Origin of the sequence: Leptospira hartskeerlii (genome assembly GCF_002811475.1) — a bacterium.
GTDB classification, from domain to species: Bacteria; Spirochaetota; Leptospiria; order Leptospirales; family Leptospiraceae; genus Leptospira_B; species Leptospira_B hartskeerlii.
Genome location: NZ_NPDL01000003.1, coordinates 403,700 through 461,370, shown reverse-complemented (window position 1 = coordinate 461,370; position 57,671 = coordinate 403,700). Strand labels below are relative to the sequence as shown.

At 39.9% G+C, this 57,671-nt stretch carries 54 protein-coding genes and 1 riboswitch (2 of these 55 running past the window's edge); of the genes, 14 read left to right on the top strand and 40 right to left on the bottom strand.

Annotated features, from left to right (window positions below; all coding sequences use genetic code 11):
• The 3 genes in view from CH352_RS07550 to CH352_RS07540 are tightly spaced (at most 51 nt apart) and all read left to right on the top strand, a layout consistent with a single transcriptional unit that may run on beyond the window.
• Positions 1-577: the final stretch of a sensor histidine kinase gene (locus tag CH352_RS07550; RefSeq protein WP_100706202.1), read on the top strand. Its footprint begins 587 nt before the window's first position; 577 of the gene's 1,164 nt are visible here — the last part of the coding sequence; the start codon falls outside the window, past its left edge; its stop codon occupies positions 575-577.
• Complete coding sequence (locus CH352_RS07545; protein ID WP_100706201.1) at positions 574-1,053, top strand: response regulator; 480 nt, start codon at positions 574-576, stop codon at positions 1,051-1,053. The genes CH352_RS07550 and CH352_RS07545 overlap by 4 nt, the downstream gene beginning before the upstream one ends.
• A gap of 51 nt (positions 1,054-1,104) precedes the next feature.
• A complete protein-coding gene (locus CH352_RS07540) occupies positions 1,105-1,866 on the top strand; it encodes a response regulator (RefSeq protein ID WP_100706200.1) in 762 nt (253 codons plus the stop codon).
• Positions 1,867-1,869: 3 nt separating this feature from the next.
• Here the strand turns inward: CH352_RS07540 and CH352_RS07535 are convergent, their stop codons facing one another.
• The 24 genes from CH352_RS07535 to CH352_RS07420 form a co-directional block, all read right to left on the bottom strand.
• Entirely contained in the window at positions 1,870-4,020 is a 2,151-nt protein-coding gene (locus CH352_RS07535) for a TonB-dependent receptor (RefSeq protein ID WP_100706199.1), read from the bottom strand.
• Between the two features lie 414 nt (positions 4,021-4,434).
• Positions 4,435-5,034 (bottom strand): histidine phosphatase family protein, encoded by a 600-nt coding sequence (locus CH352_RS07530; protein ID WP_100706198.1) that lies wholly within the window; start codon positions 5,032-5,034, stop codon positions 4,435-4,437.
• A 9-nt stretch (positions 5,035-5,043) separates the two neighbouring features.
• Positions 5,044-6,012, bottom strand: a complete 969-nt coding sequence (gene cbiB / locus CH352_RS07525; protein ID WP_100706197.1) for an adenosylcobinamide-phosphate synthase CbiB — start codon at positions 6,010-6,012, stop codon at positions 5,044-5,046.
• Positions 6,009-8,609 (bottom strand): cobyric acid synthase, encoded by a 2,601-nt coding sequence (locus CH352_RS07520; protein WP_100706196.1) that lies wholly within the window; start codon positions 8,607-8,609, stop codon positions 6,009-6,011. Before CH352_RS07520 ends, cbiB begins: the two co-directional genes overlap by 4 nt.
• Positions 8,606-9,160 carry a bifunctional adenosylcobinamide kinase/adenosylcobinamide-phosphate guanylyltransferase gene (cobU, locus tag CH352_RS07515; RefSeq protein WP_100706195.1) on the bottom strand — a complete coding sequence of 185 codons (555 nt, stop codon included), beginning with the start codon at positions 9,158-9,160 and terminating at the stop codon, positions 8,606-8,608. The genes CH352_RS07520 and cobU overlap by 4 nt, the downstream gene beginning before the upstream one ends.
• On the bottom strand, positions 9,148-9,777 hold the full coding sequence (locus CH352_RS07510) for a histidine phosphatase family protein (RefSeq protein ID WP_100706194.1): 630 nt from the start codon (positions 9,775-9,777) through the stop codon (positions 9,148-9,150). Before CH352_RS07510 ends, cobU begins: the two co-directional genes overlap by 13 nt.
• The gene (locus CH352_RS07505; protein ID WP_100706193.1) at positions 9,774-10,469 is read right to left on the bottom strand and encodes an adenosylcobinamide amidohydrolase; all 696 of its coding nucleotides are present in this window, start codon (positions 10,467-10,469) and stop codon (positions 9,774-9,776) included. The genes CH352_RS07510 and CH352_RS07505 overlap by 4 nt, the downstream gene beginning before the upstream one ends.
• On the bottom strand, positions 10,466-11,845 hold the full coding sequence (locus CH352_RS07500) for a cobyrinic acid a,c-diamide synthase CobB (protein ID WP_100706192.1): 1,380 nt from the start codon (positions 11,843-11,845) through the stop codon (positions 10,466-10,468). The genes CH352_RS07505 and CH352_RS07500 overlap by 4 nt, the downstream gene beginning before the upstream one ends.
• 6 nt (positions 11,846-11,851) lie before the next feature.
• Positions 11,852-12,385 carry a cob(I)yrinic acid a,c-diamide adenosyltransferase gene (cobO, locus tag CH352_RS07495; protein WP_100706191.1) on the bottom strand — a complete coding sequence of 178 codons (534 nt, stop codon included), beginning with the start codon at positions 12,383-12,385 and terminating at the stop codon, positions 11,852-11,854.
• On the bottom strand, positions 12,382-13,164 hold the full coding sequence (gene cobM, locus CH352_RS07490) for a precorrin-4 C(11)-methyltransferase (RefSeq protein WP_100706190.1): 783 nt from the start codon (positions 13,162-13,164) through the stop codon (positions 12,382-12,384). Before cobM ends, cobO begins: the two co-directional genes overlap by 4 nt.
• Positions 13,165-13,174: 10 nt before the next feature.
• The gene (cobJ, locus tag CH352_RS07485) at positions 13,175-14,638 is read right to left on the bottom strand and encodes a precorrin-3B C(17)-methyltransferase (protein ID WP_100706189.1); all 1,464 of its coding nucleotides are present in this window, start codon (positions 14,636-14,638) and stop codon (positions 13,175-13,177) included.
• Entirely contained in the window at positions 14,635-15,789 is a 1,155-nt protein-coding gene (locus tag CH352_RS07480; RefSeq protein WP_100706188.1) for a cobalt-precorrin 5A hydrolase, read from the bottom strand. The genes cobJ and CH352_RS07480 overlap by 4 nt, the downstream gene beginning before the upstream one ends.
• A complete protein-coding gene (gene cobI / locus CH352_RS07475; RefSeq protein WP_100706187.1) occupies positions 15,776-16,543 on the bottom strand; it encodes a precorrin-2 C(20)-methyltransferase in 768 nt (255 codons plus the stop codon). The genes CH352_RS07480 and cobI overlap by 14 nt, the downstream gene beginning before the upstream one ends.
• Positions 16,544-16,551: 8 nt before the next feature.
• The gene (gene cbiE / locus CH352_RS07470) at positions 16,552-17,778 is read right to left on the bottom strand and encodes a precorrin-6y C5,15-methyltransferase (decarboxylating) subunit CbiE (protein WP_100706186.1); all 1,227 of its coding nucleotides are present in this window, start codon (positions 17,776-17,778) and stop codon (positions 16,552-16,554) included.
• A complete protein-coding gene (locus tag CH352_RS07465; RefSeq protein WP_100706185.1) occupies positions 17,775-18,443 on the bottom strand; it encodes a precorrin-8X methylmutase in 669 nt (222 codons plus the stop codon). Before CH352_RS07465 ends, cbiE begins: the two co-directional genes overlap by 4 nt.
• Positions 18,444-19,550, bottom strand: a complete 1,107-nt coding sequence (locus CH352_RS07460; RefSeq protein ID WP_100706184.1) for a cobalt-precorrin-5B (C(1))-methyltransferase — start codon at positions 19,548-19,550, stop codon at positions 18,444-18,446.
• The gene (locus CH352_RS07455) at positions 19,551-20,300 is read right to left on the bottom strand and encodes an FAD-dependent oxidoreductase (RefSeq protein ID WP_100706183.1); all 750 of its coding nucleotides are present in this window, start codon (positions 20,298-20,300) and stop codon (positions 19,551-19,553) included.
• Positions 20,301-20,308: 8 nt separating this feature from the next.
• Entirely contained in the window at positions 20,309-20,683 is a 375-nt protein-coding gene (locus tag CH352_RS07450; RefSeq protein ID WP_100706182.1) for a DUF3209 family protein, read from the bottom strand.
• A gap of 9 nt (positions 20,684-20,692) precedes the next feature.
• Positions 20,693-21,883 (bottom strand): CbiX/SirB N-terminal domain-containing protein, encoded by a 1,191-nt coding sequence (locus tag CH352_RS07445; protein WP_100706181.1) that lies wholly within the window; start codon positions 21,881-21,883, stop codon positions 20,693-20,695.
• The gene (locus CH352_RS07440) at positions 21,880-22,692 is read right to left on the bottom strand and encodes a CbtA family protein (protein ID WP_100706180.1); all 813 of its coding nucleotides are present in this window, start codon (positions 22,690-22,692) and stop codon (positions 21,880-21,882) included. The genes CH352_RS07445 and CH352_RS07440 overlap by 4 nt, the downstream gene beginning before the upstream one ends.
• Positions 22,683-22,865 (bottom strand): CbtB domain-containing protein, encoded by a 183-nt coding sequence (locus tag CH352_RS07435; protein ID WP_100706179.1) that lies wholly within the window; start codon positions 22,863-22,865, stop codon positions 22,683-22,685. Before CH352_RS07435 ends, CH352_RS07440 begins: the two co-directional genes overlap by 10 nt.
• Positions 22,866-23,002: 137 nt before the next feature.
• Positions 23,003-23,187: riboswitch (cobalamin riboswitch) on the bottom strand.
• 63 nt (positions 23,188-23,250) lie between these two features.
• Positions 23,251-24,117, bottom strand: a complete 867-nt coding sequence (locus CH352_RS07430) for an SDR family NAD(P)-dependent oxidoreductase (protein ID WP_100706178.1) — start codon at positions 24,115-24,117, stop codon at positions 23,251-23,253.
• Positions 24,118-24,267: 150 nt separating this feature from the next.
• Complete coding sequence (locus tag CH352_RS07425) at positions 24,268-26,055, bottom strand: alginate export family protein (protein ID WP_100706177.1); 1,788 nt, start codon at positions 26,053-26,055, stop codon at positions 24,268-24,270.
• 291 nt (positions 26,056-26,346) lie between these two features.
• Positions 26,347-26,868 carry a hypothetical protein gene (locus CH352_RS07420; protein WP_100706176.1) on the bottom strand — a complete coding sequence of 174 codons (522 nt, stop codon included), beginning with the start codon at positions 26,866-26,868 and terminating at the stop codon, positions 26,347-26,349.
• A 321-nt stretch (positions 26,869-27,189) separates the two neighbouring features.
• Here CH352_RS07420 and CH352_RS07410 point away from each other — a divergent pair, with 321 nt between their 5' ends.
• Positions 27,190-30,705 carry a nitrate reductase gene (locus CH352_RS07410; RefSeq protein WP_207766656.1) on the top strand — a complete coding sequence of 1,172 codons (3,516 nt, stop codon included), beginning with the start codon at positions 27,190-27,192 and terminating at the stop codon, positions 30,703-30,705.
• A 6-nt stretch (positions 30,706-30,711) separates the two neighbouring features.
• On the opposite strand, the gene CH352_RS07405 is transcribed toward CH352_RS07410, so the two are convergent.
• A complete protein-coding gene (locus CH352_RS07405; RefSeq protein WP_100706173.1) occupies positions 30,712-33,186 on the bottom strand; it encodes a SpoIIE family protein phosphatase in 2,475 nt (824 codons plus the stop codon).
• Positions 33,187-33,319: 133 nt separating this feature from the next.
• Complete coding sequence (locus CH352_RS07400) at positions 33,320-33,856, bottom strand: TetR/AcrR family transcriptional regulator (RefSeq protein ID WP_100706262.1); 537 nt, start codon at positions 33,854-33,856, stop codon at positions 33,320-33,322.
• Positions 33,857-34,008: 152 nt separating this feature from the next.
• On the opposite strand from CH352_RS07400, the gene CH352_RS07395 reads away from it, so the two are divergent.
• Complete coding sequence (locus tag CH352_RS07395) at positions 34,009-35,187, top strand: MBL fold metallo-hydrolase (protein ID WP_100706172.1); 1,179 nt, start codon at positions 34,009-34,011, stop codon at positions 35,185-35,187.
• Positions 35,184-35,846: an NAD-dependent epimerase/dehydratase family protein gene (locus CH352_RS07390; protein WP_100706171.1), complete on the top strand. Its 663-nt coding sequence runs from the start codon at positions 35,184-35,186 to the stop codon at positions 35,844-35,846. Before CH352_RS07395 ends, CH352_RS07390 begins: the two co-directional genes overlap by 4 nt.
• A gap of 59 nt (positions 35,847-35,905) precedes the next feature.
• On the opposite strand, the gene CH352_RS07385 is transcribed toward CH352_RS07390, so the two are convergent.
• Together CH352_RS07385 and CH352_RS07380 are read right to left on the bottom strand one after the other, a co-directional pair.
• On the bottom strand, positions 35,906-36,460 hold the full coding sequence (locus tag CH352_RS07385; protein WP_100706170.1) for an HdeD family acid-resistance protein: 555 nt from the start codon (positions 36,458-36,460) through the stop codon (positions 35,906-35,908).
• An 83-nt stretch (positions 36,461-36,543) separates the two neighbouring features.
• A complete protein-coding gene (locus CH352_RS07380; protein ID WP_100706169.1) occupies positions 36,544-36,975 on the bottom strand; it encodes an Hsp20/alpha crystallin family protein in 432 nt (143 codons plus the stop codon).
• A gap of 176 nt (positions 36,976-37,151) precedes the next feature.
• Here CH352_RS07380 and CH352_RS07375 point away from each other — a divergent pair, with 176 nt between their 5' ends.
• The 5 genes from CH352_RS07375 (at position 37,152) to CH352_RS07355 (ending at position 42,282) form a co-directional block, all read left to right on the top strand.
• Positions 37,152-38,501, top strand: a complete 1,350-nt coding sequence (locus tag CH352_RS07375) for a PAS domain S-box protein (RefSeq protein ID WP_100706168.1) — start codon at positions 37,152-37,154, stop codon at positions 38,499-38,501.
• Positions 38,502-38,508: 7 nt separating this feature from the next.
• Positions 38,509-39,231: a LytR/AlgR family response regulator transcription factor gene (locus CH352_RS07370; protein WP_100706167.1), complete on the top strand. Its 723-nt coding sequence runs from the start codon at positions 38,509-38,511 to the stop codon at positions 39,229-39,231.
• A 135-nt stretch (positions 39,232-39,366) separates the two neighbouring features.
• A complete protein-coding gene (locus CH352_RS07365) occupies positions 39,367-40,752 on the top strand; it encodes an MBL fold metallo-hydrolase RNA specificity domain-containing protein (protein WP_100706261.1) in 1,386 nt (461 codons plus the stop codon).
• A gap of 141 nt (positions 40,753-40,893) precedes the next feature.
• Entirely contained in the window at positions 40,894-41,571 is a 678-nt protein-coding gene (locus CH352_RS07360) for a Crp/Fnr family transcriptional regulator (protein WP_100706166.1), read from the top strand.
• Between the two features lie 42 nt (positions 41,572-41,613).
• Positions 41,614-42,282, top strand: a complete 669-nt coding sequence (locus CH352_RS07355) for a dienelactone hydrolase (protein WP_100706165.1) — start codon at positions 41,614-41,616, stop codon at positions 42,280-42,282.
• 3 nt (positions 42,283-42,285) lie between these two features.
• On the opposite strand, the gene CH352_RS07350 is transcribed toward CH352_RS07355, so the two are convergent.
• The 10 genes from CH352_RS07350 to CH352_RS07305 all read right to left on the bottom strand — a co-directional run bounded on the left by CH352_RS07350 (position 42,286) and on the right by CH352_RS07305 (position 51,834).
• The gene (locus CH352_RS07350; protein ID WP_100706164.1) at positions 42,286-43,038 is read right to left on the bottom strand and encodes a sulfite exporter TauE/SafE family protein; all 753 of its coding nucleotides are present in this window, start codon (positions 43,036-43,038) and stop codon (positions 42,286-42,288) included.
• Positions 43,039-43,047: 9 nt separating this feature from the next.
• Entirely contained in the window at positions 43,048-43,206 is a 159-nt protein-coding gene (ccoS, locus tag CH352_RS07345) for a cbb3-type cytochrome oxidase assembly protein CcoS (protein ID WP_008591697.1), read from the bottom strand.
• Positions 43,203-45,656: a heavy metal translocating P-type ATPase gene (locus tag CH352_RS07340; protein WP_100706163.1), complete on the bottom strand. Its 2,454-nt coding sequence runs from the start codon at positions 45,654-45,656 to the stop codon at positions 43,203-43,205. The genes ccoS and CH352_RS07340 overlap by 4 nt, the downstream gene beginning before the upstream one ends.
• Positions 45,653-46,138, bottom strand: a complete 486-nt coding sequence (locus CH352_RS07335; RefSeq protein ID WP_100706162.1) for a FixH family protein — start codon at positions 46,136-46,138, stop codon at positions 45,653-45,655. Before CH352_RS07335 ends, CH352_RS07340 begins: the two co-directional genes overlap by 4 nt.
• Entirely contained in the window at positions 46,128-47,495 is a 1,368-nt protein-coding gene (ccoG, locus tag CH352_RS07330) for a cytochrome c oxidase accessory protein CcoG (protein WP_100706161.1), read from the bottom strand. Before ccoG ends, CH352_RS07335 begins: the two co-directional genes overlap by 11 nt.
• Positions 47,496-47,532: 37 nt before the next feature.
• Complete coding sequence (locus CH352_RS07325; RefSeq protein WP_100706160.1) at positions 47,533-48,066, bottom strand: cbb3-type cytochrome c oxidase N-terminal domain-containing protein; 534 nt, start codon at positions 48,064-48,066, stop codon at positions 47,533-47,535.
• 1 nt (position 48,067) lies between these two features.
• Positions 48,068-48,214, bottom strand: a complete 147-nt coding sequence (locus tag CH352_RS07320; RefSeq protein ID WP_100706159.1) for a cbb3-type cytochrome c oxidase subunit 3 — start codon at positions 48,212-48,214, stop codon at positions 48,068-48,070.
• Positions 48,215-48,222: 8 nt separating this feature from the next.
• A complete protein-coding gene (gene ccoO / locus CH352_RS07315; RefSeq protein WP_100706158.1) occupies positions 48,223-48,912 on the bottom strand; it encodes a cytochrome-c oxidase, cbb3-type subunit II in 690 nt (229 codons plus the stop codon).
• Positions 48,909-50,348, bottom strand: coding sequence for a cytochrome-c oxidase, cbb3-type subunit I (ccoN, locus tag CH352_RS07310; protein WP_100706157.1), 1,440 nt, complete (start codon positions 50,346-50,348; stop codon positions 48,909-48,911). Before ccoN ends, ccoO begins: the two co-directional genes overlap by 4 nt.
• A 208-nt stretch (positions 50,349-50,556) precedes the next feature.
• The gene (locus CH352_RS07305) at positions 50,557-51,834 is read right to left on the bottom strand and encodes an acetyl-CoA hydrolase/transferase family protein (RefSeq protein ID WP_100706156.1); all 1,278 of its coding nucleotides are present in this window, start codon (positions 51,832-51,834) and stop codon (positions 50,557-50,559) included.
• Between the two features lie 273 nt (positions 51,835-52,107).
• On the opposite strand from CH352_RS07305, the gene CH352_RS07300 reads away from it, so the two are divergent.
• Both CH352_RS07300 and CH352_RS07295 read left to right on the top strand, forming a co-directional pair.
• Entirely contained in the window at positions 52,108-55,248 is a 3,141-nt protein-coding gene (locus CH352_RS07300; protein ID WP_100706155.1) for an ATP-binding protein, read from the top strand.
• 19 nt (positions 55,249-55,267) lie between these two features.
• Positions 55,268-55,906, top strand: a complete 639-nt coding sequence (locus CH352_RS07295) for a LuxR C-terminal-related transcriptional regulator (RefSeq protein ID WP_100706260.1) — start codon at positions 55,268-55,270, stop codon at positions 55,904-55,906.
• A gap of 25 nt (positions 55,907-55,931) precedes the next feature.
• On the opposite strand, the gene thiM is transcribed toward CH352_RS07295, so the two are convergent.
• Positions 55,932-56,723 (bottom strand): hydroxyethylthiazole kinase, encoded by a 792-nt coding sequence (thiM, locus tag CH352_RS07290; RefSeq protein ID WP_100706154.1) that lies wholly within the window; start codon positions 56,721-56,723, stop codon positions 55,932-55,934.
• 201 nt (positions 56,724-56,924) lie between these two features.
• Here thiM and CH352_RS07285 point away from each other — a divergent pair, with 201 nt between their 5' ends.
• Positions 56,925-57,170: a hypothetical protein gene (locus CH352_RS07285; protein WP_100706153.1), complete on the top strand. Its 246-nt coding sequence runs from the start codon at positions 56,925-56,927 to the stop codon at positions 57,168-57,170.
• A 22-nt stretch (positions 57,171-57,192) separates the two neighbouring features.
• Here the strand turns inward: CH352_RS07285 and CH352_RS07280 are convergent, their stop codons facing one another.
• Positions 57,193-57,671: the 3' portion of a hypothetical protein gene (locus CH352_RS07280; protein WP_100706152.1), read on the bottom strand. Its footprint extends 1 nt past the window's final position; the window shows 479 of its 480 coding nt (coding positions 2-480); only part of the start codon is in view: it crosses the right edge, with 2 bases visible at positions 57,670-57,671; its stop codon occupies positions 57,193-57,195.

Below are 57,671 nucleotides of genomic sequence, written 5' to 3'. Positions count from 1 at the left end.
TAAGAACAATCTACAAATTGTTTCCAGTATCTTAAGTCTGCAAGGAAACTATATAACGGATCGTAAGTCTTTGGAAATGTTCCAAGATTGCCAGTCTAGGATCAAATCAATCGCTCTGATCCATGAGTTATTATACCAAAACGAGGATCTGGCACATACGGACTTCCAGGAATATTTAAACAGTTTGGTTACAAACCTTCTGAGAACCTACAGAGTTAATTCCAGGATACGATTCGAAATACATGCCGAATCCGTTCATCTAACATTGGATACTGCGATCCATTGCGGATTGATCGTAACGGAGCTGGTCACCAATTCATTAAAATACGGATTTAAGAACAGGGAAGAGGGAACGATCCAAATCTCTATTACGTCAAAATACGAGGAGTATTCTTTGACTGTAGAAGATGACGGGGTAGGTTTTCCGGAAGAAATTGACTATCGACAAACCGATTCTTTGGGTTTACAATTGGTTAACACTTTGACCCATCAAATAGACGGAAGTTTGATCTTGGATCGGAGCAAGGGGACTAAGTTCACCTTAGTCTTTCGAGAAAGGAGCCGAGTCCGAAAATGATCTCCAGCGAAGCAAAAATACTGATCGTAGAGGACGAGAGCATAGTCGCCAAGGATATACTCAGCAAATTGTCCGATCTTGGTTATGATTTTGTAAGCATCGCTTCTACAGGAAATGAAGCATTAAGGAAAGTTTATTTAGATAAACCGGACCTTCTTCTCATGGATATTATGTTGTCCAGAGGGAATTACGACGGAATAGAAACTGTCCAAGAAATTTTGGATAAGATGGATCTTCCTGTGATCTATCTTACAGCTTACGCGGATGAGTCTACTCTTCTTCGCAGCAAACCTACAAGGCCTTACGGATATCTGCTAAAACCTTTTCAGACTAAAGAGTTGCAGATCGCTATAGAAATCGCTTTGAACAAACATGGACTGGATAAAAAGAGAAAAAGAGAGAGAAGGAACATGTCCGCCATACTGCACGGCGTGAAAGATCTGATCAAACCCTCTTCTGAAGAGGCGGAAGTTTGATATAATTATAATATTCGAATTTAATAAAGTAAGAATATTTTCGGGGGTTAAATGAAGGACACTAGGATTTTGATCGTAGAAGACGAGGGGCTTGTTGCCCAGGATATCCGTCATAGACTAATAAGGATGGGATATCCCGAGCCTAGTATTGCAAACACAGGCGAAACTGCGGTCAAGCAGGCAATCGCGCTCCAGCCCGATCTGATCCTGATCGATATAGTTCTTGCGAATGGGTATTTGGATGGAATAGATGCAGCGAAAAGGATCCGAAAATTTTTAGATGTTCCTATCGTATATATTACAGCTTCTTCCGATTCTCAGACGTTAACACGGGCTAAATTAACCGAACCGAATGCGTATATTCTAAAACCTTTTCAAACCAGAGAATTACAAATAGTGATCGAACTAATCTTGTATAAACACGAAGTGGAGAAGGAGCTGATGGAAAAGGCGAGACTTGTTTCTGCCGAGCTTCGGAATATGCAAGAAGGAGTGATTGCTTTCGATTCGAAGGGACAAATCTCCTTTATGAATTTATCAGCTGAAAAACTTACCGGTTGGCTAGAATCTGATGCTATCGGAAAACCTCTCGCCGATGTATTGAGTATGAAAAATCTTCCGGATATGGAAAGTTTCGAATTGGATAATCATTTTGCGGAAAAAATCCCCCTTGAGATAGTCCCTTCTCACGGGCTTTTGCTCTCTAAGAACGGACTCAGTACTGAAGTTTTTACATTTACTAAGTCTGTTCCTAAAAATAAGGAAGTGGACGTAGATCGTATTTTGGTAATACGAGACTACGTTAAAAAATAGATCCTAAAAAGAAGCCCTCATAGAAAGTCGTATCGATCTAGGCTGAGCAGGGTGGGTATGGATGTCATTGTACCCTCCTTCATTCGGACCGACAGGTTCATTTTTCAATCTGGATGCATAATAATAATCTATATCGCTTACATGAGTATTCAATAAATTGAATACTTCAAGAACGATACTCAAATCTTCCCCGAAATTCCTCCCAAACTGTAAATTCACCGTAGTGGTCGCGGGAGAGCGGACAGTATTATCTTCGATCAAGGAACGATTTCCAAAATATCTTACCCTAAGTGATCCGAAAAAACCATCAGGATTTTTTAAAGTAATCCCGGATGCCAACGTATTACGGATGGACCCTGGAATATAATTCCCTGAAAGTTCATTGTCTCTGAACCTGGATCTGGAAGTAGCAAAATCCGCATCTATCATGAGCCAAGAACTGTAAGAATAATAATTGGCCCATTCGAATCCTTTTCGAGTGCTTGGTCTGCTAGCTTCCGTAGTTCCATTGTCTCCCGTAAATAAAAGTTCAGAATTCATATCCAATTGCCAAACGGAGAATGTCGATTGCCAACCATGAACTGGCTCGGTTCTTAGGCCGACTTCTCCACCTCTTGTTTGGACTAGTGGATCTGCAGGGTCTGATTTTTGGACCACTCCTCTTGCGTCGTTGCTGTGGAATCCGTATCCTCCACTTATATAAAACTCCGTTTTGAACCAAGGTCCTATAATAATACTTCCTTTAGGACTGTAGAGCCTTGCGTTTTTATCTGCTTTCTCTTTCGTTCCCCAATCATCTACGATAAATTTATAATAATCTCCTCTCAATCCAAATACGGTCCTAAATTTTTTAGACCATTGTATCTTATTTTCATAATATATACCTGAGCTGATCTGTATTATTCCATCTTCTCTTACGGTTTCTATCCTTGCTCTTTCTTCAGTATGGAAAAGACCGTTCTGAATATAATCCCTTCTTATCTGAAGTCCGACCGTATTCTCCATTCTGATTCCCCAGAAATCGCAGATATCCTTATAACTAGACTTGCTTCCTACGATTGTTCTTCGATCCGCTTGTTCATGTTGGTCTCCTCTTTCGTGGTCGTCCAAATAATATGTGAAGTTTGCGAATAATCGCAAATCATAATATATTCCGTAGAATTGCGTTTTTGCTTCGTATCTTTTTTCCAAACGATGAGCTTCGAAATTGACACTTGCTCTGTTTGACCATCCACCATCATTATGATCCACACTTTCGAATCTACTCAAACCGGAATCCGGATCCAACCAGGAATCTCCCGTTCTAAGAGCTCTTTTAGGAGCTTGTCCTGTAGAATGCCAGTTACCTTTATAACCCATAAGACTGATGCTGAATCCTTTCTGTTTATCTCCTACAGAATAACTTGTGACGCCATTTACTCTTCGGAAGTTATCTGAAATCACCCAAGGTCCGTCGTTATGAGAAATTTCGAATGCATATAGAAGATCACCTGGTCCTATTTTGTGAGACTTTGCAATAAGAGTTCTTGCATAACCTAAGGTTCCTCCTTCCACATTCGCGATACCTTTGGGCAAACTTTTAAAATAAGAAATATTGAATGCACCTGCGGAAGCAAAATCACCTTGGTCTGCATAGTAGACTCCTTTCTTATATTGCATTTGTTCCACAAGTTCCGGAATTAGAAAATTCAGATCTGTATAACCTTGTCCATGTGCATGGCTAACGTTATTAACAGGCATTCCATCCACATTAGAGGAAAGGTCGGTTCCATGGTCTAAGTTGAAACCTCTTAGGAAAAACTGATTTGCTTTTCCTCCACCGCTATGTTGGGTTACGATCACACCGGGGATCAACTCGGCGATCTCTCCCTGTCTCATAATGGGTCTTGTTTTAATTTGATCGGAACCTACCACACCTTCGCTTGCAGAAGAAGCGATCCCGATCAAGTTTGATCTTCTGTCTCTGATCACGATAGCGTCAGGTCTATATTCGGAGATTTTCTTTTTTAGTTCTAATTTTTCCGCTACTGTTCTTTCTTTTCCATTAGTCGGTTTTGTTTCCTCATCCTGAGAAAGGATAGGGAAGAATGCCGCAAAGACAAAGTAAGATAAGAATATGCATAGTCCGGCAATCCGAAAGATGTTTCGCCTCATGTTTTCGTCCGTTTTCTTTGGAAAACTTCCGAAACAAAGATAAACTAATTAATGTTAGTCTAATTCATGTCAAAATAAGAATATATAATTTTTATAATGTACAAAATTAGGAATTTACCCTGGTTTGCGGGAGCCCCGATTTTTAACTTCCGGGGCCCTTCGCGGATGCACGGACGTGCTTAGCGAGAATGCTAACATACCTAACCTCGAGGTTTTAGTCTGCAGGGAGATCTGGCTTGCGGAACGGAAACAAAAAGATAATATCTTTTTGATCTATTTCGATCACAGTTGCGGGTCAGCGTGGGATTTACACCCAACTTCATCCTGAAAGTTAAGACGATCTTTTGAATTGTCTCGATTTATTCAATTAAAAAAGTCTTTCGTCTTCGAAAAGGTCATTCTAATTTATTTTACTCATATAGAATTTCTTTCCGAAATCTCCAACGAAAGAAATAATTCCAATACTTCACAGTTTTCAAGTTTAGACTGGGGAAATTCCTTGGAAGAAAAACGATTATAAAATCTGGAAAGAACAAAGCCATGACTACAAATTGCAATATTCTCTTTTCCATTCATTTTCAATAAATTTAATATAGTTTCGATTATCCTACACTCTGCTTCCAATTTACTTTCTCCGCCTGGAAATCGAAATTGGTCGTGGATTTCTTCGGAACTTTTCCAGGCTGAATAAGATCCTTCCCCAAATTTGCTCGAAAGATCTGATTCTAAGATCCCTTGCGCTTCTCCTAAATGTATTTCTCTGAGTCCAGGGTGATATACGATTCCTGTTCTTAATTCGCGAGAAATCAGTTCAGAGGTTTCTTTGGCTCTTTTTAGATCGCTACTGAAAATAAGTTCTATTTTAGTGTTCTTTAATTTTTCTGCTAATATAGAGGCTTGCTCTCTGCCAAACTTCGAGAGAGAAGTATCGGTTTGCCCTTGTAACCTTCTTTCTTTATTCCATTCTGTTTCTCCGTGTCGTATTAGAGAAAGTTGATATTCTTCTTTTTTCATAGAATAAGCTTAAGCCTTGAAGATGCTCAGAACCCAACTGGCTAATTGTCCCAGGCTTAAAAACAAAATTGAGGATAAGATAGAGGTTAAGAATATGATTTTATTTGCGTCTAAGATTAAATTTAGATCTAATTTTCGATCCGGATCTCCTAATTTCGGTTTTTCGTTTGGAATCCCGGAGTAGTAGTTTATTCCGCCTAATTGTATTTTTAGTGCACCGGCTAAGGCTGCCTCGCATAGTCCTGAATTCGGACTAGGATGCTTCCTTCCGTCTCGAATCAGTATTTTAAAGGATCTTAATGGATGAAAGCCTAAAAGTGCAGAAGAAATGCATAATATAGGAGCAGTTAGCCTTGCCGGAATATAATTCGCTAAATCATCCATTCTGGCGGAAGCCCAGCCGAATTTTAGATATGTTTCATTCTTATAACCAAATAGAGAATCTAATGTATTAATGGATCGGTAGAGCATCGCAAAACTTGGACCTAGTAAGACCGCGAAAAAGAATGGGGCAGTGATCCCATCTACCAGGCTTTCTCCGACGCTTTCTAAATCCGCCCTGACTATTTCAGGTTCCTCTAAAGTTGCCGTGTCTCTTCCTACAATTCTGCCTACCATTCGTCTGGCTTTTTCCAGGTCGTTTTCATGAAGTGCGGAATGTACATCTTTACTATGATCTAGTAAATCCTTCAATGCTATGCTAGTATAGATAATAAATACGGACGCTAATTCTTCCAAAAATGGATGAAGATATCGTGAAAATTCTAAAATGGCCCAAGGAAATATAAAGGAAATAGAATATACTGATATTGCAGTGATAATCCCTGCGAATCTTTCCGACGAGATATACTTTCTTGTGAGCTTCTCCATATATCTCGCAAATTTTCCGATGAGTCGGACTGGATGAGGGAATCCTTGTGGGTCCCCGAGGCTCAGATCTATAAGTAAAGAAGCAGGAAGGATCCAAATCGAATTCACGTCAGTCCTAATATCCTATAAATTTCAGCCATATTAACCGAATTTCTGACTTCGTCCGCTAAACGATCTAAATTGGTTTCCAATTCATATTTTACTTGGATTTTACGCAAGGGGCTCATTCCTTTTCGGATCCGAATCTTATCTAAGAACCATCGCCTAAACTCGTCTTCGTCAAATACTCCATGCAAATAGGTTCCCCATACTCTTTCTGAAATTCCTTGGTGGCCTAAACTTTCGCCGGAGTTAGTTTGGAACAAAGATCTTGCAGAGATCTCTTTCGTATTTCCATGATGTATTTCGTAACCGGATACTTTTTTGCCAGATAGAAGATGGATGCCTTCTGTCTGCTTAAGTAATTTTTCTTTTTCTAATATTGTTTTTACTCCGATCAGATTTAAACCTTCCGCGGAGCCTAAATTACTTTCTATTTGGAATGGATCATGAACGGATTCTCCCAGCATCTGATATCCTCCGCAGATCCCTATAATTTCCGTTTTTCCTTCTTTATGGAAAGTTAAAATAGTTTCTGAGATTCCAGATTCTTTCAGGTAATTCAGATCCGTGATCACGTTTTTGCTTCCAGGAAGGATTAAAACGTCCGGATTTCCTATTTCTTCTTTTCTGTGAGCGATCCTAACTCTTACGTCCGGTTCTATTCTGAGGGAATCTAAATCGGTATGATTGGAGATCCTCGGAGTGTCTATAAGTACGATATCTATCCTGTTTCCCAATGGGGAGGTGTCACTAAGGCTTCCGGATTTGAATTCTAAAGAATCTTCTTCCGGTAATCTTAGATCATTCAAGAAAGGGACAATTCCAAACACATTCTTGCGAGTAGTTTCTTCTAAATATTTGATCCCCGGATCGAGTAGGCTTTTTATTCCTCTGAAACGGTTTATTAGAAAACCTGAAACAAGTTTTCTTTCCCATTCCGACATTGTTTCCATTGCACCTACGAAGGAGCCGAATACTCCTCCATGATCTATATTCCCGACTAACAATACTTTCGCCTTGGCATATTCTGCCATTCTCATGTTTACAATATCTTTGTCTTTTAAATTGACCTCAGAGACGCCGCCTGCTCCTTCCAAAACGATCATGTCGAATTCTTCTGAAAGTGAATCGTATGATTTTTTTACCTCATCGAAAGCGCTTAACTTGAATTTCATATAATCTCTGAAATCCATTGCCTCTATCGGTTTTCCATTTAAGATAACTTGAGAGTCTTTTTCACTTGAAGGTTTAAGAAGAATAGGGTTCATTCTATAGTCTGCTCTGATCTTGCATGCCTGAGCTTGCAATGCCTGTGCTCTTCCTATCTCTGCACCCTCGTAAGTCACAAAAGAATTTAACGCCATGTTTTGCGACTTGAAGGGTGCTACTTTGAAACCATCTTGGGTAAAGATCCTGCAGAATGCGGTCGTTAATATACTTTTTCCGACATTGGAAGCGGTTCCTTGGAGCATAAGCGCAGGTTTTGCTTTCTTTCCGGAAGAATTTTTGAGCTTTTTCTTGAATATGGAGCGAAACGCTTGTATGAAAATTTCGTTTTCTTCCTGGGTTCTGATCGCAATCCTTATATAATAATTTTCTAATCCTTTAAAATTTATGCAATTTCGGATCCCGATTTTAAATTCCTTTAGAAGAAGGTATTCTAATTCCGGAATATTGATCTTTGTGTCTAAAAATTCCAATAGAAGGAAATTTGAATTCGAATTGTGAACTCGGAAAATTTCAAGTTCTTCCAATTCATTCAGGAATATGTTCTTCCACTCTGCTATTTTCGCCTGGGTTTTAAGAAGGAAATTTTGATCCTCTCCGAATTTTTCTAAGATAGAAGAGCTTAGGCTATTTAAGGACCAGCTTGGGAGAAGTTCTGAAATTTTGGAAGCGGTCTCGGGATCCGTTAATAACAGTCCGATCCTAAGTCCTGGAAGTGCTAAAATTTTGGTCAAAGACCAAAGGACTGCTAAGTTTTCGGATCTATAATTTCGAAAGGAAACATCACTTTCGCAAAAATCTATAAAAGATTCATCTATTACGAAAAATGAATTTTTATATTCGGAGGAAATCTTTAGGATCTTCTCTCTATTTAGTAATCTTCCGGTGGGATTATTCGGATGTCCTAATAAAACTAAGATTTTTTTTTCAGGATCCCTTTTGAGAATGTGGATAAGTTCTTCGTAGTCTAACTCAAAGTTAGATTCTTTCTGGAGAAGAAGTTCTTGGATTTGTATCCCGGCTAATTCTATACTTTTTTTATAATCTATATAGGAAGGTTGTGCAATCACTGCAAGATCAAACTTTTTGATCTTTGGAAGAAAGTGAATGAGTTCAGAAGCACCATTTCCAAAAGTAATTTCTTCTTTTGGAATATTCCAATATTTTTCTATAGATTCCCTTGCCTTAGTGTAATTCGGATCGGGATAATGTATTAGATCGCTGATCCTAGAGTTTATCAATGGACGGATCCAGTCTGGAAAGCCCAGAGGATTTATATTGGAAGAAAAATCTAAAATTTCTGCGGGATCAACTCCTGCAATATTTGCCATCTGTAATAGATTTCCTCCGTGTGGACTTATACGGTCTGATTTCATAAACTGATATCCGAAGATGGTTTGATACGGATTGGGATACCGCTGACTAAAAAATAGACTTCGCTTGCAATGGAGGCAAACGTTTGATTACAGATCCCTAATAGGTCTCGGTACATTCTACCTTGTTTGTTTTCCGGCACGATACCCATTCCGACTTCATTAGTAACTAGAATTACGTTTTTGGCTTGGGAGTTTAGGATATGTTTTCCTAATTCAGAGCATGTATCTTTAACACTCTCTTGGGTAAGATTTTGATTTTTGTTATTTGAATCAAACATCAAATTATTGATCCAAAGACTTAGGCAATCTAATAACACTATAGATTCTGGCATCATAGAATCAAATACGGGAGAAAGTTGTAATTCTTCTTCTATTGTATGCCAAGCTGTTCTTTCCTTTTGATGTCTTTGTATTCTTTCATCCATTTCAGGATCTATACGAGGGCAGGTGGCTAAGAAAATTTTCTTTCCTGATACGGAATTTGCCTTCTCTAAGGCAAATCTGCTTTTTCCACTTCTGCATCCACCTGTAATTAGAGTTAGCCCGGCCATTCAGATCTCCTAACGGAAGTTATTTGAATGAGATCGGTCAAGACTGCTTGGTCGTTCTTGAATATATCTAAATAGATAAGTGTAGAAGGAAAAATTCTGAATTTTGTATAAAAGGAATGAGGAAGTCCTAAAAAAGAACAAAGTAAGTTGGAAAGGATCCCGCCATGACTGAGGACAAAAATGTAACGATCCGACGAGGAAAGGATATGTTCTTTGAACGATTCTGCTCTTTTTTGGAATTCATGTAGACTTTCTCCATTAGGGAATCTGAAAGAAGAGGAGAAGTTTGCGAACTTTTTTAAACCTTCTGAATTTATTTCGGCAAGTTCCGAAAAGGACCTTCCTTCCCAATCTCCGAAATCCAATTCCTGTAATTCTTCTTTAATTTCAGGATCTAATTTATTATGAAAACATAATTCATTGAATGTTTCTATGCATTGTTTTGCTGGACTTAAATATACTTTTCCTGTTATAAATTTCTCAAAAATCTTCTCTCTTATTCGTTCTACTTCTTGGATTCCTTCTTCGGAAAGAGAAACTTCTTTTCTTCCCAAATATTTTCCTGCATATTCAGGTGGAATGCTTGGATGTCTGAGTAAACATAATGATTTTTTCATATATTTGACGATCTCGGATAAGCGATATGTCTCGCATTCTTCCATTTAAGGATACCTTGGGTGACCGCTTCGTATGAAGTGGCTCCGATCAAGTGTCCGAATATAGTATGTTTCCCTACATAATCGATTCCATTCGTTCCATGGGGAGAAATGATCCCAATACAATCTGTTCCTGTGCCGGTTGCGAAATTGTTTTCGTTTTGTATTTGGATCTTTGATTCTAGAACTGCGAGGGTCCTTGCCTCGGCTGCTATTGAAATCGCTTCTATGCTTGCGGAGAAGGTAAGTGCTTCGGAAGTTTGAACAAGTATATTGATTGTTCCTATTTTTTTATTTTGTTTTGGTCGATTTCCTACTCTGACCGCGTTTCCTAAACCTACCGTAACGACGGATCTAACGTGTAAGCCATCCAGATTTTTTTCAGATACAGAGTAATCCAATAGAGAAGCGCTTGTCATAAAGCCTAAGGCTTCATCTTTTTCTCCTTTAGCAACTAATCGATTTCTGTAAAATTCCTCCGGAATAATTTCCGAGCCTAAATCTGCATTGGAAACTTTTAACCAGTAGACTTTGTTTGTCGTTAAATATCCTCCTCCTACGACCGCCCAGCTCAAAGAAGAATGAGGTCTTGAAAGTTGGAGTTCCAGCCAGGTTTCAGAAACTTCGATTTGATCCTGCTTGAAAAAGCTCAAACTTTAAATCTCCTGCAGGAAGCTAAAAAGTTTTTTGGAATTTCAGGATTGGAGGCCCAGTGTGCATGCACATAACTTGCTAAAACATTGGAAACCGTATAACCTTCTCTAGTCGTTTGTTCTGATTTCCGTTTTCTGATATGATAGGAAAATAATGACTCATCTTCATTTTCTAAAACAAGATCTGAATATCTGAATTGGTGTCCTCTAAAGCGGATGCCTGCTTCGCCTAAGATGGTTCTTTTCTCCGTATGAACTTCTACATAACCTAAACTTTTGAGTTTAGGGCTCATGATAGTTTTACCTGGGATAATGTCTACCATGGTAAAACTTTGTCCCTCAATGTTTTGGATCTCAGAAGAAAGATACATCAATCCTCCGCATTCCGCATAGATTGGCCTTTCTGAATTCGCAAAACTTCTGATATCTTCGATTAGATTTTTATTATGTGATAAAGTATTTGCGAATAACTCCGGATATCCCCCTCCAAAGTATAATCCATCTACTTCCGGAAGTTTTGTATCTTTTAGAGGTGAGAATAAAACCAATTCGGCTCCTTCTTCTCTTAATTTTTTGAAATTCTCTTCATAATAAAAATGAAATGCTTCGTCATAGGCAACTCCGACCTTGCAAGCTTTTGTTTTCGTTTGGACCTCTTTTGATCTTTCTGTGAAAAGTGGAGGTGCAGAGTTTGCAATCTCCATGATCTTATTTATATCTAACCATTCTTCGGCTAAGTTTTTCCAGAAAGAAAGTTTTTCTTCCGTTAGAATGTCTGGACCAGCAGAATGAAGTCCCAAATGTCTTTCAGGAAAGGAATGCTCATACGATTTAGGAAATGCTCCTAAAATCTGCAAAGGAATACTTGCAGTTTCTATAATGGATAGATGGCTTTTGCTTCCTATAAAATTTGCAACAAAACCCTGGATCGGAACCTCGGGATCATAATTTTTGATACCGGAAGCAATTGCTGAGAAAGTAGCTGCCATTCCCGATGCATCTATCAATATGATCGTTGGGACTTGTAGCCATTTTGAAATTTCAGCAGTGGAACCTGATTCTGAATTTGGAGAATGTCCGTCAAATAATCCCATAACTCCTTCAATGATGGAGATGTCAGATCCTTCACTTGCACTTATGAAGCTGGAAATTACGGATTCTCTTCCCATTAGCCAGCCATCCAGATTTTGGCAAGTCTTCCCTGTGACGAAAGAATGGTATCCCGGATCTAAATAATCTGGCCCACATTTGAACACGGAAACTTTTAGGCCTCGGGCTTGGAGTGCCTTGGTAAGTGCTATTGTAAATGTGGTTTTTCCGGTACCACTTCCAGTACCGGAGATCAGGATTCTCGGTATATTAATTTGTTCTATCATGATTCTTTAATAGTCTATCCCGAGCTGAGCAGGGATCCCGTTTTTATAAGGATGTTTTGGAGATTCTACATTAGTGACCAGATCCGCCAAATCCGTTATAAGGTTAGGGCAGTTTCTGCCAGTAAGTACGATATGCAGATCTTTCGGTTTTTTGGATAAGACCTCCAAGACTTCTTCCGGCGTAAGCCATCCGTAATGAAAGGCATAAGTGATCTCATCTAGTATTAGTATTTTATAATTTTCTGAAAATATCATATCGCAGGATTTTTTCCACGCTAATCTTGCCGCCTTCTTATCTTTGTCTATATCATCACTTTCCCAAGTAAAACCGAGTCCCATTACATGAAAGTCCAGTTCCGCAATGGTTTTTGCAAATTTTCTCTCTCCTGTTTCCCATTTTCCTTTAAGAAATTGAACAACTCCGCATTTCATTCCTCTTCCTAATGCTCTGAATAGAATTCCTAAAGCAGCAGTAGTTTTTCCTTTTCCAGGTCCTGTAAATACTAAGATGAGTCCTTTTTTGTCCGCAGTAGAATTCATGTTGTTTCCGAAACAATTTGTTTCTTGTTTGCTTTTCTAAATTTATGGGAGAAATCGGAAGCATAGAGTCTTGAATCCGCAAAATCGTGACAGTCCAATACTTTTCCTACGAATATGATCGCAGTTGCTGTGATCTTTTCTTCTTTCACCTTGGAAACTATGGTTTCCAAGGTCCCGGTAATTATCTTTTGTTCCGGCCAAGTAGCCTTCTGTACAATGGATACGGGACAATTCTTGCCGTAATGAGGGATGAGTTCTTCTGCAATTTTACGAATATGTAAAACGCTTAAAAAGAATACTAAGGTGGCTCCGGTGGAGGCAAAGGTTTCTAATTTTTCTTTTGCTGGCATAGGAGTTCTTCCTTCCGCCCGAGTGATGACTACGGACTGTGAAACTTCCGGAAGAGTAAGCTCCTTGCCTAACATCGCCGCCGCAGCGGTAAATGAAGAAACTCCGGGCACGATCTCATAGGGAATTCCTAACTCATCCATTTTTCTCATTTGTTCTGCGGTAGATCCGAATATAGATGGATCTCCTGTATGGACTCTCGCAACATCTTGGTCCTTCTTCTTAGCTTCTTCTAAAATCGAAATGATATCTTCCAAGGTCATTTTAGAAGAATCTAATACAGTTGCGGTAGGAGCTGCTCTTTCTATCACTCTTTGAGGGACCAACGATCCGGTATAAAGAACGATAGGACAGGTTTCCACGAGTCTTGCACCTTTGATAGTGATCAGATCCGGATCTCCTGGACCGGCCCCGATAATATAAACTTTCATAATGATACTCTCAATCGCATTTTAAGATATTCTCTCTGAAGGAGGTCCAGACTTGTTTGGGAGAATGTCCCAGCCATCTTGCATCAGTGTATTTCCTGTTTTCCAAAAGAGTCTTTTTACTATTATCTAAAACATAATTCCAAAGCCTTTCGCTTATGGATGAATTTCTATAAATGGAAAATAGATCATAGACTTCTTCCGGAGACCCTTCCGAAGAGAAAGTTATCAAAATATCGAATCGGTTCTGAGAAACGATTTCTTGGTCTTTAATTTTTAACTCTGTCCATTTTAGATCTTGTTCGATTGAGTTCCAGAAACCGAATGTTTCTAAGTTTACAGGTCGTTTTAATTTTCCAATCAGATAGTAATCTTCAGATTTTTTATAAAGAATAGCTCCACCTATGCGTCCTAAATATTGGATATTTTCTTCCGATCTTAATTCGGAGACTTTAGTTTCTTTTTTTTGCGGAGCAATATCTAAAAATTGTAATGCCTTTAACGCGATCTTCACAGACGAATCTTGCGTTTCGATATCTGCCTCTTTTTCCGGTTTGAAAACCGTGGTGCTTGTTTTTACGAATGCACCTTGTATTTTAGTGATATTTAAATTAGGAGACGGTGATTCTTTGGCGATCCTGCTTGCGAGATCGTTTTCTGTTCTCAGGGAAACCGCTCTGTTTTGCCCAGGTTTTAGAGAACCATCTTCTAAAGAATATTTGTTTCCATATCCTCTGGGTGTTACGAAAAATCCTTCATACACAAAAGATTGAGAAGATCCAATAATTACTGTGGTATTCATCCCGATCTCGAATTCCAAAAAATGATCCAGATCCGAAAATTGGATATTCTCCTGTCTACGATATGCGCTCTTGACCAATGCGACAGGTGTGGCGCCAGGCCTATATTTTTTTATGATACGAGCAGCTTCTACAATCTGTCTCTGTCTTCTGCCCGATGCTGGATTGTACAAATTGATCACAAAATCTCCTTTGGCAGCGGATTCGATCCTGTTCTCGATCACAGTCCAAGGAGTTAAAAGATCTGAGAGTGAGATCCTGGCAGAATCATGAACCATGGGAGCTCCTACAAGAGAACCGCAGGAGCTATCCGCACTGATCCCTGGGATCATTTTGATCTCCGGAGAATCTCCTTTCTTCCAACCTGTCTTTCTTAAAACTTCGAATACGAGACCTGCCATTCCATAAACACCAGCGTCTCCGGACGAGATCAATGTAACAGTCTGTCCAGATTTTGCGGATTCTACCGCTGTTTGGGCGCGGGTGATTTCCTCTGTCATACCAGTGCGAGTGACTTGCTTTCCGCTTAGGTGATGTTTTACTAAATTGATATAAGTTGTATATCCTATGATGGAGTCCGCTTCTTTAATGGCGGATAATGCAGCAGGAGTTATATGGGAATCGTTTCCTGGACCGATCCCAACAATATTCAATTTTCCTTTTGGAGTTTCGTTCATACTTTCTCCAAACTTCCCGAGGGGATTTCAGATCTGGTTGCAAATGGGATCCTTGCTACCGCGACTGTAAGATTTTTTCCACCTTCCGTTTCTTTGTATTTTTGTTTTGTGACGAGTAATCTATCGGATCCGGAAAGAAGAAGTGCGGATGCTTCGCTTACGGAACGAGTCCCCACATATTCAGAAGCAGCTTTAGAAACTTCCGAAATCCCTCCAACTTTGTCTAAGCTTTCGGCGGAGAAGGTTATAAATTTCCATCCGTATTTCTGGGAAATTCCCAAGAACGCAGGTTCTTCTTTTTTTGCATTAACGCTTGCGATCGCTTTGACACTTTCAAAGGATAAATTATATTCTTTTAATACTTTAAGGATTCCGTTCTCCACAACTTCAGTAGGGATCCCTTTATCGCAGCCCAAGCCTAATACGAGCGACTTAGGTCTGTATATCACTGAATTAGAATATATTTCCGGAGTTTTGGTCCTGATGTCCGTTCTATCACTTGCGATCAGGAGGATTTCATATTCTTTTGGATCTATATTTTCTATATTGGTGGAATATTCTACACCCTTCGGGAGGTCTTTTCCCAAAGGCCAAAAATTCGGCTCACCTGTTTCTTGCACAAATAATACTTTGGTTTCATTTACTACTGCAGCACAGGCTCTCGTTACATTCCTATCCGGATCTTCCAAACTCCAACACAGTTCTCTTCCTAAAATATCCACAGTCAAAGTTCCTGAAACATCGGAAGCAGTTGTGATGACAGGTATGTTCTCTAAGAGATCTGAAATTTTCTGAGTAAAAAAATTGCCTCTTCCTACGTGGCCGGATAAAACGCAGATCGTAAACTTTGCCTGATCATCTATACAAAGAACTGCTGGATCTGTCTTCTTACTCACCAAGAGGGGAGAGATCATTCTAACTACCGCCCCGACACTGATCACAAAAATATGGCAATCGTATTCCATGAAAGTTTGCCGAAGCGTAGGCTCCATCGGAAGACTTAAAAGTTTGGATTCCTTGGGAGCGTTGGAGATAAATTTAGGTGAAACAAATATATCTGCCTCTTTTAGAGAATAAAATAGATCTGTTCCGGTCTTCAGGCCGTGCTTTGTAATTACGTAGATTGCGTAAGATTTTCTACTCTGAATCATCCGAAATTCCTCTTAGGACCCCTTTTCGTCTTCTAATAGAAATGATTACCATAGAAAAATAATCACAGGTTTCGTTTTTGATAGACTCTATATCTTTTACGATCCTCTGGCGGTCGGTTGTCCCATAGGAAACATAAGTTGCATTTTCCAGAATATTCTGTTCTTTTAATATTTTAATTAGTTCCGGAACCACTTGTCCGACTTTAGTCAAAACGATCGTATCAAAATCTTGGATAAGTTTTTCCAAATCTTCTAATCCATATGTGGCAGGTAAAACGCAGAATCTTTCCCTTCCGTCTGCAAGCGGTGTGAGTAAGCTGGCAGGAATTGCAGTAATAGAAGAAACCGCTGGAACTATTTCGATCTCTATGCCTGGCCATCTCTCTGGAGCTTCTTCTAATAGATAACTCCAGGAACTATATACGGAAGGGTCTCCTTGCGTGATGAATGCAACGTCTAAACCTTTTTCTAATCTCAGACCTATTTCTTTGAACGCTTTATCCCAGGCTGGGATTAGAATATTTGGATCTTTGGTCATTGGAAAATGTAAGAATAATTTCTCTTGTGTTTCATTTTCCTGAACTACGGGAGAACATACTCTCCATGAGAAGGAGGGAAGTGACTCGCTGCTCTTCGGAATTGCGAGCACAGCGGTAGAATTTAAAATATGGACCGCCCTAAGAGTAATTAGGTCCGTTGCCCCAGGTCCAACCCCGACTCCGTATAATTTTCCGTATTTTGTTTTTACATTCATAAAATATATTAAGATTTCCTGATTTTGAATATATGGATCGGATTTAACGCCTCATATCTGAGATAATCCGCGAGTTTCTGGCCTCTGGAAATATTGATTAGGCTTACTTCCGGAATTAGATCCATGTCTCGAAAAGTTTTGTAAGCCTCAGAAACATTATCTAAGGTGATTGCATTTGCCACCAAACAACCGCCTGGACTTAATCTTTCGAAGGAAAGTTCTATGATCTCTTTCATATTTCCCTTGGAGCCTCCTACGAAAACGCAGTTGGGGGAGGGCAGGTCAATTAATACCTGGGGAGCCTTTCCGTGTATTAAGAAAACATTATCCGTTTTATGTGAGAGAATGTTCTGCTGACAAATTTCTATTCCTTCCGGATCTACTTCGATTGCGTATACTTTTCCTTCTCTCGCGATCCTGGCTGCTTCTATCGAAACTGCTCCTGAGCCTGCTCCAATATCCCAAACCACGGAATTCGGTCGGATTTCCAACGCAGAGAGAGAAAGAATTCTAACTTCCCTTTTAGTGATTAATCCCTTTTTAGGAAGACGTTTTGCATATTCATCTTCTCCTAAAAAAGGGAGAAGAGGAGAAGGTTTCCAATTCGGATCCTTTCTAATAAGGATAATTACATTTAGGTCTGAAATATTTGGAGTCTCTGCCAAAGTTTCCAATTCGAATTCGCGAACCTTCTCTTCTTTTCCTCCTAAATTTTCACAAACATACGCTTTCCAATCCGTTTCAGAATAATTTAATAAATACTTTGCGATCTTAGAGGGAGAGTTTGTCTCATCAGTCAGGCAGGCAATTTTAGAAATACTTTGTAATTTTGTAATGAACCCTTCAATCGGTCTGCCATGTAGAGAAACAAAGGAGGCATCGTCCCACTTGACTCTAATTTTAGAAAAAGCATTTTGGACAGAGCTTGGAGCCGGAATGAATTCCACATGATCCTTTCCTACTTTTTTTAAGATCAGATTTCCGATCCCAAAAAATAAAGGATCTCCCGAGGCAAGAACACATATCGTGTGCTCCGCAGAAAGTTCTGCGATTTTTTCTGCGGTCCGAACAACATCATTTTTGATAATGATCCTTTCCCCATCAAATTGAGGGAAGAAGTCCAGATGCCTTTCTCCTCCGGCAAGAACTCTTGCTCTTGCGACTGCACCCATTGCTTTACTGGAGAGGCCGACACAACCGTCGTCTCCGATCCCTATAACGGTAACCGCTTTCAAAATTTTTTCTCCGTGGAAAGAAGTAGAAGAGCATGTATGATAGAAACAGCGATCGTGCTCCCTCCTTTTCGTCCTCGAGTAAGGATATAAGGGATGGAATGTTCCGATTGAAATTTAATATCTAATAAAGCCTCTTTAGATTCCGCAGCGGACACAAATCCTACCGGAACTCCGATTACAAGAGAAGGGCGAACTCCTTCTTCTTGAACTAGCCTAACAATTTCTAAGAGTGCAGTCGGCGCATTTCCGATAGCGATCACACTTCCATTCAAAAGTCCTAAACTAGAAGCCTTACGCATAGACTCTATCGCTCTTGTAGAGTTATTTTCTTTTGCTCTTTGGATCACTTTAGGATCGCTGATGAAACTATAGGTTTTACAGCCATAAGCTCCTAATCGGTCGCTGTTCAAGCCGGCGATGATCATCTGAACATCACAAATAATCGGACAGCCATTTTTCAATGCTTCGATCCCGTCGCGGATCGCATTTTGATGGATCTTCGTTAGATCTCTGTATTCAAAATCAGCGGTTGCATGTATGATCCTTCTGACAACTTCCCAATCATCTGGCGGATGAGAATGCCGTCCTGCTTCTTCATCTATAATTGCAAAAGAATTATTTTCAATTTCCCTTCCCAAGGAGGTCATTTGTCGCATATCGTTCATTTATTCCGCTTCTCCTTTGATTCCCCATCCTTCCGGAGCTTCGAATTTTCCCAGAAGTGTTCCGTCGAAATCCACCATATAAGAGGAAACCCTTAATCCTAATCCGTGTTTCGAGCAATTTTCGGAAACGATCTCACAGATCCTAGTAGTGACATAAAAATGTCCGGATTCTTTACAAATATCTAATACATGTCTTGCTGTATTTGCTGCTTCTATGTTGGAGCAAACTGTCTCTGGGATGTCCAAAGATCTTGCAATGTTCGAGAGCATCTTTGTGTTTACGGAAGAACCTCCTCTATGGGTCATCATGACGCCATCAGCCATCTTAGAAAGTTTTCCGATCATACCGACTATTATAACGTGATGGATGTCTTCTTTAATTGCAGTCTTGATCCCTGTTCCTATGAAGTCGCCCACTTGGATGAATGCGATCTCGTTCATATTTGGAAGAAGGTCCATTGCAAACTTTTCAGACTTTCCACCAGTGGTTAAAATAATACACTGTTCACCATATTCTCTAGCGACCTGTATTGCCTGTATTACACTTGCCTTATATGCTGCAGTAGAATAAGGCTTTACGATCCCGGTCGTGCCTAAGATTGAGATCCCACCGATCAGTCCCAAGCGTTCATTCATTGTTTTTTTAGCCATCTCCTGGCCGCCTGGAACACTGATTGTAACTTCCGCGCCTGAAAATGAGGAACCGATCAGCTCTTCCAATATCATTTCCGTAATATTCTTTCTAGGAACCGGATTGATTGCAGGCTCTCCGATCTCTAAGCCAAGTCCTGCTTTTGTGACTACTGCTACTCCTTCTCCACCTTTTAATACGATCTTATTTTCCTGGTTGAGTTTTACTTTAGCAGTTAGCTCGGCTCCATGAGTACAATCAGGATCATCTCCAGCATCCTTGATGATGCTACAAACCGCACTATCCTCCGAGATCTCACAACGTTTTAATTCAAAGGTGACTTTTCTTTTGTTCGGAAGAGTAGTTTCAATTTCTTTAATGATCCGGCCTAAGATAAGAACTCGGACTGCTGCTTTAGCCGCGGCAGCGGAACAGGCTCCAGTAGTGAATCCTTCTCTTAGTTCTTTGGTTGCCATTTACGCTTTTCCGAGACTCACTATCGGAGAATGAGTATTGAAGAATGCTTCCATTCCGATCCTGGATTCTAAAGTTCCTAAACGAACTAATTCAGATCTTACTTCTCTTAAAATATTTCCGTCTCCACTTAAGAATGCGTTTTCCGGAACTGTACAATCTCCTAAAATCGATTTCAAAATTTCTAATACTGAAGAGACTCTTTCCGGATCTGAAATAGGAGGGATTTGGAAGATATTTGGAAAATTAGAAACGCCTGAGAGAATATTTTTTAATTCATTTTCACTCAGAAAATCTTCCTCTTTTGTTTTGAGCCAAACTGCAGTAGTACTTTCCAGTCTTCCTGAGAATTTTTTGGAAAGGAGAAGTCCCGCAAGAGAAGTTATCCCGGTATCCGTTGCCAAAATGAGAGAGAAACCGGGAGATGGCCATGTTGGATCTCCTACAAATTTTCCCCAAGGACCAGAATATTCTAATTCATCTCCTAATTTTAACGCAGGAAGAATACTCGACGCTTTTCCCGTTCCTAAACATTTCACACAGATCCGAAAAGATTCCGTTTCCGAATCGGAAGAAAGAATAGAATAAGCTCTTTTGATAGCCTTGCCATCACTATCGTCGCCAGAGTTTAGGATAACGTATTGCCCTCCTACAAAGTCGAATGCGTGACCATCCGATCTTTCAAAATGATATATATATGAAGAAGGACTTACGTTTTCCTTATGGATTAACTTGAGAAGTTTTTGGCTCAATGTTCCTCCTAGGAAGGGTAGATCTCATGCACAAAGTCGTGCATTTCTTCTAAGTCCATGTATAAAGTTTGGAATGCTTTGGCGGAGTTCTTTAGGTCCAATTCCACCTTTTTGGTAAGTATTAAAAGAGAAGTATAATATCCCGATTTAGGATCTCCAGAAGGAAGCTTAGAAATTGTTTGTTCTAATTCTACCAAACTTGCTTCGAAAAACCGGATTAGATCGCCGAAATTATTCGAATTCGTCAAAGACTGGATTGGACCGGGAGAAGAGAGAGCCTCAGTTCCTATTTCATTCTTTTCATGTTCGATAACCGATTCATCCTTGATTCCAAGAACATTCATCATACCTAATCTTAATGCCGCTATTTCATGACAAGCCATACTATATTCCTATTGCATAATATTATCAACTAAACGAGAAACGAGTCTATCTTGTAAAAGATGTTCCGAAACCAGATCTTCCGCATCTTCCACGCTAACTTTTTGATACCAAACTCCGTCTGGATAGACTACAACTACTGGACCTTCTCCGCATCTCCCCATACATGAAGAGCGTGAAATTTTAAAATCCGATTGTCTTCCTTGTACCTTTAAAATGGATCTAATTCGTGAGACTAAGGCAGAACTTCCTTTGCTTGCGCAGTCTATATTCTCACAAACAAATATATGTTTTTGTAAATTACGATGAGGGAATAGATGAGGAGCCGCCTGGTTATGAGTTTCCAAATGGCGGATACTCCAAAGGAGCGCCTTTAATCCTCCTACTTTTTTAGAAAGACCTGGAAGTTGTGTCCTGTATTCGCAGGTATCACAAGGAAGAGATAATTTTCCGGAGATACAATCTTGTATCCTTTCATCAATGACGGAGAATAGTTCAGGATCTGGGCCTAAATAGGAAGAAACTTCGGTTTTGATCCAAGGAAATTTTTCGGAGAAGTTTTGGACCAAGGAGGAAATTTTTTGGATCAATTTTCCTCCGAATAAAAAGTAGGGGACCACCAGAAGTCTCTCCGGTCTTAACTTGGAAGCCATCTCCAAGGTATCCGGCAGAAGTGGGCTTGTTATTCCAATGAATGAAGGAAGAACAAATGAGAAAAAATTTCCTTCTTGGAACAATCTAACTGTCTTATAAAAATCTCCATTTGCATCCGGATCGGAAGAACCTCTATTTACTATGATCACTCCTGTTTTAGAGGATTGTTCTACGTTTAGAGGTAGAAATTCTTCTGCACGCTTTCTAAGTAAGGACACCATCTTAGAATGAATACCTAAGCTGCTTGCAATTTTGAAGGAATGAGTTGGAAAATCGAACTTAATCCTATCTAAGACAATTGGGATATCATTTTTGACATGACCTGAAGTATACAAAAATAGGGGAAATATTATAATATTCGAATATTCTCCGCATAATTCCTTCAACGCGGTTTCCAAATCGGGTTTTGCAAGTTCCACATAAGCATGTGATATTTTCAGATCCGGACGAGTAAGTGAATAGGCCTCAACCAAGGAAACAAATTCCAAATTGGAATTTTCTTCCCTGCTTCCATGACCTAATACCAAAACCGCAATTTCAGGCTTCATTTGAACCCCAATACCTGCCTCGGTTTCCAAAATAAGAAAAATAAAGAAGATAATAGAAACCAGAAGAGTAGATTCGTAAGTAGGGTTACATATTCGAACTGTATCCTTAATTCTTTTGGAGCGGCAAAGTTTTCAGAAATTTTAGGCGCGCCAAGATAGAATGGAAGTCCTACGAAGAAAAGGAAAAGTATGATAGCGAAAACCCATTTTAATCTATTATGGATATTTAAATAAGATAGAATTAATCGAGATGCTAAAACGCCAACTGAACTAGAACCGACGCATATATACCACCAAGCTTGTCTTTCGGGATAATCGTATGCACTGGAAGCTCTACCTGGTAATTCAGGAGGTAGTCCTAAAAATGGGATCCCAAAGAAGATTAAAAATCCACCGATCGTAAATAGAATGCTTAGGATGATCGTTTTGGATTGGGAAGGGTTTTGTAAAAATCCGTTCGGAGGAAAGAAGGTCATCCAAAGAGAAACTAGAACTCCAAAAGAAATTCCTAATAGAACTGAGCCGATTACTGTTCCAAGATTTCTTTTTTGCAAAAGTTTATCACCTTCAATATCTTCAGAGGAAGAAGTTTTCACTTTTGCATGAGAATGGGCTTCTACATGCGCGGAATGTGCATGCGTATGACCTGAATTGGAATTTTCTGATGCAGATTTAGATTCAAACTTCTCCGCTTCTAAAATCAACGGAAGATTCCAAATGCAAACCAGGATCCCTAAAACAAAACCTGATACCAGACCGGAAAATAACCCAGCCCGCAATATATCAGAAAATCCTGATCTTAATGGCATGGAAAGCCTGTCGAATGTCTTATATCATGAAAAGTATCGTGCAAATACACCATCGGTTCCAAGCCTACTGCATAGATCGTAGAAAAAGCAAGAAACCCTACTAAAACCAGAACGGAAGTTCTAAGCCATAGTCTGGCTCCCGAAAAATCCTTCGAAACGGAAATCGAGCGCATAAAAATCCCTCCTAAGAGATCTTCGCCTAACAAGATATAAGCGATATTAAAGCACAAAAGAATGAGCCTAAGCATCGCATGAACAAAAATGTTGAGTTTAGTTACGTAAGCGTCTTACATCCGAGACTGATCACGTAGCTTCAGGATTTTTGTAAGGTCGTTTTCTGACTCGAGATCGTCCTACTCAGCACGTCTTCCCAGGCTTTTACGCCCAGTGACATCTTGTGCCTTTTGTCCCTCTTACAGCGGCGGGTACCGTGACGGAATTGCACCGTCTTCCCATAGATGAGGACATCTATGTTCCTACAAAAATAGACTGAGATTTCAGGATCTATTTAGGTGAGTGATTTTGTATAGTATTTTATTTTCGTCAGAGCAAAATTCTCTATACTGCATTTCTATCTTTTTGTTTTTTCTTGTATAGTCTGGATTGTGCTGCCTTTAATTCAGAATCAGTAAGCTTAATGCTGAATTCAGGAAAATGCCTAAATAGAAAATATTGGAGCCAAGAATCCCAGCCTGTATAGCCGATGAACTTTTTGTTCGGTATCCATTTTAAGATTGCCTTTGCTACTGAATCGATTGCATGCACTTTGTTTAATGCAGAACCCATCTCAATTTCCTTACTTAATTCAGGTTTGTCAGTATTTTCCTTTTCCAAACCGGGAGTGTCTGTTGTAGGAGGAAGAAATAATTTTACTTTTACTCCATGAAGCATCATCTCTTGGCGGAAACCTTGTGCAAAACCGACTATCGCAAACTTACTCGCAGAATAAGCTCCGTATCCGTAGATGGAAAAGAACGCGAGAGTAGAGGCTAAAAATACGATCTCTCCGCTTTTTTGTTTAGCAAAATGGTCATTAAAAGCGAGCGCGCTGTTCACATGACCGAAAAAGTTTACATCCATTAGATTTCTATAAACTTCGTCTTCCAGGTCGGAAGCTTCTCCCGCTTTTGCAAAGCCGCTGCTACAAATTAAGAGGTCTAATCCCCCTAAAGTTTGGATTGCCTTTTTGGCTTCTTTTTCGAGAGCCTTTTTGTCGGAAACATCCAAAACTGCGAAGCCAAATACTGCTGTTGGAGCTCCTACAGCCTTTAATTCCTGCACAGTTTTTTCTAAATTAGATTTTCCTCTGGCAGAAACGATTACACTTGCTCCCGCCTTCGCTAATTGGATTGCAATTCCTTTGCCTATACCTGCGGAACCGCCTGTTATAAATACTTTTTTGTCTTTGTATCTGGTGAATGACATATTAGAAAATTCTCTTCAATGCGGGCAAGGTTTCTCTTTTCAGGAAACTATTCAATCTAATTCGAAACTTTTTGGATAAAGAATTTGAGAACTTGTTCCAAAAAGAAAGGAGGGGCCGAAACTTCGACCCCTCCCAGGGAAAGGATTGCCTTATAGGGAGGCGGAGACCATGAGATAAAAGAACTTAGAAGTATCATCGAATGTGTATCTATTATCCGGATTAGAAGCGAATGGATTTGTTCTTTCGTTACCGATCGCTTCCTTCGCTTTTATGAGAGAAATCCCCATCCAGATAGAAACAGATTCGGTGTAATTATGGATCCAAGTGAAATCATATTGATAAAATAATCTTCTTCCTAATCTGGAATTATCATAAGAGAACTTATCGTTAGAATAATTTTCCGTGCTTGCTCCGGTATTTGGGACTCCCGAAACCTTATACCAAGCATCTTGCAGATTTGCTTTCTGAGTATCGTAAATCGCAAATACGAACATTCCGTATTCCGTTTTGAGATTCGCTCGAATAGAATAAGACTTTATGTTTTCAAATCCAGCCATTAGGGATTGGCCGTTCATAGTATTCCAATTCGGGAAAGAGCCTGCGATCTGAGGAAATAAACTCTGCCATGTCCCCACTTTAGAATCGGATCTATTCGGATCTCCGGATGCATATGTATAACCTAAACCTAAGCGGATCCAATCGTTGACTTTGATCCCGGTATCCAAAGAGAGAAGTCTTGTATCATACTGCACCTTCTCCGTATAAATGTTTTTACCGTTAGCCGCTTTTTGATCTAGGATATCCCAGTCCGCTTTGACTCTATCCCCTGTCATTCCTGATTGCCACGCAGATTCTATCGTCCAGTCCCAAACCTTTCCCGCCGGCAAAAGGTTATTATTGGTCCGATTGGTGAATCTAAAACCGGTGGTCAATAGATCGTCTCTTTGTTTTAGGCGATTATCGAAGTCGGTAGGATTTGAATTCGGGATCCATTTTTTGGAAACTTCGAACACGTATAGATCCAGATGAGCTTCTTCTCCTAACTTGATCGTATTATAAGCACCGAAAAAATATGCCTGGTCTATGGATCCCTTGGATCTTCCGTTGCTTGTGGTCAAGCCATAAGGTGCGTCATATTGATTGGACAGGATCGTTCCGAATACATGCGATCTAAACCATTGGGAATCATGCACGAATCTAACTCCGTCGAAAGCAAAACCAGTATGTAGCCAATTTAATGGACCAACAATTTTCAGATCTCCGAAGGCGAATACCTGTCTGCCCACGAAAACTGAAACAGGAAGTTTATCAGTTTTTTTGAATACTATATAAGCTTCTCTAATATCCGTATTATTTCTAATATTCGTATTGGTAGAAGTAGCCGGAGTCAAAGTGGTCCCGGCACCTGTGCTGAGCCCGTAAGTCCAATTACCGGCATTCTGAGGAGTTTGGCTTCCTCCCCAAAGCCTACTATCTTGCATAGTGACTTTGATCGCATAATAAGGAGAAGGATCGAATAAAAACCAGAGTTGAGTATTCTGTCCTACGAAAGAGCTGTAATCATCTGTCTTCTTATTGAAGTCCGGATTCTCTCTGGCTTCGAATCTGGGACGGACAGAAACTCCCAGTTTCAAATTATCCAACCAAAACAGGTCCGACTTTTGAGTGTCCTTCATTTGTTCCGGAGTGACCAAGAGAGTTCTGAGATGATCTACCGGAATATTTCCCTTCCAAGGAGAATTGTATTTAGGTTCTGGTTTCTTAATTTTCGGATCGGTACCTTCTGTTTTATTCGTATCGGAAGAAGAGGGCAGAGGGTTCTGATTCGTTTCCTTCGCGTTTTTACTCGGATCTTCTTCCGAATATAAAGGAATACTAATAACGATAGTTATTAAGAGAAATAGAAAATTAAACTTTAGTTTCGGGATCGTATACATTCAAGACCGCCCAGGGTAAAAAATATCTTTATAAGACTTTTAGCAATTATCGTGCCAACATGTGAAAAATATGCTAATGTTGAATATTTTGGCGGATTTAATCAATTTGCTGAAATTAGAATCGAGAGTGTTCTTTTTTATGCGTTTTATAAATGCGCGTATTGTATAATTAAGGTACGTTTTCTAGGAAAATTCTTTTTGTAGTATCTTCGACGCTTCAATATAAAGCAATGTGGACTTCTTTTGTTGCTATTTTCTAAAAAATTATACGATTGGCACAAAATTTGCTTTTTAAGATACGATGTCTATGTTCAGTTTTTTGCGGAAATTGAATCCGTAATGTTCTATCAATTCCAGTTCGAGTTCGTTATTGAAACGAATTATACTCTTGGCGGTTTCTTCTAGTGAAACCAATAGAGGACCTTTTCTTCCTTCTTGGATTTCTTTTTGAAGATTCCAGAAGTATTTACTATTTTGTAGGGACTTTTTCTTATCCGTTTGTTTACTTTCAGAAACTCTTTTGTGAATCGAAACTAATTCACTCGGAGTTTTTATATTTATATCTACTTTTTTTAATTCGTAAGAAAAGTCGGGATCACTCCCATTTTCGGAGGCCAGTTTTGTTTTTGAGATCACCGACGGGAGAAGTTTGGAAATGTCTTCGTAGATTGGAAAGGCTGCAAAGATCCAGTTTATAAGATTTAAGCAGGAAAGTTTTGCGGGAGATCTTTTGTATTCCGCCCAGACTTCCTCTAAAAAATCCGCTTGGGAATAGAAAAAAAATAAAATTTCATGCTCATTCTTCTCTTTCATTTTTGGGGTTTGAGCCTGGAGACATCCAGTATTTCTTTATATGCAGGATAAATGCCAGATCTAAAAAAGAAAGGCAATTCGTTTCCGATTACTTTGAATCCCGATTCCAGTGCACATTCTACACTTCTTGCTTGGAGAAAGCCAGTATATCCCAGTGAACAGGCTTTGTCGAAGATACTACATTGCAGAAATTCTATACAAACTGCCTTAGAACTGAGGATGAGAAAACTTTCTCCCTATGAAAACACGTTCTGGAAGCTTCTATTTAGCCCGTTTTTCAAATAATCAAGGATTTGGCGTGATAATTGCATGAATATCGATATGCAAAACCAGGAAACCTTTCAGACCACCTGTCCTTATTGCGGGGTGGGTTGTGGCCTGAAGGTAGAAAAATCTGGGCCACTGGAGATTTCTGTCAGTGGGGATCCGGATCATCCTACAAACAGAGGGATACTTTGTTCAAAGGGGATGAATTTGCATTATTCTGTCATGGACAGAACGGATCGGCTTTTATTCCCAATGATGAGGGAGGATCGTTTTTCTCCTCTGAAAAGAGCAAGTTGGGATAAGGCATTGGACCTGGCGGCGGAAAAATTCAAAGGTTTTATTCGCGAATTCGGTCCCGACTCAGTAGGCTTTTATGTTTCGGGACAACTTTTGACGGAAGAATATTATATTATAAATAAGTTAACTAAGGGATTTTTAGGAACAAATAATATAGATACAAACTCAAGACTTTGTATGAGTTCTGCAGTCACAGGATATAAAATGGCATTCGGAGAAGATGCAGTTCCAGTCGGTTACGAAGATCTGGATCTTGCGGATTGCTTTTTGGTTGCGGGTGCAAATCCGGCTTGGTGTCATCCGATCGTATTCAGAAGAATTGAAGCGAGAAAAAAAGAAAATCCGAATATCAAATTGATTGTAGTGGATCCTCGCAGGACCGAGTCCTGCGAACATGCGGATATTCATTTGCAAATAGATCCAGGCACTGATATTTATTTATTTCACGCAATTGCAAGAATTCTAATAGAGAAGGATTGGATCGATCCTAAGTTCATCCACGATCATACGGAAGGTTTTGAAGAATTAAAAACAAAAGTTTTTGAGATTTCTATTTCAAAGGCGTCGGAGATCTGCGGGATTTCGTCTGAACTCATTTATAAAACCGCCGAATATATTTCTAAATCGAAAGGTTTTATCAGTCTATGGGCCATGGGTTTGAATCAAAGTGTGGTTGGAGTAAATAAAAATTTAGCTCTGATCAATCTTTCTCTCCTAACGGGTAATATCGGTAAACCTGGGTCCGGTCCATTCTCCTTAACCGGACAATCCAACGCTATGGGGGGAAGAGAAGTTGGCGGGCTATGTAATCTTCTTCCTGCTCATAGAGATCTGGAAAATCCGGAACATAGAAAGGAAGTAGCAAAATTTTGGGGAGTGGACTCTATCTCTGAAACTCCGGGTTATAGTGCTACAGAAATTTTTGAAAAGCTTGCTTCCGGAAAAATGAAAGCAATTTGGATCATTTGCACAAATCCTGCAGTAAGTCTACCCGATGTGAGGGCCGCAGAGTCAGGCCTTCGTTTGGCAGAGTTCGTCGTTGTTCAGGATATTTCCGCGGACTCAAGTGTAATTCCTTTTGCGGATCTTGTTTTGCCTGCCGCTGGTTGGGCGGAGAAGAAAGGTACTATGACAAGTTCCGATAGGAGTATTTCAATTCTTCCTAAAATTTTGGAACCTCCCGGAGAGGCGAGAGCTGATTCTTGGATCATACAAGATTTTGCAAAACGAATGGGATTTGGTCCTTCTTTTCATTATTCGGATGAAGAAGAGATCTTTCTAGAACATTGCAGATTAACCGAAGGAACTAAGATAGATATATTAGGTTTAGATTATGAAGAAATTCGTAAACATAGGGTTATAAAATGGCCTTACCCTCAAAAAGGACATTTTGATAATGTAAGATTATTCGGTGATGGAAAATTTTATCGTAAGAATGAAAAGGCAAGGATTCATTCAGTAAGATCCGAAGACGATTCCGAAAAACCGGACGGGGATTTTCCTTTGGTGCTCACAACTGGTAGGATCAGGGACCAATGGCATACAATGACTCGGACAGGTAAGGTTAGAAAATTAAGAGAGCATAGGCCTGAACCTTTTTTAGAGATCCATCCGGACGACGCTTACAAATACGATGTCAAAGACGGAATGGTGGTGATTGTTTCGAGTAAAAGAGGATCCGTTCGTGCGAAAGCGCTTCTAACCGAATCGATCAAGAGAGGTGTAGTGTTTTTGCCAATGCATTGGGGGAGAAAGAACGGCACTGATATATTCAGATCCAATAATCTTACAAGTTCCGCTTCCGATCCATTTTCCAAACAACCTGGCTTTAAAATTTCTGCGGTCCGTATTACTCCCTATAAAAAACCTAAGGAAAAAATACTCATCGTTGGCGGTGGAACAGCGGCTTACGCATTCTTAAAACAATATCGTAGTCTTGCTCCTGGAGACGATATCACCGTAATGTGTAGGGAAGAAAATCCGTTTTATAACCGCGTGCTTCTTCCGGATTATATCGGAGGGGAGAGGGAATTTGACGATCTGATGCCTACCGATCCAGAAGAGGTCAAGTCCTGGAATTTGGATCTATTTCCGAATAAATCGGTTCAGATGATCTACACGGAAGGAAAAAAGGTCCGTGATACGGAAGGAACATTATATTCTTATAATAAATTAGTTCTTGCAATGGGTAGTTCTCCCGTCTGGCCTAATAAGGTTCCTCCCGAGATGCAGGGAGTATTTAGTTTAAGAAGTAAATCAGATGCGGATCGTATCAAAGGTTTTTTTGTCCCAAAATCCCACGCGTTGATCGTTGGCGGAGGACTATTAGGATTGGAACTTGCTGCTGCTTTAAAAGGTGTTGGTGTGCAAGTAACCGTCCTAGTTCGATCCGATCGTTTAATGTCTCAAAAATTGGACTCAGTCGGAGCAGATATCTTAAAAGAGGAAATTCTTGCTCGAGGAATAGAATTAATATTCGAATGCGAAATTTCTAAAATAGAAGGAACAGAAAGAGTCTCTAAAGTCCAACTTACGAACGGAAATTGTATAGAACCGGATGGGATCATTTTTGCGATCGGAACTAAACCAAATTTTGAGATCGCTGTAAAGGGCGGATTGGATTGTAGTAGCGGCGTAGTAGTGGACTCTTTTTTGAGATCGAGCGATCCGGATGTATACTGCATCGGTGAAATTGCAGAGCATAAAACTGGGACATACGGAAATATTTCCGCAGTGGATGACCAAGCAAAGATCGCGGCCCAACATTTATTCGGTTATGCGTTTAACGAATATGCCGGCTCCTTGCACGCACATATCTTAAAGATCCCTGGGTTAGAACTTGCAACGATCAGACTTCCGGATATTCCTATGGAAATCCCCAAGGATAAAAGAGAAGAATTCGAAGAGATTATATTCTTAGATCGTAAAAAACGTTTTTATAAAAAATGCATTATCCGAAACGACAGATTGGTCGCTGCGATACTCATCGGAGATAAATCTTCTTTTAGTCGAATGAAAGACTGGGTTTCCTCCGGGATAGAATTGGGAGATCGTAGGAAACATCTGCTGAATGATGGAGAGATGATGAAACCTCTCCAGGGAAAAGTGGTCTGTTCCTGCAATGGAGTAGGTGAGGGTAATATCAGAGAAGCCATCCAGGATGGAGAAAGGACCCTGGAGGCTATTGGAAGAAGGACCGGAGCCGGAACAGGATGCGGAAGTTGCCGTTTGGAAATAACCACTATCCTGAAGGGTATGTTAAAGGAAGCCTAAAAGATCTTAATCCAATTTATGTTTAGATGCTGCTAATAATGCTTCCGCTCTTACTTTGTTTCCATTTTTGTAATGTAATTTGCTTAGATGTTCCAGATTCTTGGAATGAGTCGGATCTCTCATGAGAAGTACTTCTCCGAAATCGATCGCTTTGTCGTAATTTCCAAGTCTTGCGAGTGCATAAGAAACCCAAAGATATACTGGGCTGTCGTCCGGATATTTTTCCAGATACTTCTGGCCTTCCGATCCCACGTAGATATAATCTTTCTCTTCTACAGCATTTCTAAGCGCTTTTCTGCGAGTTGCTTTTTCAGAGATGGCATCAGGCACTTGTTGGTTTTGGAATGGATCGTCCAGAATATCCGCGACAGAGGTCATCTCTTCCTTATAAGAAATCCTTACAAGGCTCAGGTCGTCTATGATATCCCCTCTAGAATGGATCAACGCTTCTATTTGCAGTAGTTCTGCCTTAGCTTCTTCTACATCTCTTAAGAATGCTCTTTCGTCTTCGTTGATGATCTGGTTTCCGTCTTCGTTGATCCCTAATTGAACGTCGTCTCTTCCGTCGGAACCTATTAGAATGACATCATTCGGTTTGAGCTGAAGTGTTTGTACTACGAAAACTTCTTCAGGATCTTCCACTCCTACTTTTCTTAACATTCCATTTTCGGATAAGAAATCTGCTCTTCCATCTCTATACATCACTACTTGAGGATGTTCTGCATTTACGAAATACATGAGACCTGATTCTTCATCTACGATCCCGACTACCATCGAGATCAACATCCTTCCATCAAAGGAAACGAATACACTTTTCAGTTCATGGTAACATCTTCTGAGCCAATGTTCCGGGAAAAGCTCCTGCATTTCCACGGTATTTTGGGTCCTTGTGACTATGGTCTTAAAAATGGTCCCCATGATAAGAGCTCCGCCGGCTCCCTGCATGGACTTGCCCATAGCGTCCCCATTAAAGAAAACTAATACAGGTCTTCCTTTTAATTTTAGGGAATAGACTGCGCACAAGTCTCCGCCTAATTCTCCTTGCCAATTTCGGAACTGAAATCTTTTCTTTTGCCTACAGAGTATTTCTGCTCTTACGATATCGCTATGTCCGTAGTTTCCGGCTAAGGGCTGCATGAGCTGAGAAGTGAGAAAATAATCCCCATCTTGTTGGTGTTTGAGTTCTTTGATCTCGGTTAGACTTTTTTGAAGATCATTCGTTCTTTGACGGACCTTTTCCTCGAGGCTTGCATTTAACTCTTCTACCTCGTTGTGGACTCGAACGAAACGATTTGCCAATATGAATGCGATCCCTAAGATAAATGCAAGGAATGTAAACGGCATGATTAGCGCAGAATTGATAAACCTGTTAGTCACTGCATAATCATGCACACCGCCGAGAGCAATCAGTGCTACTCCGCCTAAAAGTAACCTTGCGTCCGAATTCCCTTTCCAGGCTGATCTGCCTGTAATGAAGGAGATATAAGGAAGAACGAAAACTACCGTGAGTCCCGCTACGATAGTAAGTAATAAATCTCGAATATACTGATTTACGAATATATCCAGAAGTCCTACGATCCCATAGAGGGCTGATGAATATATTGCGAACTTTGGATGTTTTCCCTGGAAGAATCTTGCAATGAATAGAAGAAGGCTTCCGATGAACATCATCAATGAGAACTGATCGACTTTAGACTGCAATTGCCTGTGAGAACCGAAAAGTATCTCTGCAGTGGAATTATTGGTAAGGTGGAATATAGAAAAGAAGATTGCGAACAGTCCGAAATATAAATTGAATATATCGCTTGGTCTTCTGACGGCTAAAAGAAGATGATAAAGTCCGACGCTGATATAAACCGCGGCGAGTAAGAAGGCAACGCTCAATTCTAATCCGAATTTTTTAAAAATGGATTCTGAAAGTCCTAAGGAAATTGTGGGTCCACTCCAATGAAATGGTTTTCCAGGGATCGTGCAGATCTTTGCGTAGATAAAATTTTCTCCGCCTGGACGGAATGCTGCTGCTGGAAGTACCGATACAATTCTACCATCTTGTCCGGAAAGATAAGGTTCTCTTCTTCCTGTTTTTCCGATCAGACCTAATTTAGAAGTTTCGTTCAGATAAAATTCTGCGAAGTCGGAGCTATGGCCTGAATCGATTGCGATCGAGGTCTGCTGATTCATCCACGAGCGAATCTTCTCCGGTAGCGCGTGACGTATGGAAATACACCCGTCAAAGTTTTGGTAAACATCATTCGAACTAAAATCAAATGGGACCGTGATCTTAGTTCCTTTTTTGAAATCAGGATTTGCGTTATTATCGGAGATAAATTCCCATTCTCCGTTTAAGGAGAGAATCGAATCTTCCGCGATCCAAGAAGCTCTCTCACAATTGCCAAAGGAAAAAACTAGGCAGAATATAAGGAGTTTTTGTGAGACAAATCTGTGTAAATTAGATGGAATGATGAATTTCAGTTTAGTCATTACGAATTCTAGCAAAAAGTCTGCTGCAGGCTATAATACCCTGATTTATTGGCAAGAGCTAAATCCTAAGACGTAGTATGATTGTAATTTTCGACCCGGAACGGCCGGAAAATTATTGAAAATGGGAAATAACTTAACGCGTAAATCTTTCTGTGAGTAATTCGACTCTTTTGCGTAAAACTTTCGTTTTTGGAAGGTCAGCAGAAAGTCCTTCTAAGGCCAGGAAAAAGACTTTTGCAGTTTCTTTATCCCCTAATATCTGTTCCGTGAATTTAATGATTTGGCGTTCGTATTTTTGAGTGCTCTTAGGAGATAATTTAGAACAGGTTTCATAAAATTCAGAAGTCATTGGCTTTCCTTCTATTTTGGCCCAAGGTTCTATCAGTATCAATTCACAGATACGAAGCAACTTTTGTTTAGGAGAAATATTTTGATTCAAAACCTTCTCCGCTTCTTCGTAACTTCCTTCTAATGTGTAATCGAAAATCCCTTCGTAAAGGTCCTCTTTATTCTTAAATTTTAAATATAGGAGAGGGCGGGACAAATTCGCCTGCTTTGCAATATCATCCATGGAAGTTTTGGAATACCCGAATTGAAGAAAACAATATAAGGCAGCGTCCAAAATTTCCTTTTTTCTTTCCTCGTCTATGAGGGATACCTTCCGGGTCATAAGATTATTTGACAAATTTATAAAAAAATGTCAACTTTATCCGGATTCCCAGGTCTGAAAAATTGACAAGTTAGATTAAAATTGTCAAAATGTAAGAATGTTATTCGCCCGGATCTCCGGGAGATCTATTCTGAACGAGGAAATAATATAAAATGAAGAAGATACACAATTCTCGAAAATGGTTCTTCCCGGTCTTAGTATTAGTTTTGGGTGCGTCATTTTTTTATACCTGTCAGGCAATGGGTAAACAGGCGAAAGGAGAAAGACTGATCAGAATGCAGAACTCGCCCCAATGGAAAGACGGGCAATTCGTAAATCCTCAACCTCTGATCAACGATTTTTGGATGGCAGTAGGAAGTATGTTCCGACAAAGCGTGGATGTTAGTCCCAAAGATCCCGTTCCAGTCGTCTTTGTGGAAAAATCAAGATTTTCTAAATTACCTGAGTCCGGTTTAAGAGTGACTTGGTTTGGACATTCCTCTTCCTTAATAGAATTGGATGGAGTTCGGATCTTAACCGATCCTGTTTGGTCGGAAAGAACTTCACCTTCTTCTTGGTTAGGCCCAAAGAGATGGTATCCTCCCTTGATCTCTTTGAAAGATCTCCCGGAGATTGATGCGGTATTAATTTCTCATGATCATTACGATCATATGGATTTGGGGACTATCTCCAAATTGAAAGATAGAAACATATTATTTATAGTTCCACTCGGTTTAGGAGCGAACCTTTCTTACTGGGGAGTTCCTACTGAAAAGATAGTAGAGCTGGATTGGTGGGAAACTAAGAAGATCAAAGACCTTGAGATAGTAAGCACTCCTGCAAGACATGCCTCTGGTAGGTATCTTCTGGACAATGACAAAAAACTTTGGTCCAGTTATGCGTTGCTTGGACCAAAACATAGGGTTTATTTTTCGGGAGATACGGGTTTGTTTCCTAAAATGAAGGATATCGGAGAAAAATACGGTCCGTTCGATCTTACTATGATCGAAACAGGACAATACAATCAAGCTTGGCCTGACTGGCATATAGGACCGGAGCAAGCGGTGATCGCTCATACTCAACTCAAAGGAAAAGTGCTTCTTCCGATACATTGGGGATTATTCGCTCTTGCTTCTCACGCTTGGACGGAACCTGTAGAAAGAGTTTTAGAAAAATCTAAAGAACTTGGAGTTACAGTGATCACTCCGAAGCCGGGAGAAAGTTCAGAGCCAGGTTTACAAAAAGATTATATTGCTTGGTGGCCAAAACTCCCTTATAAATCTTCAAAAGAGGATCCTATTTTATCCAGCCAACTGGAAGAAAACACGGCAAGCATAGAGGTTGTGAAATGAAATTAAGAGTAATCATTACAGGTTCTACCGGAATGGTGGGAGAAGGAGTTCTGTTGGAATGTTTGGAAGATCCGAATGTGGAAAAGATACTTCTGCTGAACAGAAAGTCGTACGGGATAGATCATCCTAAAGTTGAGGAAGTTTTACATTCAGATTTTTCGGATATATCTTCGATCAAAGATAAATTGAAAGGGTATAACGCATGCTTTTTCTGTTCGGGAGTCTCTTCCATAGGCTTAAAGGAAGAAGAATTCTTTAGACTCACTCATACTATAACTTTGCATGTGGCAAGCACTCTGGCTTCTTTAAATCCTAATATGAGTTTTTCTTATATTTCAGGAGCAGGTACAGATAGCACTGAAAATGGAAAAACGATGTGGGCAAGAGTAAAAGGCAAGACGGAAAATGATCTATTAAAACTTCCTTTTGCAAAAGTATATAATTTCCGTCCCGGTTATATGCATCCGACGCCAGGAGCAAAAAATACTTTATCAGGTTATAAGTATATTGGCTGGAGTTTTCCGATTTTAAGAACGATTTTCCCGAAACGTGTTTCGACTTTGAAACAACTCGCAGTTGCCATGATCCGCGCAAGTGAAAATGGTTATAGTAAGAATACTATAGAAGTGGAAGACATTCTGGAATTGTCCAAATCCTAAAATTGGATCTGGTTCGGTTTCCTGGAATTTTTCCGGAAACCGAACATATTAATAACTTATTATCTAGATCTTTCTATCTTGAACTCTTTCCACCCTAGGTATAAATTTCCCAAACCGGACACTAAGAATCCGATACCGGTCCAGAATATGATCGTGAATATACCGATCAAAGGAAAGAACAATACGAATATCGCAAAAAGGAACGTGGAAATCCCTAAGACAAGAACATATCCCCAATGAGAGTTCCTGAGTCTGCGTATTTCTATAGAAAATGATATTAAGGAAACTGAGCGAAATATCAGTAAAAATCCAAATACGAAGGGAAGTGTGACTGCGGTGATCTCCGGATGGATGAATAATAGAGAACCGATCAGAATGTCTAAGATCCCTACGACTAAATTCCAGATAAATATCTCAGTATGTTTTCTATTGTATAAAGAAAAGATGATATGGCTTGCCCCGGTGGCGGCTAAAATAACGGAAAAAGCGAGGGCTAATACTAAAAAGCTTTGGCCTGGAAATAGAATGGTTACTATACCAGTCGTGATCCATAGAACTCCGACTAATATTTGGAGCCACCAATGTTTGGATTCTTGTGTCGTTATGTTTGTCATGAAATGTCTACTTAAGTGTATTCGATAAAAAATCGGCGAACTTGAAATGGATTCGCCGGTATTCAGCCCGTATAAGGGTGTTCTCAGTTTACTCCGATCTTTACGGTTTTTTTCGGAGCTTCTAATTCCTTTCTTGGAATTGTGAGCTTCAATACGCCATTCTCATATTTTGCGGAAATTTGATCCTTGATTGCGTTATCCGGAAGGTTGAATGTCCTGCTAAAAGACGAATAATTATATTCCCTTTTACTGTAGGATTTTTCCTCTATTTTGGATTCGGATTTTTTTTCCGCACTTACCGTGAGTTGATCGCCTTCTAAATCGATCTTAAAATCTCCTTTTTCCAATCCGGGAGCAGCAAAATCCATTTCATATCCTTCTTTGGTCTTCACCACGTTTACGGCGGGAATATGGTGTAAAGTGTTTCTATTCAATACATCGTTCCAGGATTGGAAGAAATGATCCAAATTGGAAAGATTCAAAAAATGATCCGTCGGTTTTGTAATACTATTCATCGGAATTCTCCTCATATAAAGTTTTAGATCAATTTATAAGTTGAGTCAACCATCGAAGGGGGAAACTGCCCCATCTAAAAGGAAAATGCAAACCTGCAGGGTATTCCGCATAATTTTGATTGCATAGGAACTGGCAAAAAGTAATCTAACGATGACTTACGAGTATATAGCGATTTATGGGAAATGAAAGGCGACTGAAAGACGTTTTGGACAATATGCCTATCCTCTTCTTTTCCTTGGATGAGAACCTTAGGCCTGTTTCCTGGAACCATGAATGCGAAAGAGTTTTGGGATATTCTTTTATAGAGATCCTCAGCGACAGTAATTTCTCCTTTGGAAATTTGATCCCTGGAAGAGGAGAAGGTGAATCTTCAGGATTCGATCCGGGACTTTTGAATTCGGATTTTAAGAATTGGGAATTAGATCTGATCTCCAAAGAAGGAAAATCCAAGTTAGTTTCTCTTTCTAATATTTCGTCGGAGTTTCCACTTTTTGGTTCCACGAGTTGGTTTGTGGGAGTGGATATCACTCGGACCAAGGAGATCGAAAGAGAATTAACGAGCTCCTTGAAAGAACTTTCCGATTTTCAAACAGCGCTTAATGCGGTTTCTATTGTTGCGATTACCGACAAGGCCGGAACGATCATCTATGTGAACCAGAACTTTTGCGATATCAGCGGTTATTCCAGAGACGAATTATTAGGCCACACTCACCGCGTAGTCAATTCCGGCTATCATCCAAAGGAATTTTTTACCGACTTATGGAGAACTATTTCCAAAGGAAAGATTTGGAAAGGGGAAATAAAGAACAAAGCAAAAGACGGAAGATACTATTGGGTAGATACTACAATCTCTCCCATTTTAGACGGTAACGGAAAACCCTACCAATACTTGGCGATCCGTAACGATATCACCGAAAGAAAAGAAACGGAAGACAAGGCTAGACATACCGAAAACAATCTGAAGATCCTTCAGGATAGGATGAGTCCGCACTTTCTTTTTAATACATTGAGTATCATCCATTCTTATTTGCAGACGAATCCTGGACTTGCGGATTCGGCAATACTAATGCTTGCGGACAATTATAGATTCTTAATGGATCAGGCAAATCAGCAGCTTGTTCCTTTCGATATAGAATGGGAGTTTATGGAGAATTATCTTCAGCTTTTGAAACTCAGATTTTCCGACTTCTTGGAGGTCGAATCCGAAAAGTCTGGAAGTTTCAGGCAATGTCTGATCCCACCTTTGACCCTTCAACCTTTGGTAGAAAATTCGTACATACACGGTTTAAGAAATAAAAAAGGGAAGGGAAAGATAAGCGTCAAAGCCTCCATACAAGATGGCAAGACGATGGTGACGATTCGGGATAATGGAACAGGATTAAAGGATTCCAATATTAAATCCCGAAGTATCGCAAACATCTCCGAACGTCTAAAATTTTATCTTTACGGTTCGGAAGTGAAGATCGAGAATCATCCAGAGGGGGGCGCGATCGTCACGATCAGCTTTACAGCCGCAAAAAATTAGAAATAATATGGCCGAATGGAAAACACTTATCGTTGAGGACGAAGCGCCTACCAGGGAATTACTTGTTAATTATTGTTTAGCCCGTCCCGAATTAAAATTAGTCAAAGTCGCGAAAGATGGGGAAGAAGCTCTGGAATATCTCCAGAATGAGGAATTTCATCTTGCGTTTTTGGATATCAATCTTCCTATCCTTTCCGGTTTGGATATTTTGGAAAGACTGGAAAATCCTCCTTATATCATTTTTATTACTGCGTTAAGAGACAAAGCGATCGAGGCATTCGAATTTGGAGTGATCGATTATCTTCTTAAACCTTTTTCCAAAGAAAGGTTTTTTAAAGCGGTGGATCGGGCCGTGGATATTTTGGGGAATGAAGCGGGAAAACCCGTTAAGAATGTTTTTAACGAGCATGGACTTTTTATTTTAGAAAAGGAAAATCATTTTCTGATCCCATATGGAGAGATTACTTATATTTCTTCTCGAGATAATTTCAGCGTAGTGCATACGGAAAAAAGACAATATGTGACTTACAAGTCCTTAAAAAGTCTGGAGCAAAAACTTCCGCCCGGCAAGTTTTTGAGAATATATAAACAATACATAATCAACTTGGAAAAGTTATCCCATTTACAAAGTGATAATATGGGAAATTATTCGGTTCATTTAAAAGACGATGATGAAACTCAACTCCCGGTTGGAAGAAAATATATCTCCAAGATCAAGGAACTTCTCTAATTTCTCCCTGTGGTTTTGCCGTTTAAGAACTGATTTCCCCGAATTTCCCGTAAGCTATTGACTTAAGATGGAAATTTAATTATCCTTCTCTCTTTGCGGCAACTAGGAAGAATTGCGCCAAAAGGAGAATATAAAGTGGGGAATCAGAACGAACGTCTCGTTAGCTTACAATTTTTAGGAGGAGTAGGAACTGTCACAGGTTCTAAATACCTTTTAAAAGCATTCGGTAAGACCATACTGATCGATTGTGGGCTTTTCCAAGGTGAGAAAAAGCTGAGACTTCTAAACTGGGATTCTGACCAATTTTTTCCGACTGAAATTGATCATATTCTACTTACGCATGGACATTTGGACCATTGCGGATATTTGCCTAGAGCCGTCAAAAAGGGATTTAGGGGCAAAATATTCGGTACAAAACCTACATTAGAAGTATCTAATATAGTTCTGAGAGACAGCGCAAAATTACAGGAAGAAGACGCTGAACTTGCAAATTCAGGCGGGTATTCCAAACATAAACCCGCTTTTCCTTTATACGATAGTGATGATGCAGAAAAGACAATCAAACTATTTCACGCGGTAGAAATAGGTGAATGGTTCGATCTAGAACCTAATATACGATTTCGTTTTAGATATAACGGGCATATTTTAGGAGCAAGTTTCATTGAATTGAAGATTGGGAATAAGACACTTATTTTTTCAGGAGATATCGGAAGAGACGAGGACCCACTTCTATTTCCTCCGGAAAAGCCGGAAGAAGGAGATATTGTTCTAATCGAATCCACTTATGGAAATCGGATACACAGAGGAAATCCGATCAAACGTTTGGCGCAACTGATCCATGAATTCTCCACTTCAAAAGGAACTATTATCATTCCATGTTTTGCGGTAGAGAGAATACAAGCGGTCATGTATCTGATCTGGAAATTGATGAAAGAGGGAGAGATCCCGAATATTCCTGTCTACATGGATTCTCCCATGGGTTCTAAAGTTTTAGATTTATTTAATATTTATGGAAGCGAATGGCATAAGCTTAAAGAAGACGAATTAGCCGAACTCAAAGAAGATATAATTTGTATTACTGAATCTTCCGAAACCAAAAAAATAGTGAGCAAAAGAGGTCCTAAAATTGTGATCGCCGGAAGTGGGATGGCCACCGGAGGTCGTGTTCTTTCCTATTTAGAACATTCTTTAGGGGATCCTAATTCTTTAGTATTATTCGTTGGTTACCAAGCAAAGGAGACAAGAGGTAACAAATTGCTCAGAGGAGACACTGAGATCAAGATCCGAGGTAAATACCACGAAGTTAGATGCGACGTTCAGAATATAGACGGCTTATCTGCTCACGCAGACCAAACTGAGCTCATCAATTGGTTATCCAAGATCAAAACCCCGCCTAAAGAAGTGTTTATTGTGCATGGAGAAGAGGACGCAAGTAGGCTTCTGGGGAATCGGATCCGCAATGTATATGGCTGGGAAACTAAGATCCCGGAAAGAGGAGAAGTTTTCGAATTCGAAGTATAATCCGTGATTTGGGGGCCTCGGATTTTCACCCTGGAAATCCGCAGGAAATCACCCCAATCGGTAGGATCTCCCACCGGCCCTTGACCTTTGCTTCTTTCTCGCGTATGGTAAGAACATCGAGATAGAAAAGGGACTTAAAACATGACCAGCGCAGTAAAAATCGAAACTGAGACACACCGAGTTTTACCAAGGGAAATTTTTCCAAAAGAAAACCTTCTCCACCATGAACTTAATTTTACCCGTAGGAAGATTTCCAAAAACGAGATCTTATTCTCTCAAGGGGAACAGGCCAACGGATTTTATATAGTCGAGACCGGTTCCATCCGATCTTATAGAACTTCCGGTTCCGGAGAAAAACAGCATACATTCAAAATTTATCATCCAGGGAACTGGGTAGGGATCAGAGACGCTGCCATCGGCGGGAATTTTTTGCACCATGCAGTCGCACTTGTTGAATCAACAGTACTCTTTGTGGAAGAAGAAGAACTTCGAAGACTATTAAACTCAGATTCCGAATTCCAAAACTCGGTGTTTAGACAAGTGACTATCGAGGCGGTGGAAGCGGAGAATAAGATCTATTCTCTGGGAACTCGTCAAGTTCACGCGAAACTTTCAGAATTTTTATTACAATTATCAGAATCCCAAGACTCGGAAGAAGATCTTCCATTCACTCGCGAGATCATGGCATCCATGATCGGAGTGACTACAGAGACCTTGGTGCGCGCCTTGGCTGATTTTAAAAGCAGAGGTTGGGTGGAGATAGATAAAAGAAAAATAGTGATCAAAAATGAAGAGGCTCTTCTTCGTTTATTGGATTAAACTTCCGAACATTTTCTAAATCTAAAATTAAAGTTTTATAAAATGGTTCGGTATGATATTCAAACCACTCTAGACTTTCAGGTAAATCGGGTCCAACTAAAAGGAGAACTTTTTATTCCTAGCCAGGCTGTATTTTTAGCAGTTCTGGTTTTGGATGAAAAGGACGACAAATTTACGGATCGATTTTCTAAGATGAGGAATTTCCTTAATGAAAGGGGAGTGGCCACTCTTTTTCTAAAAGGTCTATTGACCCAAGAAGAAAGAGAGATCCACGCCAATCGTTCCGATGTCAATCTTCTGTCGGATCGCCTTTCCGAGATCACTAAGCAGATCAGAAATATCGAAGGCGCAAGTTCATTGAAAATTTCTTATATCGGTTCTTCTTCAATTGCGAGTAGAATGTTCCGTGCTGCTGGAAACGCGGATACTCAGGTGGAAAGTCTCATACTAATAGGAAATGGTCTTCAAGAATACAGCGGTAAGTTTTTGAATACTTCCGTATTGAATATTTTAGGTGAACTCGATTTTACGGGTAGAATAGTGAATCGTTCCGTCCTTTCTAAAATTGAGACTTCTATCAAAAAAGTCTATTTTGTGCCGGGATCCCCCAGTCATTTTGAAGATAGTAGCAAGTGGTTTCTAGTTTCAGAAGCAATACAGAAATGGTATCTCTTCCCTGAGAAAAGATCCAGGGAATTCTCCGAATTTTAAGATTTAGTGATGGTGGTGATGAGCGCCGCCTTCTTCCATTTTTTCTCCGGATTCAGAATGGTTATGAATATGATTCATTCTGAATAACATTAAGGAAATAGAAAGAAGAATGATCGCAAACCCTGCGAGTTTGAGTTTATCTTTTCCGAATTTTGCCAAGATCATTCTGAATCCTAATCCGAATCCGAAAAGTAGGGGAAAAGTCCCTAAAAAGAAGAAAAACATACTAAGGGCGCCGAACAAGGGCGAACCTGTCGCGAATGCCATTACGAACGCGGGATATAAGATCCCACAAGGTAAAAATCCTGTTAGCATCCCGAACATAAATCCGATCGCTAAGCGAGAACTTGGGCTCTTATTCTCTCTGAATTTTAAAAGTTTGGATCCAACCTTCGAAAATACTTTGGAGAAAAATCTATTTTGAGTCCAATCCTTTTGGATGAGAATTGAAACTCCAAAGAGCAGTATAAATACGGCTCCGAGCCAGGCCGCAAACTCTTGAGCAGGAAGTAATAGAGAAAGGCTTTGGTTTGTTACTTTTCCTAAAAATCCAAAACCTAATCCGATAGAAGTGTAAGAGACCAATCTTCCCAGATTATACAAAATTTGTAATAGGACCGGACTTGTTTTTTTGTCGGCCGGAGAAATTGTAAGATTTAAACTCCCAGCTAAAGGTCCGCACATTCCCAAACAATGAAAAGAGCCTGTTAACCCGTTTAAAAAAGATCCGAATAATATCGCAGAAGTCAGTTCCATGATGAATTCCTAATTCGATTTTTCCTGTTTATCTTCTTCAAATAACATCCTGTATTTCGGGCCTTCGATGTCTTCGTATTGGCCCGACTTGAAATTGAGTAGGAATACGTAAAATGCTCCGAAGGAGATCACGAGTGCGATCGGAATAGTCAGATACAAAGCGTTCATGTAAATACCCTATGTTTTAAAGAAATGGAATTTAATACTACTGTCAAGGAGCTCAATGTCATAAAACCCGCACAGATCACAGGAAGCATTAATCCGCTTGCTGCCAATGGGATCATTATGGAATTATAAACTAATGAAAGACAGATATTTTGAAGAATGACTCTTCTTGTTTTTCTGGCGATCAATATCGATTTTGGAAGAGAGTCCAATTTATCTTTTACGAGAATAATATCGGATTTATCCAAGGAAAGATCCGAACCCATTCCCATAGAAATACCGAGATCCGCCTGCGCAATACATGCAGAATCGTTGATCCCGTCTCCTACCATGAGGACTACTTCTCCGGAAGACTGAGCCTCTAAGATCCTCTCTTTCTTTTGGATCGGAGTTAGATTTGCTTTAAAGTTTTGGATCCCGAGTTCTTTGGAGAGCGTTTCCACTTTGGATGTAATATCACCCGATAATATTTCCATGTTAGAAATGAATGGTTTTAATTCTTGGATTGAGTCCTTTGCTTCTGGTCTTGCTTTATCCCTAAATTCCCAGGCGACTAATGGAATACCGTTTTCGGAAAGATGCACCCATCCGTCGTTTTCGGGTTTATTTTCCCAGGCAAAATTTTTCTTTCCTATGCGATATACCTTGTCTTGGAATTTGGCCTCCATTCCTTCCCCTGGAATTTCTTTGTAGGAGTTCCAACCTGTGAGATTTTCTGTAAAATCATCGCCAGGAATATGCTCAGAGAACTGCGGTGTATCGCTTGCGAACGCCTCAATGATCGATTTTGCGATCGGATGGGAAGAATTGGATTCTAATCGAATTGCGATTTCTCTATACTTAGAACGATTTTCTTCCAATGCGAAATATTTCTCCGCATTTAGTTCCAGTTTGCCCGTAGTCAAGGTGCCGGTTTTATCGAAGAAGATCCGATTTGCTTTTGCTAAAATTTCTACAGACTCAGGATTTTTAACGAGTGCACCTTCTTTGGATTGAAGAAGGTGGCTGATCACAAGCGCTGCTGGAACGCTCAATCCTAACGCGCAAGGGCAGGCAACTATCAATACACTGATCGTATTTAAGATTGCATCTTCAGTGGAATGGAATTTAAACCAGTAGATAAATGTTCCGATCGCAACGAATAGAACAACCTTTATGAATATTGCGGCCAGTTTATCCGTGCTTCTTTGGATTTTCGGTTTTGTTAATAAAGAATCTTCTAATATTCTGCCGATCTGTGCGAGAGAACTTTCGTTTGCATTGCCTTTCGCTTGGAATTTTACATCGGTGGAAAGCGAAACGGAACCCGCTTTGATCTCCGCTCCCGAGGATTTTCTGATCGGCTTACTTTCTCCAGTCAAAACGGATTCGTCGAAAAATGCTGTCTCGGATTCTAAGATCCCGTCTACAGGCGCTTTACTTCCTAAAGACAATCTGACTATATCTCCTCTTTCAATAGAAGAAGCGGAATGTTTAGACCAAATCCCTTTTTTGGAAACTTCGTATTCTTCTGGAAGGAGAGAGAGTAATTCTCCTATTTTTGCTCCCGCCTTGTAACGGATCATCGCCTCGAAGTATTTTCCAAGTAAAATAAAGAAATAAATAGTGCAGACCGAGTCGAAGTAAACTTCTCCTTTTCCTGAAATGGTTACGTAGATACTATAGAAGTAGGCGAGACTTACACCTGCGAATAATAATGTATCCATCCCAAGGAGTTTTCTTTTCCAGGATTCGTAAGCTCCTTTCCAGAACGGATAGCCTGAGTAGAAATATACAGGAGTAGCAAATATCCAGGAAATATAATGGAATAGATTCTTAATATTGAATTCCATTCCTTCGAAGTATCCCGCATATAGGCTTGCGGAGAATAACATGATATTTCCCCAGCAGAAGCCGGCCACTATCATCCGAATGCTCAGTTCTTGGAAGGGCTTTTCAACTTTAGATTCCGCTTTTAGTGGAGAATAAAGTTTGGCTTTGTATCCCAAACTTTCGATTGTTTTGATAATTTTTCCGAGTGCGATCTTAGAAAGATCGAATCCTACTTTGAGTCTTCCGGTTCCGAAATTGATCCTCGCTTCTTGGATCCCTTCCGTTTTTGTAAGAACAGTTTCAATCAACCATACACAAGCGGAACAATGCAGGTTTGTAACCGTGATATATACGTTTGAATCCGGACCATTCTTCTTTTCTAAATATTCGGAATATACGGATTCATTGTCCAATTCTTCCGGAGAAAATTTTTGGACTTCTTTATCAATCGGTTCTAAGGACTGGGTCCCTCTGATCTGGTAGAATTGATCGAGTCCGCTTTCGAGTAATAGATGGGAAATCTCCGCACATCCATTACAGCAATATTCTCTCTCTAATCCTTTTTCCGTTCTACGTATGGAAACCCCGTCTATTTCAGTATTACAATGAAAACATAATGTTTTGTTTTCTAATACTTTCAATTGGTTACCTTAACCGATACGGTCTTCTCCAAGGTGCCTTCCGGAATTTTGGCTGAAATGGAAATTCTCCATTCTCCCGGAAATGGAATGGATAACATTCCTTTGTATTTCCCCGGAGAAGTTTCCTTTAAAGTGATAATCTCATTGAATTTTTCAGTAGCGGTTTTATCCAATTGGACTTGGATTTGAGCATCCTTGATCTTTTGTTGCCCATGTTGGAATTCCAACTCAAGTTCTTGTTTTCCGGAGTGGAGGGCGCTCGGATTTTGGATCCAATTAGCCTGGAATCCGTAACCGGCCTCTATCATTTTTCTTTGAGAGAGGATGGACTGTTCGTATTTGAGCCCTTTTTCGTAATAATTTGAATCGATAGTAGGAGTATGTCCGGCTAATGCAAGTTTCACAGTGAAGAATGTAGCTACGAACAACGCCAGAAACGCGATCTTGATCACCCAAAAAGCTCTTTTTAAACTAACGTCCATGGACTATCCTCTCATCATTTTGTATTTGCCATCCGGAGATAGATACCGGAAGTAGGAATGGAACTGTTTCAGATTTAGAATATTCAAAATCCTGAATGTCTATCACTTTCAGCTTGATATCATGACTTCTTCTTTTGGCGTCTTGGTCTGCTATTTTCAGTTCTATAAATAGCCTGTATCTTTCTTCCGAGTTGCCTTTTAGTTCTACTACGGCTTCTTCCGTTCCACCTACGAGTATTCTTCTTTCTCCCTGCAAATCCGAGTTTTCTATTTCGAATTTTAGAGTTCTATCTTTGGAAGTCAAATTTTGCATTTGTACTTCGTAGAAGTTCCGAACAACCCCGTTTTGTACCATCATAGGTTGTATATTTCTATCTGGAAGAACGGATAAATAGAGTGGAACTCGTTTGGATAATAAGATCCCGATGGAGGAAATTGTAAGTATTAAGAAAAATGCATAAATGATAGTTCTTGGACGGATCCAACGAATAACGGATCCTTTTTCGGAGATTTGGTTTTCCGACCAATATCCTATTAGGGTTTTCTTATTTTCCTTAGCCATTTGTTTTGTGCATGCATCGGAACATTTTCCGCAGGCGATACACCAAGGATTGGCTCCTTCTCTGATATCTATCCCAGTAGGACATACTACAAGGCACATATTACATGCGGTACAGTCGCCAATTTTAGTAGTGCCCTTTCTTCTTGGCTCTCCTCTTACATAATCGTAAGTAATATTGACTGAATGATTGTCCATCATCACTGTTTGGAAACGCGCGTAAGGACAGCCGTATTTACAAAATTGTTCTCGGATAAATGCGATATCCGCATACATCGCGAAAGTGAAAAATCCTAGAAATAGGGACCAAGTTGGAAAACCTGAATTAGGATTTTTGAAATAAGAGATCATTTGGTATGGATCCGCAAAATAAGAGATCCAGGCAAAAGACGCGGCAAAACTGACTAGGATCCAAGCGATATGTGTTAAAACAACTAAAGCCGGATTCGAATCTTTCTTTCCGTACTTGGTATCTTGGATCTTTCTTCCTATCCAATCGAAAATATCCGAATAGATTGTTTGAGGGCAGGCCCATCCACACCAAACTCTACCGATCAGGGTGGTGAAGAAGAAAAGACAAAGTCCCGCTGCGATCAGAAATAAATGAAGAAAGTATCCTTCTTGAGGAATAAAAATATGACCGAATAGAAAAAACTTTCTATCCGGTATATCCAATCGGATAACTTGAAATCCGTCCCAGCGAATCCAAGGCGTTATAAAAAAGAGAAGAACCAAGAATACCTGGACGTAATTTCTTGCGGTCCTTATCTTTCCCTGCATTGGTCTTGAAATGATCATTTTGCCCCTCCTTATGATCCTCTGAGACGGTTTAAACTTATTTGGAAGATTTTAGCTCCGGATTTTTCGAGGCCAACCATGCAAGCACTTGGTAAACTTTTTCGGAACCTAATGAGTTCTCATGTGCAGGCATTGGTCCTCTGCCTAGTTTAGCTCTTTCTACTGAAATTCCCTTCATAACGGTTTCATAAAGTTCTACATCCGTGTTTCCGTGTAGCCATTCTTTATCCATTAGATTTGGGCCGACTAAACCTTCTCCAGTCGGTCCGTGGCAAGCAACACAATACGTTTGGAATGTTTTTTGTCCCGCATTGATTGCGTCTTGATTTCCTCTAAACGGATTGGATCCGTCTTTTGATTCAACTGCAACGTTACGATTTGGAAATTCTTTCTCATATTCCTGTACTTGGGAAGCGTAATACTCGTTTGTTCCCCAATCGGAAAAAACGTGAAAGTATACCGCATAAAACCCGGCAAAAAGGATACATCCTAAGAATACCCATTTCCACCATTCAGGAAGAGGATTGTCGGACTGTCTGATCCCGTCGAATTCCTTGTTTGGATCGCTCATATTAATCCTCCTCCAACATTCTGAATTTAGGTTTTTCCATTCTTTCCTTTCTGGAACTTCTATATACGTATAGTATGATCGTAAATATTGAAATTACCAGGACAGGAAGCCTTAGTGATTTATAAATTTGTAATGTGTCGAGATCCATATTTTACCTCACTGTAAACTTTTGGACAATTCGGCGGTATCTCTTCCCAATTTAAGCAGATACGCGATAAGCGCGTCACCCGCCGTTTTGCCAGCCAACAAAGTGTTGGCGGAAGCGATATCTTCTTCAGTATAAGGAACTCCAACTTTTCGGAGTCCTCTCATATGGTCCGCGATCTTAGAAGCATCTATGATAGAAGATTCTTCGAATAACCAAGGATAAGCAGGCATAATGGATCCTTTCGCTGTATCTCTCGGATTGATCAAATGTGTCTTATGCCATTCTGCAGAAGGTTGGATCTGGGATTCATGAGCTAGATCCGGTCCTGTTCTTTTGGATCCCCATAAGAAAGGGTGGTCGTAAACATATTCTCCCGCTTTAGAATATCCATCTTTTCCGTAAGAATGTCCCGGGTCGAAACGATCTACTTCCCATTTGAATGGACGTATCATCTGAGTGTGACAGTTATTACATCCTTCCTTCTGATAAACGTCTCTTCCCGCTAATTCCAATGCGTTATACGGCTTTACGTTCTGGATAGGCTCCGCCGTTTTCGTAAGAAAGAATGGAGGGACCAGTTCGAATAATCCCCCAGCCAAGATCGCGATCGTGGTATAAAGAGTGAATTTGACTGCGTGTTTTTCCCACTGATCGGTAAAACCGGAGAACCAATCCAATAATTTGTCGAACCAATTCATACAACTTTCTCCTCTTTTGATCCGATCCTTAGATCGATTTCCTTGAACCCGGAGCCGGCGTTCAAGATAGTGCGGACAACATTATAGATCATGATAAGCAGTCCGATCAAATATAGACCACCTCCGATACCTCGGAATAATCTATAAGGTTTCAGAGTTTCAGTGATCTGCACCCAGTTCGGGAATTTTAGGGCGCCTGTTTCGTCTATCGCTCTCCACATTGAGCCTTCGCTGATACCTGATACCCACATGGATACGATATACAATAAGATCCCAAGCGTCGCTACCCAGAAGTGAGTGTTAGCAAGTTTCTCAGAGAATAGATTCGTATTCCATAATCTAGGTACTAAGTAATAGATGACCGCGAACGACATCATTCCCACCCAACCTAAGGTTCCGCCGTGAACGTGTCCAATGATCCAGTCAGTGTTATGACCTAAACCGCTGACAGCTCTAATGGAAAGAAGAGGACCTTCGAACGTGGACATACCGTAGAATGTTAGTCCTACTAAGAGCATCTTTAAAGTAGCGTCGGTTTTGATCTTTTGTTTCGCCTGAGTTAGGGTCAAAAATCCGTTCAACATACCACCCCAAGAAGGCATCCATAACATGATACTGAATACCATACCTGTGGTTTGTAACCAATCAGGAAGTGGAGAATAAAGTAGATGGTGAGGACCTGCCCAAATATACAGAAAGATCAAACTCCAGAAGTGAATGATGGAGAGTCTATGACTGTAGATTGGTTGTTTGATGTGTTTGGGAAGATAGTAATACATTAATCCCAAGAAAGGAGTAGTGAGAACGAAGGCTACCGCGTTGTGTCCGTACCACCATTGGATGTTTGCGTCATACACACCGGAGTAGACCGAATATGATTTGAACCAACTTACCGGAATGGAAAGGTTATTAACTATAAATAGGATCGGGATAGTGACCCAAGACGCGATATAGAACCAGATCGCGGAGTATAGTTGCTTTTCTTCACGCGTAAAGATCGTCGCAAAATAGTTGATTAGGAATATCACAAACCAGATCACGATCATTAGGTCCAAAGGCCATTCCAATTCAGCATATTCCTTGGATTGGCTTAAGCCTAAAGGTAAAGTGATGGCTGCTGCTGCTATCGTAAGGTTGTATAGAAATAAGTGTAAATACGAAAGCTTGTCGCTCCAAATCTTTACTCTACAAAGTCTTTGCACCGTATGATAAGCTGTCGCGAATATAATACTCAATGCGAAACCGAAAATTGCCGCATTCGTATGTAAAGGTCTCAGCCTGCCGAAAGTGAAGTAGGGTCCGAAATTTAATTCAGGATATACCATTTGGAAAGCGATCCATACTCCTACAAGCATGGAAGCCACACCCCAAACCAATCCCGATATCAAAAATCCTTTGACGATCGTATCGTTATATTTTTGTTCTGAAGAACTCATTCTTGATCTCTCCGGTATTTTCCGTGAAGGATAATTCCACATTTAGATGGGAATGTCGAAACGCAAGGAATCCGACTTCTTCTTCCTTCAAAACGGTCTTGATAATTGTCAACAGGATTGTTATGATATGAACTAGGCTGTCAATAAATTAGTGTTTAATGAAATTCTAATGTACGAAAGAATGTGCCTAAATTTTCGATTTTGAGAATTAAAATCCTTTGAATCTTTCGAAAGCTTCTCTTTCCAGGGATTCTCTGTGATTCGGGTGAGCGATTTGCGTAAGGAGTTTAGCTCTTTGTTTCAGATTTTTACCGTAAAGATCTGCAATACCGTATTCTGTGATTATATAATGAACATTTGCTCTGGTGGTGGTTACACTTGCTCCAGGTTGTAGGATCGGAGCTATCCTGGATTTTCCGTGAGAAGTAACGGAAGGAAGCGCAATGATCGGTTTTCCTCCTTCGGAAAGAGAAGCTCCTCGGATAAAATCCATTTGTCCTCCCACTCCTGAATATTGTCTGGTCCCGATTGAATCCGCACATACTTGGCCGGTCAGATCCACTTCGATCGCTGAATTGATCGCAGTTACTTTAGGATTTTTACGGATGTTTGAAGTATCGTTGATATAACCTATATCTAAAAATACAACTTCCGGATTATCATCCACGAAATCGTAAAGTTTTCTGGTTCCCATAACGAATCCCGTTACTATTTTTCCGGGATGGATCTTTTTGTTTTTACCCGTGATAATCCCTTTTTCGACCAAAGGAATTACACCGTCTGAAAACATTTCCGTATGAATTCCTAGATCTTTATGATTTTGTAAACAAGAGAGAACTGCATCAGGAATGGCTCCGATCCCCATTTGTAAAGTAGCCCCGTCTTCTACAAGACCCGCTATATATTCTCCTATCTTGGCCTCAACTGGGTCGGGTTGAGTATGTTTTGCTTCTAATAACGGAATATTACCTTCTACTAATTTATGGATTTTGTTTATATGAATGATCCCATCTCCGTGGGTCCTTGGCATAAAACGATTTACCTGAGCGATTACCATATTTGCTGAATCCACCGCTGCTTTGCAAATATCCACGGAAACACCCAAAGAACAGAAGCCGTGTTTGTCAGGAGGAGAAACACTGATCAGTGCCACATCCAAGGGGAGTATTTTTTTTCTGAATAGAGAAGGGCATTCGCTTAAAAAAACAGGAAGATAATCCGCTCTTCCTTCTTTCACTGCTTCTCTCATGTTTGCGCCCACGAACAGAGCGTTTGTATGAAAGGAAGGTTCCATTCCATTTTGTGCATACGGAGCTTCTCCTTCCGTATGGATATGGACCATCTCAATATTTTGTAGTTCGGATGCCCTGGCGCTTAATGCTTCCACTAAAAGTTTAGGAGAAGCGAATACACTGTGAATGAAAACTCTCTGGTCGTTTTTGATCTCTGAAACCGCATCTTTCGGGGAAACAAAATGTAAATCCATATCGGAATAGTTTTCTTATTTTAACCTAGTAGAAGTCAAGGGACAAAATTTTAGAGAATGTATTGATATTTCCTAGTTTTTGCCCTGTAGAAAAATATCTCCAAAGATCTATACCTTTGAAGCTCGATTAGTGGACGATGGGAAGAAGGTCAGCTGGATCGAAGAAATCCCTAGAATAAGGGAGAATCTTACTTCTTCTATTTCTTTACTGACTACTCTGTAGAAACATTAAAAAGGTTTATAAATCCGGAATAGTCTGAAGAATCAGTGCAGATGGTTTCCGTTTTCTCTCAAAAAATCCAAGGAGTTTTGCTGATCTCGATCTTATTCTTCAGTTTGGGATGTGAGTCCGGATTTTTTTCAAAGAAAAAACCGAAAGTTGAAAATGGAATATTAGACCTAAGAAATCATTGGGACTTCGGAAAAGAAGAGCCCCTCAGTATAGAAGGTGATTGGGCATTTTATTGGTCCCAATTATTTTCGGAGATCAAAAATCCATTGAAGTCGGATTTGGATCCGACTCAAAAATCAAAAGAGCAAATCAAATTCGGAGATGTTCCGAATGTTTGGAACGAATACAAGGACCAAAAGTATCCCGGTTTCGGATATGCAACTTATAAGATACTTGTTCGTTTGGAAAAACCGGAAACGGAAATGGCAATCAAGATGTTGGAAGCTTCCACATCATATACACTTTATGTAAATGGAAAGAAAGTAATCTCAAGCGGGGTAGTTGGCAAAACTCCCGAGACAAGTGAGCCCTTATACAGACCCGGAGTGAGTGAAATATTCGACTTAGGAATAGAGAACGAAATTGCGATAGAGATCTCTAATTTTTCCCATTTTAAAGGAGGTCCATGGGCAAAGATCTTTATTGGAAAAAGAAAGGATCTGGTTTCCATACGCCAAAGTAATGTAAGATTGGATCTGTTCGTAGGCGGAGGACTTTTTGTTTTAGGTTTATACCACCTGAGCTTATTCGCATTCCTAAGAAGGGAAACTTCCACGCTTTATTATGGAATTCTAACGATCTGTTCTACCATTCGTATTTTGATCACTGGTGAAAGAATATTATATTCTATTTTGCCGAATTTCGATTTTGAATGGGGTTATAGATTAGAATTAATATCCAGCTTTTTGATCGCGATATTCTTTCCTTTATTTATTCGGACCTTATATCCGGATGAGATAAACAAAAAAGTTATTCGATTTTTAACTAGTATTGTTATCGGACTTTCTTTTGTCGTGTTATTCTTTCCCTTGGTCATCTATTCCAAAACAGTTTCTATTTTTGGAATTACAGTTTCCATTGCTTGCGTTTACCTCGTATACGTTTTTTGGAAAGCGATGCGAAATAAGAAGTTAGGAGCCGATGTAGGCTTATTCTTCTTTCTTCTGTTTTTTGCTGTAGTAACAAATGATATACTATATGCAAATATGATTATAAATACTGCATACTTCTCTTCTTATGGAGTGGCTTCCTTCTTCGTGGCCCAGGCGTTTATGGTCTCGCAAAGATTTACAAGCGCCTATAAACTTTCCGAAAAATTAGCTCATGATCTACAGGAATCCAACCAAAGATTGATTTCATTGGACAAATTGAAGGATGAGTTTTTAGCAAATACATCTCATGAATTGAGGACTCCATTACAAGGGATCATCGGTATTGCCGATTCTTTGAAAAGAGGAGTGGGCGGTCCGTTATCCCAATCGGTGGAAAGACAATTGGGAATGATAGTCACTAGCGGACAAAGACTGTCCAGTTTAGTGAACGATATTATAGATTTTTCTAAATTAAAACATAAGGACTTAACTCTAAATTTAAGATCCGTGGATCTATACCAAGCGGTGAATTTCACTCTGGAATTAAATAGGATCTCTATTGACGAGACTAAGATCAAATTAGTGAACGCGATCTTACCCGAGTTTCCGGATTTACTCGCGGATGAGAATAGATTACAACAGATCCTTCAAAACTTAGTGAGTAACGCGATTAAATTTACGGAAAAGGGAGAGATCGTAGTCAGCGCTCGGATCAAGGCACTTGGAATTGCAGAGATCAGTGTAAAAGATACCGGGATCGGGATCGATCCTACGGAACATCAGAAAGTATTCGAATTTTTTGAACAGGTGGATAGAGGGGATTCTAAAAATAGTTCCGGTGCAGGTCTCGGGCTTTCAATCAGCAGAGCATTGGTTGCGTTACATGGAGGGGAAATTGGAGTTGAATCCAGTCCAGGCTCGGGTTCTCGTTTTTATTTTACCATTCCGTTAGTATCCGGAAAAATCCCGAAATCCGACGGAAAAGAATTAAAAAATTATAAAGAAGGAAATCACCCGGGCGCTACTGTTACTCTTCAAAATGGATCTTCCGATTCGGAGAAGACTGCCAGGATCTTGGTGGTAGACGACGAGCCTGTGAACTTACAGGTAATACAAAACTATCTTTCCTTACGAAATATTTCCTCAGTCACTGCAAAAAGTGGAATGGAGGCCTTGGAAATATTACAAAAAGATAAGGCGTTCGACGTTGTTATCTTGGATGTAATGATGCCTAAAATGTCCGGCTTAGACACTGCCAGGGAGATCCGTAAGACGCTTAGTACATTAGAACTTCCCATCCTGATGTTGACCGCAAAAAATCAGGACAAGGATCTGATGGCAGCATTGAATAATGGTGCGAACGATTATCTACTCAAACCTTTCGATTTTGAGGAATTGATCTTACGGATTAATAATTTACTCGCTTTGGCGGACGGCCACAAGAGTCGCCTAAACCAAGAGAATGAAAAAAGGGAAGCTGTGAATCATGTAAGGCAAAGGATCAATATAGACTTACATGATCACTTAGGCGGAAAGCTCACAGATCTAAAGTTTTTATCCGAAGAATTAATGTCCCAAAACCAAGAAGACAGACCGATTTTCAAAAAGATCAACGAGGCAGTGAATCAATCCATCCATATCCTGAGAGAACAGATGTTGAAAATAGAAGATCTTGGTTTACTGTCCGAAAATTTTATCACAGGTATCAATTTAGTCTTACTCAGAAGATATTCCGATGTGGAAAGGGACTTAGAATTCGAATGCCAAGATGAACTACTTCAATTTTTTGAAGAAGAAAAGAAAGAAACTTCTATCATTGAACTTTATAGTATTGTAAACGAGATCACGAATAACGATCTAAAATACGGGCAAGGTGTAGCCAAATGGAATTTCTATTTGGAAAATGGGAACCTGATCACGGAAATGAATGTGGAATCTTCTTATCATCTGAAAAAACATAAAACGGGAAGGGGTACGGAAAATCTGATCTATAGGATTTCCGGTCTGGGTGGAAAAGTGGAAATGTCTTTAGTCGAAAACATATATAAAATAAAAATAAATATCCCAATCGGAAATTTTTCCGTAAAATAATAAAGGTGTGAATACTAACATGAAGAATTCGGAAATCAAAGTAGGAATCGTAGAGAACGACGAAAGTTTTAAGGACCAGATCCTAAAGACCCTCGAATCTATTCCGGAGATAGGCGGAGTATTCCATTGGGAATCTGCGGAATCCTTTTGGGAAGATGAGAAGGGGAGATCCTTAGATATTATTTTTCTAGATATCATGTTGGCTGAAATGAACGGGGTAGAACTTGCCGGAAAAATTTCTGCAAGAGACCCTGATATCTCCAAAATTATGCTCTCTAATATGAATTCGGACGAACTAATTTATGAATCCTTAAAGAACGGTGCGATCGGTTATATCTTAAAATCGGAATTAAAGGATATTGCTGATGTAGTGGATACCGTCTTAAAGGGAGGAGCAATCATCACTCCTACTATCGCTTTCCGGGTGTTAAACAGTTTTAAACAAAAAGATTATTCAGGAGAATTTAAACTCACTCCAAAAGAGAAACAGATCCTGGACGAAATGGTAAAAGGAAAAACGATCGGAAGAGTAGCTGAATTCCTAAAAGTCAGCAAGTATACGGTCCAGCATCACGTGAAGAATATATACAAAAAACTAAATGTACATAACAGAGCCGAATTGGTTAGAAAGGCGAGTGATATAGGATTATTACCGTAAGCAGACAATAAGCCACGCGGACTTTTTAGATCCCGAGATTAGTCAGCTCGTCTAAAAATGTTACTGCGAAACTTCCTGTGCCTGAGGACTTTTCCGCGGCTCTCGAACCTGCAATTGCAAAAACAGCGGATGCAGATACTGCAGCACGTAATGGATCTTTTTGAACGCCTAAGAAGGACGCAATCAAAGCTCCTAAAGAACATCCTACACCTGTAACTTTGGTCATAAAAATATGACCGCCTGGAACGGCGATAGTCTCTTTACCGTCGGTGATATAATCTACTTCTCCGCTAACTGCAACTACAGCCTCACTTCTTGTCGCAAGCTCCTGAGCAAGAGGTAACGCGTCGAAAGAAGAAGCAGTCGAATCCACACCTTTTCCTCCGCCTACTGCACCTGCAAGTGCCAATATTTCGGAAGCGTTTCCTCGAATGATAGTAGGCTTATATTGTAAAAGTTCTTTTGCGACTTCGGTTCTAAATTTAAGAGCACCTACTGCGACTGGATCTAAAACCCAAGGAGTCCTCGCTTTTTGGGCCGCGATTGCTGCTGACTTCATTGATTTGGCATCAAAGCTAGTGATGGTCCCAACGTTAATCAGCATTCCACTCGCGATCGCAGCAAATTCGGAAACTTCTTCTTCCGCAATAACCATAGCAGGAGAGGCTCCGGCTGCCAGAAGCACATTTGCGGTCCAGTTTGTGACTACGATATTTGTGAGCACATGAGTTAGAGGTGCATGTTTACGAACTTCCGCAAGATCGGAAACGATCTCAGGAGAAGGCCAAGTCTTTTGGGGAATATCTGAGGCTGACATACTTACAATGTATAATAGTCAGGATTCACTAAAAAAGTCGATCTATTACTCAAGAGACTCATGACCTTAGGTCGGCTTCTTAACACTTATCTTAATATTTTTTGCAAATTTTTTTGAATTTGTAAGACATAGTGTAGGGATTTTTTATAAGTTCCGTCTACATTACTAATCACTCTTATCTAGTTTCATTAGGGAGGAATAATGAAGGGAAGGATTGCCGGCATCAATGAGAAGTCGAACAAAATGATCATACTTACCGAACACGGGTATACTTTCGGGATCGGTAATGTTGAATACATGCAATTAGATCATGTAATCACCGGCGAACTGAGAAGTAGCGGGACTGAGATCCTAACTAATATTACTTCCGGAGACGACTTCGTATTAGATATAGAGGCTTACGATTGCTCCAAAGAGATCGCACTGACTCTATTGAACGCGGAATGATTTTTTAGATCTCTTTTATTTTTCAGAATGCCCCAGAAAAGAACAACACTACGGGATCCCATCCTAGGGCTGCCTGACAGGTTCCAGTTATTGCTAAGAATTTAGTTTTCGTGACTAAATCTTGGCAAGATGCAGCCTCTATAAGTATCTTGCATTGTCTTACAAGATTTCGTTTGGGAAAATCATAGTCTGTGGATCCTGCGCATTCTTGACCTATAATATCACCTAACGGAAAACAACCCGAATATTTTTCCCCAGCCAGAATCGTTAAGCCAGTAAACGGAATAAGAAAGCTATCTATATTCGGACAATTTATCTTTTGATATAATGACGCTTTGATTTCTTGTCTAGCTTCGTTTTGGGTCATTCGAGCGTCATTATCGATTTCCGCTTTAAGCTCATTCGGGATTTCGCCTATAGAGCAAGACAAGATGTTTATCAGAAAAAGCGGAATAATAAATCGGTATGTAAGGATATTTTCAAAACGAACATTACGTTCCA

What these genes read in the sequence shown, in the direction of transcription:
- CH352_RS07450 (WP_100706182.1), bottom strand. Translation starts at nt 20,683, where the DNA reads ATGGCTTGTCATGAAATAGCGGCATTAAGATTAGGTATGATGAATGTT.
- CH352_RS07395 (WP_100706172.1), top strand. Translation starts at nt 34,009, where the DNA reads ATGAAGAAGATACACAATTCTCGAAAATGGTTCTTCCCGGTCTTAGTA.
- CH352_RS07535 (WP_100706199.1), bottom strand. Translation starts at nt 4,020, where the DNA reads ATGAGGCGAAACATCTTTCGGATTGCCGGACTATGCATATTCTTATCT.
- CH352_RS07430 (WP_100706178.1), bottom strand. Translation starts at nt 24,117, where the DNA reads ATGTCATTCACCAGATACAAAGACAAAAAAGTATTTATAACAGGCGGT.
- CH352_RS07350 (WP_100706164.1), bottom strand. Translation starts at nt 43,038, where the DNA reads ATGGAACTGACTTCTGCGATATTATTCGGATCTTTTTTAAACGGGTTA.
- CH352_RS07320 (WP_100706159.1), bottom strand. Translation starts at nt 48,214, where the DNA reads ATGGATCTCGACACATTACAAATTTATAAATCACTAAGGCTTCCTGTC.
- cobU (WP_100706195.1), bottom strand. Translation starts at nt 9,160, where the DNA reads ATGGCCGGGCTAACTCTAATTACAGGTGGATGCAGAAGTGGAAAAAGC.
- CH352_RS07440 (WP_100706180.1), bottom strand. Translation starts at nt 22,692, where the DNA reads ATGCCATTAAGATCAGGATTTTCTGATATATTGCGGGCTGGGTTATTT.
- CH352_RS07530 (WP_100706198.1), bottom strand. Translation starts at nt 5,034, where the DNA reads ATGAAAAAAGAAGAATATCAACTTTCTCTAATACGACACGGAGAAACA.
- CH352_RS07410 (WP_207766656.1), top strand. Translation starts at nt 27,190, where the DNA reads ATGCAAAACCAGGAAACCTTTCAGACCACCTGTCCTTATTGCGGGGTG.
- cobM (WP_100706190.1), bottom strand. Translation starts at nt 13,164, where the DNA reads ATGAAAGTTTATATTATCGGGGCCGGTCCAGGAGATCCGGATCTGATC.
- CH352_RS07335 (WP_100706162.1), bottom strand. Translation starts at nt 46,138, where the DNA reads ATGGACGTTAGTTTAAAAAGAGCTTTTTGGGTGATCAAGATCGCGTTT.
- cobJ (WP_100706189.1), bottom strand. Translation starts at nt 14,638, where the DNA reads ATGAACGAAACTCCAAAAGGAAAATTGAATATTGTTGGGATCGGTCCA.
- cobO (WP_100706191.1), bottom strand. Translation starts at nt 12,385, where the DNA reads ATGAATTCTACTGCGGACAAAAAAGGACTCATCTTAGTATTTACAGGA.
- CH352_RS07295 (WP_100706260.1), top strand. Translation starts at nt 55,268, where the DNA reads ATGAAGAATTCGGAAATCAAAGTAGGAATCGTAGAGAACGACGAAAGT.
- ccoO (WP_100706158.1), bottom strand. Translation starts at nt 48,912, where the DNA reads ATGAATTGGTTCGACAAATTATTGGATTGGTTCTCCGGTTTTACCGAT.
- CH352_RS07510 (WP_100706194.1), bottom strand. Translation starts at nt 9,777, where the DNA reads ATGAAAAAATCATTATGTTTACTCAGACATCCAAGCATTCCACCTGAA.
- CH352_RS07375 (WP_100706168.1), top strand. Translation starts at nt 37,152, where the DNA reads ATGGGAAATGAAAGGCGACTGAAAGACGTTTTGGACAATATGCCTATC.
- ccoS (WP_008591697.1), bottom strand. Translation starts at nt 43,206, where the DNA reads ATGAACGCTTTGTATCTGACTATTCCGATCGCACTCGTGATCTCCTTC.
- CH352_RS07500 (WP_100706192.1), bottom strand. Translation starts at nt 11,845, where the DNA reads ATGATAGAACAAATTAATATACCGAGAATCCTGATCTCCGGTACTGGA.
- CH352_RS07425 (WP_100706177.1), bottom strand. Translation starts at nt 26,055, where the DNA reads ATGTATACGATCCCGAAACTAAAGTTTAATTTTCTATTTCTCTTAATA.
- thiM (WP_100706154.1), bottom strand. Translation starts at nt 56,723, where the DNA reads ATGTCAGCCTCAGATATTCCCCAAAAGACTTGGCCTTCTCCTGAGATC.
- CH352_RS07370 (WP_100706167.1), top strand. Translation starts at nt 38,509, where the DNA reads ATGGCCGAATGGAAAACACTTATCGTTGAGGACGAAGCGCCTACCAGG.
- CH352_RS07285 (WP_100706153.1), top strand. Translation starts at nt 56,925, where the DNA reads ATGAAGGGAAGGATTGCCGGCATCAATGAGAAGTCGAACAAAATGATC.
- CH352_RS07400 (WP_100706262.1), bottom strand. Translation starts at nt 33,856, where the DNA reads ATGACCCGGAAGGTATCCCTCATAGACGAGGAAAGAAAAAAGGAAATT.
- ccoN (WP_100706157.1), bottom strand. Translation starts at nt 50,348, where the DNA reads ATGAGTTCTTCAGAACAAAAATATAACGATACGATCGTCAAAGGATTT.
- CH352_RS07385 (WP_100706170.1), bottom strand. Translation starts at nt 36,460, where the DNA reads ATGACAAACATAACGACACAAGAATCCAAACATTGGTGGCTCCAAATA.
- CH352_RS07420 (WP_100706176.1), bottom strand. Translation starts at nt 26,868, where the DNA reads ATGAAAGAGAAGAATGAGCATGAAATTTTATTTTTTTTCTATTCCCAA.
- CH352_RS07300 (WP_100706155.1), top strand. Translation starts at nt 52,108, where the DNA reads ATGGTTTCCGTTTTCTCTCAAAAAATCCAAGGAGTTTTGCTGATCTCG.
- CH352_RS07405 (WP_100706173.1), bottom strand. Translation starts at nt 33,186, where the DNA reads ATGACTAAACTGAAATTCATCATTCCATCTAATTTACACAGATTTGTC.
- CH352_RS07545 (WP_100706201.1), top strand. Translation starts at nt 574, where the DNA reads ATGATCTCCAGCGAAGCAAAAATACTGATCGTAGAGGACGAGAGCATA.
- CH352_RS07360 (WP_100706166.1), top strand. Translation starts at nt 40,894, where the DNA reads ATGACCAGCGCAGTAAAAATCGAAACTGAGACACACCGAGTTTTACCA.
- CH352_RS07465 (WP_100706185.1), bottom strand. Translation starts at nt 18,443, where the DNA reads ATGAACGATATGCGACAAATGACCTCCTTGGGAAGGGAAATTGAAAAT.
- CH352_RS07390 (WP_100706171.1), top strand. Translation starts at nt 35,184, where the DNA reads ATGAAATTAAGAGTAATCATTACAGGTTCTACCGGAATGGTGGGAGAA.
- CH352_RS07540 (WP_100706200.1), top strand. Translation starts at nt 1,105, where the DNA reads ATGAAGGACACTAGGATTTTGATCGTAGAAGACGAGGGGCTTGTTGCC.
- CH352_RS07460 (WP_100706184.1), bottom strand. Translation starts at nt 19,550, where the DNA reads ATGGCAACCAAAGAACTAAGAGAAGGATTCACTACTGGAGCCTGTTCC.
- CH352_RS07305 (WP_100706156.1), bottom strand. Translation starts at nt 51,834, where the DNA reads ATGGATTTACATTTTGTTTCCCCGAAAGATGCGGTTTCAGAGATCAAA.
- cobI (WP_100706187.1), bottom strand. Translation starts at nt 16,543, where the DNA reads ATGAATGTAAAAACAAAATACGGAAAATTATACGGAGTCGGGGTTGGA.
- CH352_RS07325 (WP_100706160.1), bottom strand. Translation starts at nt 48,066, where the DNA reads ATGAGCGATCCAAACAAGGAATTCGACGGGATCAGACAGTCCGACAAT.
- CH352_RS07520 (WP_100706196.1), bottom strand. Translation starts at nt 8,609, where the DNA reads ATGAAATCAGACCGTATAAGTCCACACGGAGGAAATCTATTACAGATG.
- CH352_RS07380 (WP_100706169.1), bottom strand. Translation starts at nt 36,975, where the DNA reads ATGAATAGTATTACAAAACCGACGGATCATTTTTTGAATCTTTCCAAT.
- CH352_RS07435 (WP_100706179.1), bottom strand. Translation starts at nt 22,865, where the DNA reads ATGCGCTCGATTTCCGTTTCGAAGGATTTTTCGGGAGCCAGACTATGG.
- CH352_RS07445 (WP_100706181.1), bottom strand. Translation starts at nt 21,883, where the DNA reads ATGAAGCCTGAAATTGCGGTTTTGGTATTAGGTCATGGAAGCAGGGAA.
- CH352_RS07480 (WP_100706188.1), bottom strand. Translation starts at nt 15,789, where the DNA reads ATGATTCAGAGTAGAAAATCTTACGCAATCTACGTAATTACAAAGCAC.
- ccoG (WP_100706161.1), bottom strand. Translation starts at nt 47,495, where the DNA reads ATGATCATTTCAAGACCAATGCAGGGAAAGATAAGGACCGCAAGAAAT.
- CH352_RS07355 (WP_100706165.1), top strand. Translation starts at nt 41,614, where the DNA reads ATGGTTCGGTATGATATTCAAACCACTCTAGACTTTCAGGTAAATCGG.